This is a genomic window from Adhaeribacter soli (assembly GCF_008727925.1).
Lineage (GTDB): Bacteria > Bacteroidota > Bacteroidia > Cytophagales > Hymenobacteraceae > Adhaeribacter_A > Adhaeribacter_A soli.
In genome coordinates this window covers 518836-576506 of the sequence record NZ_VTWT01000002.1, presented here as the reverse complement: position 1 = coordinate 576506, position 57671 = coordinate 518836, and the positions used below count along the sequence as shown (strand labels likewise).

General features: G+C 48.1%; 32 protein-coding genes and 1 pseudogene. 14 read left to right on the top strand and 19 right to left on the bottom strand.

Features of this window, described 5'->3' with window-relative positions:
- Nucleotides 1-219: 219 nt before the first annotated feature.
- Complete coding sequence (locus F0P94_RS05785) at nt 220-915, bottom strand: YjjG family noncanonical pyrimidine nucleotidase (protein WP_150902862.1); 696 nt, start codon at nt 913-915, stop codon at nt 220-222.
- A gap of 291 nt (nt 916-1206) precedes the next feature.
- On the opposite strand from F0P94_RS05785, the gene F0P94_RS05780 reads away from it, so the two are divergent.
- Nucleotides 1207-8193 (top strand): right-handed parallel beta-helix repeat-containing protein, encoded by a 6987-nt coding sequence (locus F0P94_RS05780; protein WP_150902861.1) that lies wholly within the window; start codon nt 1207-1209, stop codon nt 8191-8193.
- Between the two features lie 112 nt (nt 8194-8305).
- Here F0P94_RS05780 and F0P94_RS05775 read toward each other — a convergent pair whose 3' ends face one another.
- Together F0P94_RS05775 and F0P94_RS05770 are read right to left on the bottom strand one after the other, a co-directional pair.
- Nucleotides 8306-10132: a LamG-like jellyroll fold domain-containing protein gene (locus F0P94_RS05775; protein WP_150902860.1), complete on the bottom strand. Its 1827-nt coding sequence runs from the start codon at nt 10130-10132 to the stop codon at nt 8306-8308.
- A gap of 601 nt (nt 10133-10733) precedes the next feature.
- Nucleotides 10734-11117, bottom strand: coding sequence for an ArsR/SmtB family transcription factor (locus F0P94_RS05770; protein WP_150902859.1), 384 nt, complete (start codon nt 11115-11117; stop codon nt 10734-10736).
- A gap of 124 nt (nt 11118-11241) precedes the next feature.
- Between F0P94_RS05770 and F0P94_RS05765 the strand changes: the two genes are divergently transcribed.
- Nucleotides 11242-11904 (top strand): carboxypeptidase-like regulatory domain-containing protein, encoded by a 663-nt coding sequence (locus tag F0P94_RS05765; protein WP_150902858.1) that lies wholly within the window; start codon nt 11242-11244, stop codon nt 11902-11904.
- 188 nt (nt 11905-12092) lie between these two features.
- The gene (locus tag F0P94_RS05760) at nt 12093-13673 is read left to right on the top strand and encodes an NAD(P)/FAD-dependent oxidoreductase (RefSeq protein WP_150902857.1); all 1581 of its coding nucleotides are present in this window, start codon (nt 12093-12095) and stop codon (nt 13671-13673) included.
- Between the two features lie 226 nt (nt 13674-13899).
- Here the strand turns inward: F0P94_RS05760 and F0P94_RS05755 are convergent, their stop codons facing one another.
- From F0P94_RS05755 to F0P94_RS05730, 6 genes and pseudogenes are all read right to left on the bottom strand, one after another.
- Complete coding sequence (locus tag F0P94_RS05755; protein WP_150902856.1) at nt 13900-14721, bottom strand: OmpA family protein; 822 nt, start codon at nt 14719-14721, stop codon at nt 13900-13902.
- Between the two features lie 314 nt (nt 14722-15035).
- Nucleotides 15036-16019, bottom strand: a complete 984-nt coding sequence (locus F0P94_RS05750; RefSeq protein WP_150902855.1) for an ABC transporter ATP-binding protein — start codon at nt 16017-16019, stop codon at nt 15036-15038.
- A 308-nt stretch (nt 16020-16327) separates the two neighbouring features.
- The gene (locus F0P94_RS05745; protein WP_150902854.1) at nt 16328-16894 is read right to left on the bottom strand and encodes a sugar O-acetyltransferase; all 567 of its coding nucleotides are present in this window, start codon (nt 16892-16894) and stop codon (nt 16328-16330) included.
- A gap of 451 nt (nt 16895-17345) precedes the next feature.
- Nucleotides 17346-17957 carry an alpha-ketoglutarate-dependent dioxygenase AlkB family protein gene (locus F0P94_RS05740; RefSeq protein WP_150902853.1) on the bottom strand — a complete coding sequence of 204 codons (612 nt, stop codon included), beginning with the start codon at nt 17955-17957 and terminating at the stop codon, nt 17346-17348.
- 186 nt (nt 17958-18143) lie between these two features.
- On the bottom strand, nt 18144-18872 hold the full coding sequence (locus F0P94_RS05735) for an SGNH/GDSL hydrolase family protein (RefSeq protein ID WP_150902852.1): 729 nt from the start codon (nt 18870-18872) through the stop codon (nt 18144-18146).
- 93 nt (nt 18873-18965) lie between these two features.
- Nucleotides 18966-19409: pseudogene (locus F0P94_RS05730) on the bottom strand (SRPBCC family protein).
- Between the two features lie 663 nt (nt 19410-20072).
- Between F0P94_RS05730 and F0P94_RS05725 the strand changes: the two are divergent.
- From F0P94_RS05725 to F0P94_RS05715, 3 genes are all read left to right on the top strand, one after another.
- Nucleotides 20073-22367 (top strand): gliding motility-associated C-terminal domain-containing protein, encoded by a 2295-nt coding sequence (locus F0P94_RS05725; RefSeq protein ID WP_150902851.1) that lies wholly within the window; start codon nt 20073-20075, stop codon nt 22365-22367.
- Between the two features lie 350 nt (nt 22368-22717).
- Nucleotides 22718-23059: a PadR family transcriptional regulator gene (locus F0P94_RS05720; RefSeq protein ID WP_317133057.1), complete on the top strand. Its 342-nt coding sequence runs from the start codon at nt 22718-22720 to the stop codon at nt 23057-23059.
- Entirely contained in the window at nt 23060-24223 is a 1164-nt protein-coding gene (locus F0P94_RS05715; RefSeq protein WP_150902850.1) for a hypothetical protein, read from the top strand.
- Between the two features lie 84 nt (nt 24224-24307).
- Here F0P94_RS05715 and F0P94_RS05710 read toward each other — a convergent pair whose 3' ends face one another.
- On the bottom strand, nt 24308-24784 hold the full coding sequence (locus tag F0P94_RS05710) for a DinB family protein (protein WP_150902849.1): 477 nt from the start codon (nt 24782-24784) through the stop codon (nt 24308-24310).
- A 160-nt stretch (nt 24785-24944) separates the two neighbouring features.
- Here F0P94_RS05710 and F0P94_RS05705 point away from each other — a divergent pair, with 160 nt between their 5' ends.
- Nucleotides 24945-25238, top strand: a complete 294-nt coding sequence (locus F0P94_RS05705) for a type II toxin-antitoxin system HigB family toxin (protein WP_150902848.1) — start codon at nt 24945-24947, stop codon at nt 25236-25238.
- A 30-nt stretch (nt 25239-25268) separates the two neighbouring features.
- Nucleotides 25269-25640 carry a helix-turn-helix domain-containing protein gene (locus tag F0P94_RS05700; RefSeq protein WP_150902847.1) on the top strand — a complete coding sequence of 124 codons (372 nt, stop codon included), beginning with the start codon at nt 25269-25271 and terminating at the stop codon, nt 25638-25640.
- 139 nt (nt 25641-25779) lie between these two features.
- Here the strand turns inward: F0P94_RS05700 and F0P94_RS05695 are convergent, their stop codons facing one another.
- From F0P94_RS05695 to hemN, 6 genes are all read right to left on the bottom strand, one after another.
- Nucleotides 25780-26298, bottom strand: coding sequence for a transposase (locus F0P94_RS05695; RefSeq protein ID WP_225307126.1), 519 nt, complete (start codon nt 26296-26298; stop codon nt 25780-25782).
- Between the two features lie 308 nt (nt 26299-26606).
- Entirely contained in the window at nt 26607-28949 is a 2343-nt protein-coding gene (locus F0P94_RS05690; protein WP_150902846.1) for a M1 family metallopeptidase, read from the bottom strand.
- 534 nt (nt 28950-29483) lie between these two features.
- Entirely contained in the window at nt 29484-30071 is a 588-nt protein-coding gene (locus F0P94_RS05685) for a HupE/UreJ family protein (RefSeq protein WP_150902845.1), read from the bottom strand.
- 461 nt (nt 30072-30532) lie between these two features.
- On the bottom strand, nt 30533-34402 hold the full coding sequence (locus F0P94_RS05680) for a T9SS type A sorting domain-containing protein (RefSeq protein ID WP_191906933.1): 3870 nt from the start codon (nt 34400-34402) through the stop codon (nt 30533-30535).
- A gap of 404 nt (nt 34403-34806) precedes the next feature.
- Complete coding sequence (locus F0P94_RS05675; protein WP_150902843.1) at nt 34807-39978, bottom strand: beta strand repeat-containing protein; 5172 nt, start codon at nt 39976-39978, stop codon at nt 34807-34809.
- An 882-nt stretch (nt 39979-40860) separates the two neighbouring features.
- Nucleotides 40861-42225 carry an oxygen-independent coproporphyrinogen III oxidase gene (gene hemN, locus F0P94_RS05670; protein WP_150902842.1) on the bottom strand — a complete coding sequence of 455 codons (1365 nt, stop codon included), beginning with the start codon at nt 42223-42225 and terminating at the stop codon, nt 40861-40863.
- A gap of 224 nt (nt 42226-42449) precedes the next feature.
- Between hemN and F0P94_RS05665 the strand changes: the two genes are divergently transcribed.
- Nucleotides 42450-43124 (top strand): hypothetical protein, encoded by a 675-nt coding sequence (locus tag F0P94_RS05665; RefSeq protein ID WP_150902841.1) that lies wholly within the window; start codon nt 42450-42452, stop codon nt 43122-43124.
- A 166-nt stretch (nt 43125-43290) separates the two neighbouring features.
- Nucleotides 43291-43968, top strand: coding sequence for an endonuclease V (locus tag F0P94_RS05660; RefSeq protein ID WP_150902840.1), 678 nt, complete (start codon nt 43291-43293; stop codon nt 43966-43968).
- Nucleotides 43969-44078: 110 nt separating this feature from the next.
- Here F0P94_RS05660 and F0P94_RS05655 read toward each other — a convergent pair whose 3' ends face one another.
- Nucleotides 44079-44804, bottom strand: a complete 726-nt coding sequence (locus F0P94_RS05655) for a class I SAM-dependent methyltransferase (protein ID WP_191906932.1) — start codon at nt 44802-44804, stop codon at nt 44079-44081.
- A gap of 235 nt (nt 44805-45039) precedes the next feature.
- Here F0P94_RS05655 and F0P94_RS05650 point away from each other — a divergent pair, with 235 nt between their 5' ends.
- The 4 genes from F0P94_RS05650 (at nt 45040) to clpB (ending at nt 50264) form a co-directional block, all read left to right on the top strand.
- Nucleotides 45040-45828 (top strand): SDR family NAD(P)-dependent oxidoreductase, encoded by a 789-nt coding sequence (locus F0P94_RS05650; protein WP_150902838.1) that lies wholly within the window; start codon nt 45040-45042, stop codon nt 45826-45828.
- 403 nt (nt 45829-46231) lie between these two features.
- Nucleotides 46232-46804, top strand: coding sequence for a hypothetical protein (locus tag F0P94_RS05645; protein ID WP_150902837.1), 573 nt, complete (start codon nt 46232-46234; stop codon nt 46802-46804).
- A 60-nt stretch (nt 46805-46864) separates the two neighbouring features.
- Entirely contained in the window at nt 46865-47473 is a 609-nt protein-coding gene (locus F0P94_RS05640; RefSeq protein WP_150902836.1) for a transposase, read from the top strand.
- A 172-nt stretch (nt 47474-47645) separates the two neighbouring features.
- The gene (gene clpB / locus F0P94_RS05635) at nt 47646-50264 is read left to right on the top strand and encodes an ATP-dependent chaperone ClpB (protein WP_150902835.1); all 2619 of its coding nucleotides are present in this window, start codon (nt 47646-47648) and stop codon (nt 50262-50264) included.
- A gap of 98 nt (nt 50265-50362) precedes the next feature.
- On the opposite strand, the gene F0P94_RS05630 is transcribed toward clpB, so the two are convergent.
- Nucleotides 50363-56110 carry a GEVED domain-containing protein gene (locus F0P94_RS05630; protein ID WP_150902834.1) on the bottom strand — a complete coding sequence of 1916 codons (5748 nt, stop codon included), beginning with the start codon at nt 56108-56110 and terminating at the stop codon, nt 50363-50365.
- A gap of 827 nt (nt 56111-56937) precedes the next feature.
- Entirely contained in the window at nt 56938-57471 is a 534-nt protein-coding gene (locus tag F0P94_RS05625; protein WP_225307125.1) for a CopD family protein, read from the bottom strand.
- Nucleotides 57472-57671 lie beyond the last annotated feature (200 nt).

Below are 57671 nucleotides of genomic sequence, written 5' to 3'. Positions count from 1 at the left end.
GTTCGAATTTTCGAATTTTCGATTGTTCGACATTGGACTGTTCGATATTGGATTGTTGGAATGTTCGAAGTTTCGGTTTTTCGAAAATTCAATTTTTACGTGGCAATTGTTTGAAGAAGAACGCTATGAATTCTCAGGAAAAAGTAGTGAAGCACCTTTTTCAGAATCCGAACAACAAACTACGAACATTCGAACCTACGAAAATTCGAAAATTCGAACTTACAAAATACGTTGCAGGTCGCTCAGGCAGCTTATCTCGTAGGTGGGTTTGATCGGGTAGGATCGTTTTTCGGGGTTAAAGAGCACCTGGTCTATTCCCGCGTTCTGTGCCCCCAGAATATCGGCTTCCAGGTTATCGCCGATCATGAGGCAGGTATTTGGAGTGCTGCAGCCGGCTCTTTCCAGCGCATGCAGAAATATCCGTTTATCGGGTTTGGCAAAGCCGCTGCATTCCGAAGTGATAATTTCGCCGAAGTAGGGGAGGAGGTTAGAGCCACTGATCTTTAAATGCTGCGATTCCTTAAAACCATTCGTAATGATGTGCAACTGGTATTTTGCTTTAAGGTAAGCAAGCGTTTCGTGCGTGAACGGAAAAACTGCCGATTTGGTAGGGCAGATGCGCAAATATTCGTGCTCCATTTCCAGGGGAATTTCCGCTTCCGGTACGCCCAGGTCGTTCAGCGATTTATGAAAGCGTGTTCTGCGTAACTGTTCCTGGTTTACTTTGCCGGCATTGTAAAGCTGCCACAAACGCTTGTTCACATAAGAGTACTTCCTAAAGAAATCGGCAAACGTAAAACCGAACCGGCTCAGGTTGTAAACTTCGTAAAGGTGCTGCAGGGTTTCTTCCGAATTTTTTTCAAAATCCCAAAGCGTATGGTCAAGGTCGAAAAAGAGGTGAGTATAAGTTTTCATGCGCGGTAAGAGTGGTCCATTAAAAACCGGTTACCCCGGCAAATGGTTCGGCAAAGGTAGCCCGTAGAACTGAAACAATAAATGGCAGCCATTGTCATATAAAAAATTATTTCCGTCATACTTTTTGTGTTTGGGTAAGAGTGCAATTGTGTTAATAATAATGCAATTTGATGTTTTTGCAAGTTACTGTGTTATAGTAATTTGAAATAAGTAATTAGAGTTTTATTCTTAAATTTTTGAAATATTTTATATAGATTTGCTTGAAACTATTACCACATTTACAAATTTTTAATGAAGAATTATTTACTACTCTGGCTATCAGTCCTGATGGCCGGGCTTGCGCATGGGCAGTCCCCGAACGTAAGCCGAAATGTATCCGGTACCTCCGGAAGTTCCGACCTGCTGGGTTCGAATAGTGCAAAGAAAACGCAATTGCTTTATTTACCCGGAGAATTGACTAATGCCGTAAGTGGCAGCATCGACACGCTTTATTTTATGTATACCGGCTCGCTGACTTCAAACAGTTCCGGCCCGGTAAACCTCGATAACTTCACGGTTAAGATGAAGCAAACCAATGCTACCGCTCTAACCTCTACCTTCGAAACCGGCCTTACTACTGTAAGAGCTGCTTCTAATTTGTATATCTGGAAAGCCACCGCGCTGGGAACCTGGTTTAAAATTCCGCTTACTTCTTCTTTTGCGTACAATGTACAGCAATCGCTGATCGTGGAAGTAAGTTTCACCACCTCCGACAATACTTCCTTCCAGACCCGTACCGGTTCTTCCGATCCCTCGGGCACCAACCGGAAGCTGTATGCCAACAGCGCTACCGCCACTACCGGAACCCTGACCACCACCCGGCAGAATATCGGGTTTTACATCAGCCCGATCAGAGGCGACAATGCCGGTGTTACCAACGTGGTAGCGTCTGCCGCTCCGTTCGGCAATGGCCCGCAGAATATTGTGGCTACCATTAAAAACTACAGCCCGAATTCTAATTTAACTACGGCCCAGATAAACTGGAGCGTGAATGGAACCGCGCAGCCGACTGCTACTTTTAACGGCAACCTGGCACCTGGCGCTACTGCTCAGGTTACGCTGGGTTCCTACACCTTTGCCGGCGCTGCCATTGCTGTTACGGCAGCTACCAGCAACCCGAACGGCAACACCGATGCAGACCCGAGCAACGATGCTTTTACAACGAACCTTTGCCCGGGCATTGCCGGTACTTTTACCATTAATGCTGCTTTACCGGCTTCGGTTCAGAACTTTCAGACAATTGCTGAAGCCGTAGACCGGCTGGCCTGCGGTGGCGTAACCGGCCCGGTTGTCTTTAACCTTGCTGCCGGCACCTATAATGAGCAGGTTGAAATTCCGGTAATTGCCGGTGCCTCTGCAACCAACACGGTTACTTTTAACGGCAATAATGCTACTGTTTCCTTTGCTCCTACCTCCACCCTAAAACCGCACGTAATTCGTCTGAACGGTGCCAGCTATGTGCGGGTAAATAACCTGCAGGTGAAAGTAGCGCCAGCGGCCACTTTTGGCTGGGGCGTTCATTTAATTAACGGTGCCGATAATAATAGCTTCACCGGAAACACGATCGAACTATCAACTGCAACTACCGGTACTAACTTCTATGGCGTGGTTTTAGGAGCTTCCCTGAATTCTGCCACAGCCGATGCCATTGGTAGCGCCAGCTTCAACACGTTTACCAACAATACCATTAAAGGCGGTTACACGGGTATTCGCGTATCAGGGGTAGCCGGTTTTACCGGCGGTACCAATAACAATACCTTTGCCAATAATACCATTCACGATTTTTCTGACGATGGTATTTACCTGGACGAAGCCAACAATACCACCGTTTCCGGTAATAATATTGCCCGGCCTACCCGTACAGCCAACCTGAATGGTTTTACCGGCATTTATCTGGCAGGTTCTACGGCCAATTCTACAATAAGAAATAACCGCATTCACTCACCTTTTGCCGGCGACCTGACGGTAAGCCAGGTTTCTTACGGCGTTTACTCTACGGCAAACGATGCTCCTGCCGGTTCAGAAAACCTGTTCTATAACAACCTGATCTACAACTTTGGCGGGGTGAGCAGCTATTACGGTTTCTATAACTCCGGCAGCGATGGGGCCTACTATTTCCACAACTCCGTTTCTTTCGATAACCCGGCGCCAACTTCTACCGGAACCACCTATGGTTTCTACCAGACAACTACGGCCAGCAATATTAAGATTCAGAACAATATTGTTAGAATTACCCGTAACAGCAATGCCAAGAAATATGGTCTTTATTTCTCGGCCACCGGCTCTACCATTATTTCCGACAACAATGTACTTTATGTGAACAGTGGGGTAGCAGCGGAAGATATAGTGGGCCGTTTCGGGTCCGGCGAATCTACCGACCTGGCCAACTGGCAGGCTGTAACCAGCTTCGACCAAAGCAGTATTGCGGCAGATCCGCAGTTTACCAACTGGCAGAATGGCAACCTGAAACCCTTGAACCCTGCTGTAGATAATATAGGAACCGCCCTGGCGGCCGTTACATCCGATATTAACGGCCTGGCCCGCAGTACTTCCACGCCTGATCCGGGTGCTTACGAAACTTCAACCGTTGGCCGCGATGCCGCCATTACCTGGCTGAGCCCGGTTTATCCGGTTGCAAGCGGAAACAGCGTGGTGCAGGTACAGATAAACAATACCAAATCGGTAGCCATTACCAGCTTAACCCTGGGCTATACCGATGGTACCACCAGCCAGCAGCAAACGTTCAGCAACCTGAACCTTGCCAGCCAGACTTCCCAGACTTTCAGCTTTACCACCCCTTATAACCTGAGCGGTTCGGTTGCTTTAAAAGCGTTTATTGCTGCGGTAAACGGTGCCCCGGACGATGACCGGGATAACGATACCACTGCCGTACAGAATATTTGTGCAGCTTTAGCGGGTACCTACACCATCAATGCCGGTCAGCCGGCTGCCGGACGCAACTACCAGTCTTTCACCGCTGCTATCGATAATATGATAAGCTGCGGCGTTTCCGGTCCGGTAACTTTCCGCGTGGCCACGGGTTCAGGCCCTTACACCGAGCAGCTGACTATTCCGGAAATTATGGGCGCCAGTGCAACCAACACCATTACGTTCAAAGGAAACAACCAGGTGCTGACTTTTGCAGCAACTTCATCTTCCAACCCGCACGTAATTAAGCTCGACCGGGCCGATTATATTACCATCGATAGCCTGGTGATCAATGCTACCAATATTACCTATGGCATTGGGGTGCACCTAGTGAATGGTGCCGACTACAATACCATTTCCAACAATACCTTTAACATTACCGGCACCTCAAGCACCTACGGTCCGGGTGCTGTGGTGGCAGCAGCTTCGGCAACTACCCTGGATGCTACCGGAAACAACGCCAATTACACCATTATCCGCAACAACACTATTAACGGCGGCTACATTGGTATCAGAATTATCGGAAATACTACCACCCTGGCAGAAGCTACCCAGATCACCGGCAACACCATTCTGAATTTCGTAAATGCTGGTATTAACGTAATTCATGCCAACGGAACGTTGATTGAGCGGAATACTATTTCCCGGCCTGCCGGCGGTTCTTCCAACTTCCTGGTTTCCGGTATCAATTTCTCGCTGAACAGCGGCAGTACGCAGGCAACCTTAACCAACACCATGGTAAATGCCAACCGTATTACGGATCTGAGCGTGCCGCTGGGTACAGGTAATTATGCTATCGGTATCCGTTTCAACGATGTACGCGATGCTGCCACCGGAGCGGAAAACATTGTGAAGAATAACCTGATATATAACCTTAACAGTCAGGCGAGCATTTATGGCGTGTGGAACTATGCCAACTCCGGCACCCATTATTTCCACAACACCATTGCGCTGGACGGTATAGCCAATAATGGTACCCAGTCGAACGGTTTCTTCTTTAATACTACCTCTTCCACTACCGCTCCTAAGCCTATTACCAACGTGAAGGTGTTAAACAACATTGTAACGATTTCGCAGGCAGGTAACAGCGCTAAAAGAGCTTATAGTATTTTAACCACCAACATTACGCTGGAATCGAATAACAATATTTTTTACCTCGATCCTGCTGCCACCAATGCAGTAATGGCGGTAGAAGGTTCCGGCTCAACGGCGGTTACTTACCCTAACCTGGCAGCCTGGAAAGCGGCAAAAACTACCCTGGATCAGAACAGTGTGGAACTGGATCCGGCGTTTGCCAGCATTGCTACCGGGAATTATCAGCCTACCAATGCCCTGGCCAATAATACAGGTTCAGGCGCAGCAGGCGTTACCACCGATATTACCGGAGCCCTGCGCAGCACTACTACGCCGGATGCCGGCGCATATGAATTTACGCCTGCCACCCGCGATGCTTCCATTGCCTGGGTTAGCCCGATCGCACCGGTAGCTGCCGGCAGCCACCCGGTAACCGTGAAGATCACCAACGAGGCCACTGCCTCGGCCATAACCAGTTTAGATCTGGCCTATACAGACGGCACTACCCCGGTAATCCAGAATTTCGCTGGATTGAACATTGCTCCGGGCGCGAACCAGAACATTACGTTTACTACGCCTTACCTGCTGGCCAATCCGGCTGCTTTAAAGGCCTATATTATTAATGTAAATGGAACGCAGGACGGCTTACGGACCAACGATACTACCAGCGTACAGAATCTGTGCGTAATGCTTGCGGCCGGTAATTATACCATTAACAGCGCCGTTGCTACCGGTGGTACTAACTTCCAGAGCTTCCGCGATGCGGCCAGCCGCCTGAGTAATTGTGGTATTGCCGGTGCGGTAACCTTAACTGTAGTAGCAAATTCAGGGCCGTATAACGAGCAGGTGGAATTCAATGCTATTCCGGGCGCCAGCGCGGTGAATACCGTAACCATTAACGGAAATAACCAGGTAATTGCCTTTGCAGCTGCCAGTGGCAGTGAGTCGCATACCGTTAAATTAAACGGCGTAAAATACCTGACCCTGGACAGTCTGACCATTAATGCGGCCGGTACTATTCTGGGGTGGGCAGTACATTTAACGAATGGTGCAGATTACAACACTATTTCTAATAGCAGAATTAATGTTTCTTCAACCAGTGCCGCTGTAAACGATGCTTACGGCATTATTGCCACCGGGCTTACGTATTCGGCCCTGGGCAACCATGCAAACCATAACCTGATCTCCGGAAATACCATCGACGGTGGCTACGCTTCTATCCGGATTAACGGCGATGCAACCAATGGTTCCGACGCAAACCAGATCAGAAACAACACGCTGAAGAACTTCTATGCCGATGGCGTGAGCCTGCAGCATAGCCGGAACGCCGTAGTGGAAGGTAATGACATCAGCCGTCCGACCCGCACGACGATCTCTACTTTCACCGGTATCAGTTTCGAAGGTCGGAACAGTAATGCCGTGGTAGCCAAAAACCGGATCCATAACCCGAAAGGCGGAAACGCGGCTTCTACCAGCATTGTTTATGCTATCGACTTCCGGAATGCCGGCGGTAATGCTACTTCCAACAACGTGGTGAAAAACAACCTGATCTACAACATGGATGGTAACGGTACTATTTATGGTATCTATGGCCAGGGTTCCGGTTTGCATATCTATCACAATACCGTTCACCTGACCGGTAATGTAACGACCACTACTACTTATTCCAGCCGCGGCGTTTACCATACCGGTAGCGCCACCGATACCCTCTGGATTAAGAACAACATTTTTAGCCTTACCAGAACCGGAAAAGCTACCCAGGTTGGGATTTACCTGAGCCAGGCTGGTGCTACCGCAATTTCTGAAAATAACGTGCTGCATTTAACCGGTGCCGGCGTGGCGTTCGGCCATAAAGGCGGAACGACCGGAACCGATTACTTTACCTTTGCTGACTGGCAGGCGGCCGGTTATGACGTGAACGGCCGGGAAGACGATCCGAGATTTGTAGATACAGCTGCCGGCGATTTCACCCCATCGGCTCCTGCAATTCACAATACCGGCCAGCCACTGGCTGCTGTAACCGACGACATTACCGGTACGCCGCGTAATGCTGCCACCCCGGACCCGGGTGCTTATGAGTTTACCGTATCCAACAACGACATGGCGGTAACCGGAATCGTGGCTCCGAACTCCGTGTGCGGACTAAGCAACCAGGAAATCGTAACTATCACCATCCGGAATATGGGCGGAATTCTTCAGACTTCTGTGCCGGTTAGCTATACTGTTACTGGTCCGGTTACCACTACCGTTTCTGAAGTGTTTACCGGTTCTTTAGCGCCGGGCGCTTCGGCTACCTATACCTTTACCGCCACCGCCGACTTAAGTCTGACCGGAAGCTATACGGTAGTTGCTACCGCAACCTTGCCGAACGACAATGATGCATCGAACGACTCCTTTACCAAGACCGTTACAAATGCCTTGTTTACCAGCCTGCCGGTTAACCTCAATTTCGAAACTCCAGCTACCGGCATTGCGGCCATGAAACTGGAAACCAGATCGCTTTCTAATATTACTGAAGGAACTGGCGCAAGCTTTGGTACCGGTACCAACGGTATGATCATGGATGGCGTAGCCAATGCAACCTGGACGCTGCCAACCGGTGCAAACAGTCCGTGGAGCATTAACCCGGAGCATTTCTCTGCGGCGTATATCTGCTTCTCACCAACAGGCGGCTCGGCCTCCGATTCGCTTTACCTGACTTTCGATCTGAAACAGTTGTATAAAGCGCTTCAGTCGAACACCAATTTCCGGGTAACAATTAATGGTGTACAGGAAGGTCCTACTTACCGTCCGCCTTTTGATCCGAGCAACCCGGCTACGCCAATTGCCTGGAAACAGATAAAAGTAGACCTGACCAAATACAAAAACGACCCAAGCATTCAGATCGGTCTGGAAAGCAGCGTTTCAGAAGCTTTCGATAACGGCAATGGACCGGCGAACCTGGTAGATAATATCAGCATTTTCCGCAAAGTTGTTTCCGGCACCAAAGCCGACCTGCTCAACAAGTCGCTGAGCGTTTATCCGAACCCATCGAACGGGTTATTCAACCTGACTCTGCCGGCAACGGATAAAGCTTTTGAACTGGTGGTAACCGACCTGAGCGGCAAAGTGGTAAAACGCCAGGTGGTAAAAGGCCAGACTGCTCAATTAGAACTGACCGGAATTTCCAAAGGTGTTTACATGCTGAAAGTTTCAGGCGAAGGCAGCACGGCTGTCAGAAGGCTGATCGTTCAGTAACGAAACGCTATCCCCAAAACAAAAAAAGCAGGCTTTAAGCCTGCTTTTTTTGTTTTGGGGATCATTATAAAAGGAAAGCTCTTCTTTCTAATAAATGGTGGTTGAGCTGCCTCTATTCAATAATAAGCTTTTTAAAAGCTATGCCGTTCTTAGAACTTACTTTTAGCAGATAAACGCCTTTAGCCGAATCGTTCAGATCAAGCATGTTCTTTCCGGAAACGGCTTTTTGGGTTTTAATAACCTTTCCGGTCAGATCCGTTACTTCCAGGGTGTATGCATTGGCATCAGGCAGTTCAACGGTAAACATTCCTCTAGATGGGTTCGGGAAAACAGTAAGGTTTTTTTGTGAAAAAGCATTCCTGGTGCCAAGTACGATCCGATTTACTACATTGATATTATCTACCAGGTTGGCCGGGCCATTGCCGTTGGCGTAAGGTTCGGCAACGCTGCTTTCCAGGTCAATATCTATGCTCGGCAGATTTTTATAGGTAGTAAGGTCTACTTTAATTTTCTGCCAGTTACCAGAGCCGGCAAAGGGAGGACGGTAGGTAGCACCAACCTGGGCACCGTTTACTTTAACCCGGAAATTCGTATTGGCATTTGCGGTTTTATATAGCTGTTTCAGATCAAAAGTAAGCCATAACGAATCGTTGGCGGATCCGCCAGCCGGGGAAAAGCAAAAGCTTGAAACTGCCAGATGGGCTGGATTCATCGTCCAGGGATCGGCAGAACCGGTTGGCATCGTCCAGGTGGTTAGCGTGCCCCCATCCATGATCATTCCTTTGGTAGAGCCAGCTCCGAAACTGGCTCCGGCACCCTCGGTTATTCCGGACTGGGCATTGGCTACTGTGCGCATTCCGGCTACTCCGGAAGCAGTAGTTTCAAAGTCGAAGGCAGGAATACCTGCCAGCATAGCATTGGTTACTGTTTTGGTTAAGCTGTTATTAACCGGATTTGTGTCGCCGGGTAGGTTAACGGTAGCCACTAAAGTGTAAATTCCTGGAGCACTCATATTTGCACGGGTGGCAAAGGTGAAAGAGGCGATAGCACCGGGCGCCAGCAGCCCGGGAATCGTATCGGTAACCGGAATGGCGCTGTTCAGGGTATAGCTTACCGGAATTTTTCTTTGTGCGGCAGAACCAATATTCCTAACCGTTATCGTTACGGGTTCCGCATTAGAGAGGCCGCACATGGAACCCGGTGAAGTGATAGCCGTTAATTCTATGTCATTGGCGGTGGTAGCAAAAGGTAAGGTCTGGTTCCAGGTCGAAGCTATTTCAGTGACAGGTAAGGCCCGGTTATAGATCCGGAATTCGTCCATTAAACCGCCGGTCGGCAAGCCTGTTCCTAGAGAAGCGCCAACAAGTAAAGCTGTTGCACCCGTCAGGTTTACGTTGGGCTGGGAAGACGTAAAAGTTAGCGTTCCGTTTACGTAAAATTTAACTTCACCGGCAGTATCGTCGTGCACATAATGGATAACTACCGGCGTGCCGTCGAAAACGTTAGGTACGTTAAATGCTGTAATGCCTCCATCCGTTATCCGGATAGCCCCGGCCCCGGCAGCTCCACCGGTAAAACACCGGAAGCCTGCACCGGTCAGGCCAAATAAATATCTTACTGTAGTGCTGGAGGGAATATTGTTAAACCAGGCCGAAATGGTCCAGTCACCGGTGCCTAAATTCGGGTTCCAGCCAGTATTAACGGCATTGGCAGCGCCTGAACCGCCGTTCCCAACCATGGCTGTGCCAAATTGGCCGGTGCCGCCAATGGTGGCTCCGGTAATGGTGGCGGGATTGGTGCCTACCGGGTTTGACGCTTGGTTCTGAACCGTTGTTCCCGGCGAATCGAACTTATAATAGATCAGCTCCGGCACGGCCTGGCTGAATGCTCCGAAACCGGATAGCATAAAAACGAAGATCAGGTGTAAGCTTTTTTTCATTGGTTTAGCGTGGTTTATGGTTATACAGGTTTGTTCAATCTGCTTGTAAAGAAATGGCAGCCATTTCTGGCAACCGCCGCTTTATGGTGAAGCTCCTGGAAGGATATATTTCACTATTCCCGGTAAGTGCAGGACGATCCTTTTATAAGAACCGCTGCCTGTTGCGTTAAATTTAATTGAAATTTATGTTATTTCAATTGTTAACTTGCATTGAATGAGGGATTTAGTAAAGAAAAGGATGAGGGGGAAAGCCAGATTCGACATACAGGCCTTACCCTTCAGGAAATAGGTTGTTGCTCTTACTTGCTTTTTCAGCTTTAAACTGAAAGGTAAAAAAAATGACCGGAAGCTGGCCGGAACAGAATTGCTGAAGCGAATAACTGGTTTGAGCGGAATTTTTACGGAGCTTTATTCCTGATTTTAAAGCTTCAAATCTGAGGTGGCAGGCAGTTTAAAAAACGGTAGGTTTTTCAGCGAAAAATAAAAAGCTGCGGTTCGGATTGTTTATGCAAAGGCGCTTAGGCCTGGAGAAGTATTCAAATGCTGAACAAAATGAAAAAAGTTACGGCAGAAAGGTTTCTTTAACGCTTCAGGAAGAAGATCAACCCTGCCACCGGCGGCTATGCAATTTGCAAACGGCCAGTTCCCGGTTCGAATAAAGCACGTTGTACACTTCCATATCTTTCAGCAGCATGGCGTCTTTATCGAGGTAGCCGAAGATCTGGTTCACAAAATCTACGGTTTCGTCTTTCAGGTAATAATACGCCCAGTTATCTACCCTCCGGAAACTGACCAGGCCGGCATTTTTCAGGTAGATAAGGTGGCGGGAAACTTTGGTCTGAGTGAAATCGAGTACCTGCTCCAGATCGGAGATGCACATTTCCTTGTTCTTGTGGATCAGGTTCAGAATGCGGATCCGCGATTCGTCGCCGAGCGCTTTGAATACCTGTTCGCCGAAAGCTACGTTAAAGTGTTTGAGCCGCATATTTTATCTGATTAGCTAAACAAATTTAACCGGCTTGTATCAATAATACCAGAAATGAGGTATTATTGTATAGCGGCTCGCCTCTGAAGGCCTGCCGGCGTACAGGAAATTTTATTTAATGCTTATGGCCGTGTTTTTGCCGTTCTTCAGTTCCTTTCAGAAATACCTGCTGGCGCTAAGCTGCGGGGTTGCATGCTTGTTTTTATTTGCATCCGGCAAGGTGCAGGCCCAGGGCAAGCCGCAAGTGGTACAGTTAACCGGTATCGTTACCGCCGGCGACAGCCTGTATGGATTGCCGGGCGCCAGCGTTTACGTGCCCAAAGCAGGCCGCGGAACCACTACCAACCAGTACGGTTATTTTTCCCTGGCGGTACTGGCTGGCGACAGCGTGATCGTAAGTTCCATTGGTTACAAGGCTCAATCCGTAATTATTCCAAAACGACTCAAAAGCCAGAGTTATTCCATAATTGTGGAAATGAAGGAAGACCCGCTCATTTTGCCGGAGGTCCGCATTTTCCCGTATTCCACCGAAGAACTTTTCAAGCGGGCGTTCCTTTCCCTGAAATTGCCGGATGAAGACCAGCGCGCGGTAGCTAAGAACCTGAACGAAGGTATTCTGGAGCGCATGATGAGTGATGCCCCGATGACGCCGAACAACAATTTCCGGAACCAGATGAGCCTGCAGCAACAGCAGGAGCAGCGCCGCTACCTGTACCCAACCATTCCGATCACGGCCTGGTACGAATTGATACAAGCCATAAAGCGCGGCGATTTCAAGAAGAAGTAAGCAACCATAACCGGCTTTTCAACCCCAAACCATACCGTTTACAGCAACCTCCGTGTTCATTTTCGAGTAAGCCAAATTGGACTGTTCGATATTCGATTTTTCGAATGTTCGACTCCCCAATAAATTATTAATGGGTTTTTATTCGATAGTCGAATAATCGAATATCGAATAATCTAAAGATCGAAAACATGAATGTAAATATCCCGGCAACCGATATGCCCCGCGTGGTAGTGATCGGTTGTGGTTTCGGTGGCATGGAGCTGGTAAAAAAGCTTAGACACGCCAGCGTTCAGGTGGTTTTGCTGGACCGCAACAATTACCATAATTTTCAGCCTTTACTTTACCAGGTAGCCACCGGCGCCCTTGAGCCCGATTCGATCGTTTACCCGATCCGGAAGATGTTCAAAGGCCAGAAGAACTTTATTTACCGCTATTGCGAGGTAACCGGAATTGTACCGGAACGCAACGAGGTGCTTACCAATATCGGCGCGATCTCTTACGATTTCCTGGTAATTGCCACCGGCAGCCAAACGAATTTCTTCGGTAATAAAGATTTTGAAAAAGCCTCCATGCAGATCAAGAGCATTCCGAGTGCCCTGAACCTGAGGAGCTACATTTTTCAGAATTTCGAGAAAGCCCTGCTCATGAACTCCACCTACGAAAAGGAGGAACTTATGAACGTGGTGGTAGTAGGCGGCGGCCCGACCGGCGTGGAAGTAAGCGGCGCCATTGCCGAGCTGAAAATGCACGTGCTGCCTTCCGATTACCCTGAACTCGATTTCCGGAGCATGAAGATCTACCTCATAGAGGCCGCGCCGAACCTGCTGACCGGTATGAGCGCCGAATCGGCGGAAAAAGCGCGGAAATACCTCGAGGAAATGGATGTACACGTGTGGCTGAATGCGCCGGTAGAAAAGTACGAAGACGGAAAAATTTATTTCGGAAAAGGCCAGTCTATTCACGCCGAAACCCTGATCTGGGCAGCCGGGGTGAGCGGGACCGCTTTACCGGGTTTGCAGGAAGCAGCAGTAGCCAAAAACCAGCGCATAAACGTGAACCGCTGGAACAAAGTGGAAGGGTATGAGAATATTTTTGCCATCGGCGACGTAGCCCTGATGGTGACGGAAGACACCCCACGCGGTCACCCGATGGTAGCGCCCGTAGCCATGCAGCAGGCGCACTTGCTGGCCAGGAACCTGCAGCGCATCATGGCCAAAGAAAAGCCCGTCGATTTTGTGTACAAGAATAAAGGCGCCATGGCAACCGTAGGCCGCAACCGCGCCGTGGTAGATCTGCCGAAGTTCAGCTTCCAGGGCTGGTTTGCCTGGATGGTGTGGCTTTTTGTGCACTTAATGAGCCTGGCCGGCCACCGCAACCGCGTGGTAACGTTCTTTACCTGGGTCTGGAACTACTTTACTTACGACCAGTCGCTACGCCTCATTATAAGGCCGTTCTGGAAAGAGCCCCGCAAGAAAAAAGGCGATGCGCCTCCTGCCACTGCCGGTAACGAAGCGCCAGGTATGAAATCGGCCCCGCAAACAGCTGCCGTTAATATTCCGCCGCAAGGTTCCGTTCCTCCCCCGGAACAGGCACCGATTCCGGAAACCCGGCCGATGCCCCAGAATCCGCAAATGACGCCACCTGCTTCACCTGATATGCCCGGACAGCAAATGCCTCCGGCAGCCAATATCCCTCCGGGTGAGCAACCACAGGGAGGGATTCAGCCTAACCAGCAGTTGCCGGGAAGCAATTTGCCGCCAACAGCATAAACGCTATGCTTTAAAACAAAAAAACTCCGCTGCTTTCGGGCTGCGGAGTTTTTTGTTTATGGAAATTGAATTAGAAACTAACCTCAAATTACACCTGTCATCCTGAGCGCCAGCGAAGGACCTTGTCGGCATCAGCAGAGAAGCCAGAATTAACAGTTTTGCTTCCCGCCGACGAGTTGGTTCGCTCTCGCTCAACATGACAGCCATTTTTGAGATAGCTTCTTACCTACTTCTTCGGTTCCATTAACTGGAAGAATTGATCTAATTGCGGCAGGATCACGATACGGGTACGACGGTTGCGGGAACGGTTGTTGTCGTTATCGTTAGCCGTTAAAGGTACGTATTCGCTACGACCGGCGGCGATCATACGCTTCGGATCTACGCCGTAATTCTTCTGCAACACCCTAACTACCGCCGAGGCGCGAAGAACGCTCAGATCCCAATTATCTTTAATGGAAGCCGTTTTGATTGGTTTGTTGTCGGTATGGCCTTCTACCATGAACTGTACATTCGGCTGAGCTTTAACCACGGCGGCAACTTTGCCTAATACTTCCTTGGCGCGTGGCGTAATATCGTAGCTACCGCTCTTGAACAGCATTTTATCGGAAATGGAAATGAACACGGCGCTGCCGTCTACTTTAACTTCCACGTCCTGGTCGTTCACGTCTTTCAGGGCACCTTTCAGGTTCATAACCAAAGCCAGGTTCAGGGAATCTTTTTTCTGCAAAGAAAGCTGCATCGTTTTAATGTAAGCGTCCTTCTCGTTTATGTTGTCCAGCGACCGTTTAATATTGTCGGCCTGTTGCTGGCTGATTACCGAGAAGTTGCTCAGCTGGTTCAGCAGGGTGGTGCTGTTGGCTTTCAGGTTGTCCACTTCCGATTGCAGGGAACTGATCTTAGCAGCCTGTTGCTCTTTTTCGGTATTGCAATTCTGGTACTGGCTCTGCAAAGCATTATACTTGGCAGTCTGGTCTTTAAACTTCTTGGAGCTAACGCATCCGGTGAGTGATAAGAAAATTGCAAACGAAGGCAATAGGATTTTTTTCATGTTGTTTGAGATTGGTTTGTATGCAAAACGTTAAAACGACGCAATAGTATACGAATTAAATGAATTTTTCCTGAAGTCGGCGGTAAAAAGTGCGGCTTAAACAGGGAATTTAGTGAAAATATATTGGAAACTGGATATTCGTATTTATACAGAAGCTGGGTATAATTAATATTCGAAAAGGACGGGAAATTGTGCTTTCTTTCATGGATACGGCTATTTTGGCTGGCTACTTAATACCGCTAACCGGTTCATGCTGGTTCTGAATTGCCCGGTTCTGGCTTCCTCAAATTCCTTTCCGAAAAAAAGACTGCCCTTTATAAATACCAGACATCATCGGCCTCCACCGAAACGCCCACCCGGTCGCCGGCTTCGCAACGAAAAGTAAGCGTTTTAACCTGGATCAGGAGGTGATGCACCTGCACTTCCACCTCGTAATAACTGCCATAGTACTGCACGCTTTTTACCTTGCCGGGAATAGCGTTTTCGGTGCTTTTGGTAAGTTTAATGCATTCCGGCCGGATGAGCAGGTTCTGGTCGGTAAAGGAGATGCGGAGCAGATCGGCAAACGGACCGGCTTTGGCAGCCGGAATTAAATTGTAGTTGCCAAAAAGTGCGGCCGTATAAACGTTGGCCGGACGGCTATAGATCTCTTTGGGCGGGCCCTGCTGTACAATGCTGCCCTGCTGCAACACCAGAATTTCTTCTGCCCAGGAAAGCGTATCCAGCGGGTCGTGCGAAACGAGCAGACTGGTAATGTTCAGTTCTTCCGTTATGTCTCGGAGCACGGCTTTCAGCACCTTTTTATGCGTACTGTCCAGGTTCGAGAAAGGCTCGTCGAGCAGCAACAATTCCGGCGAACCCAGCAGCAACCGGGCCAGCGCGATCCGCTGGCGCTCCCCACCCGAAAGTTCGCTGGTTTTGCGTTTCAGCAAGTGCTCGATCCGGCAGACTTCGAACATCTTTTCGGCTTCTTCCTCCGAAAGCGAGTTGGCGTATTTCATTACCTGCTCCACGCGCAAAAACTGGGGAAGCTCAAAATGCTGGCTCAGGTAAGCAATGCCCGGCTGCCCCGGCACCAGCACTTCCTGAGGGCCGCGCACGCGTTTGCCCTTAAACCACACCTGGCCGGAAGTTGGCTGCACCAAGCCCGCGATGATCTGCAGCAGCGTGCTTTTCCCCGAACCCGTTTCGCCGGCAATAACCAGTTTCTGGAATGCGCGCTGGGTAAAGCTAATGCCCGCCAGAATGCTATGGTTTAGCTCCTGAAAGCTGATCTCCCGTACCTCTAATAAATTCATTGCTGCTGCCAGATTTTCCTTAATAATGAAGAACGGTTTCCACTACTTATTTACTCATCTTATGCAAAATTCCTGAAGTCCCCCTTTGGAGGGGGTAGGGGGAGGATTTTACAATATCCGATCTTTCAATAATTGATCGAGCATAAGTAGTCCTCCCCCTAACCCCCTCCAAAGGGAGACTTTTCTTTGCTTGCGTAAGTTAATTTTTTAACCGACAAAAGACCGATAAATCAGCTCCGGATAAATTTTAATTCGTAAATCAGCAGTTAGCCGTACTTACAGGCAAAGATGCGGTAAAAAGTTCGGATTTATGCATGCTCAAGCAAGTGTCGGATCACCCGGCAGGGATTCCCCGCCGCAAACACATCGGCCGGAATAGCCCTGGTAACCACGCTGCCCGCCCCGATCACTGTCCGGTCGCCAATACTTACCCCCGGACAAATTACCGCGCTGCCCCCCACCCAAACGTCTTCGCCAATGGAAACCGGTTTGGCATATTCTACCCCGGAAGCCCTCACCTGATAGTCCAATGGGTGCGTAGCGGTATAAATTTGCACGTTCGGGCCAAACAAAGTTCTGCTGCCAATTCTAACCTGCATCACATCGAGCACCACGCAATTAAAGTTAAAGAATACCTTTTCGCCGATAACCATATTGCTGCCGTAGTCGCAATAAAAAGGCGGCTGCAGCCACAAGCCGGGGCCGGCATGCGGGATCAACGCTTTTAAAATACGGCTCCGTTCTTCCGTCTGGTCTTCGCGGGAATCGTTCAGTTCTTTTATCAGCAAACGCGCCTGCAGCCTTTCCTCTGATAATTGCTTATCCAACGGATCGTACATTTCGCCGGCGAGCATTTTTTCTTTTTCGGTTTTCATAAAAGCAGCTTCAAATCTGGTCCGACAACTATTTACTGCTAAGCGTTTTTAAAGTTCAGCGAAATTCCGCAGAAGCTAAACCTCTGAGGGGGCTTCCTCTGAGTAGCTCTTCCGGACATCTGTGTCCGGAAGCAACCTGCCGGGGACATCCCTGTCCCCGTATCCAAAAAAGCGGACAAGGATGTCCCCGGCAGGATTAGTTTCGGACACCGATGTCCGAAACAGCAGCAGCAAAAGCACAAGCACTTCATCGCGCAAGTTTAGCGAAGCGTAACTTGTGGGTAAATTATTGGTCAGTTTGTAACTGACCTTGCCTGCAAGGCAAACACTGCAACTGCTATGAAATTGTGAAGTAAATAATCAGCAGCTTCCGCCAGTTAAAACCATCCCTTAAGACAATGCCAGAAACAGCAACAGCAAAAATCACGGACCAGCCGGCATTCAGAAGAAACTACATTTCTAAAATCGTCCGGAAAGTAAGATTAATGCGGGGTTTAGTAACGATTTTGGTAGGAGGGAGGCGGTGCAGCCAGTTGGTTTGCGTGGCATCTTTCATCACCAGCAGGCTACCGTGTTCCAGCACCAGCGATACCGTTTGATTGGTTTGCTTGTGTTTAAAGGCAAATTTCCGTTCCGCCCCCAAGCTCAGCGAAGCAATTACGCCATTTTTAGCCAAGGCTTTTTCGTCGTCGCTGTGCCAGGCCATGCCTTCGTCGCCGGAATGGTACAGATTCAGGAGGCAGGAGTTAAAAATGGTGCCGGTTTTGGCTTCCGTCAGGTTTCTCAGTTCCAGTAATTCCGTCGTCCAGGGCAGGGCCTGTTTGGTGGTGTTGGAGTAAGTGTAAGCAAAGGGTTGGTCGCCGTACCAGGCCACTTTCCGCTTCGTAATAAAATGTTTCCCGAAAATATTGGCCTCATCGTTTTTCCAGGCAATGGTATGCCACAGCGCCTCATAGAAACGGTCCGCTTCCGGCTTGGGCATAATGCGGCCGAAGTAATGCACGGTACCGCCTTCGGGCAATAAATTGGTTTTTTCGGTAAAGTAGTTTCCAAATAAATCCATGCGTAAATCTTAATTCTTTGGGCGTGTCCCTTCGGGCCGGGCTATCCGCTGCAAGTCCTCGCTCGTACCTCGCTGTGGGCTTTCCGCTGCTATCCCTCACGCAAAACAAATTGCCGACGTTGCTAGTAAAAACAATAGATTTTCAGCCAAATAGTCAAGAGAATTGCTTTCTTTCCAGGTTCAGTTCTAAACCAAACGCGGCTGACCAGCCATTATTTCCCGCTCAATTTCCTGCTTAAAGATAGCGGCACCCCGGCTATTCAGGTGGCAACCGTCAATAGTAAGGTGCAGGCCGCGTTTCCGGCTCAGGTAATCCGCAAATCCGAAAGCGCACCCCACCAGGTCGAACCAAGCCGTATGAAAGAAACTTTCCAGAAAATAATTCCGGGTCTGCTTCTGACTCAGAATCGTATCTATTTCAACCGTCGGATCGGCTATAGGGGAGTTAAAAGCAGCCGCCGTTTTTCGGATTATATTGTTGTAGATCCTCCGTTTTGCATTCTGTTCCGCCTGCAGGTTTTCATTTATGCAGCCAATCGTAATCAGAACGATTTTAGCCGCAGTATGCGCTTGCAGGTATTCGAGCAGTTCGCGAAGTTGCTTATCAAAAGCTTCCGGAGCCAGTGGTTCGTGGCCCTGTTTGCGTAAATGAGCATAAGCCTGCCGGAATAAAAAGCCTTTCTGGTTAAATTCCAGTAGCAGGATATCGTTCGTGCCGCCTTGCAGTACAATTGTGTCGTAAACCTGACCTGCAGCAATTTTTGCTTTCAGCCGCGCCGCGATTTTATTCAGGGTTTCCCCGTTTACGCCCGCATTTTCAACCTGCCAGTCCGGATGTTCCCGCGCTATTTGTTTTACAAAGTTAACGCCCTGGCTACCCCGGATCAGGCTGTCGCCGATGAAAAGGATCTTCATGTTGGTTCGTAGTTGTTCAGAACAGGACAGGAAAAATGAAGGGTGGGAGAGGCTGCCATTTTATACTGGCCCATCCGGTAGTCAATAGATTTTTTACCGGTTTACTACCGTTTTTTCGAGGTAATTCTTCAGCGACGTGCCAATAATATAAGTCCAGCCTTCCACAAAGTTTTGCCGGGCTAACGCCGGCACTTCCGACGGGAAAGTTTCCAAGCCGGTATGCGTCAGTTGCAGGTGGGTATTTTCGCCTTCCGGAAATAGCTCAAAGTTAACCAGCGTATTCCCCGGGTAGCCTTCCTAGCGCCAGCTGTAACTTAGTTTTCTGCCGGGAATTACTTCGGTTACTTTACACAAATGCAGAAATTTCTGGTTTTCATCGCCGCCTTCAAATTGGAATTCAAAACCAGGTTCCGCTTTAAATTCCCGGATATCGAAATACCAATCCTTCATCTGCTCCCTGTTGGTAATGGCTTGCCAGACCTTTTCCGGCGAAGCATTAAAAGTGCGTTCTATTATAATGGATTCGTTTAGCGGCATGGCTTAAATTTCTGAATTTATCCTAAATGTAAAACTAAATTTCAAACTGCCAAGAAGATTGGAAGGGTAGAAGTGCAGGCATGAAAAGATCAGGTAAAATAAGCCAAGCGGACTTCCTGGTAATAAAGTTTGGGTGTTGGAATACTGCTATTTAGTTTCGCGGCCTTGCATTACAAGTAAATCGGAAGACCGACGGTATTTAGCTTTATGCCGGGAGAAAGCTTCAGCCTTAAAACCAATTTTGATTTTGGCATTTTCTTTCGCCTTTGTGCCAGCTTTATTTGCCGATTCGTACTACATCGGTAAAGGAGAAAGAATTAATTTTTTGTCATAAAATAGTTGGTATAAGGCCTTAAATGCCGTTTTTGCCTACGTTGTAAACTTTTCTATAAAATTATTTAATCATCTAAAGCAACGGTTTTTGTTTTCCAGCCGACTTGTTATTAGAAAGCCTTTCCAGAGAGGAGCGTAACCGAACAAGCAATGCATGGCTTCCCCATACCATTACGCTCCTTATCTAATCGAAACCCCAGCCCGGCCATGGAAGGCCTGCATTGCCGGATTGCTACGGGTTTTTGTCCAAAAAATATAAGACCGTCAGCTTCAGAAACAGGAACCTGTTTTCCGCAGATGGCTATTGCCCATTCTTAAATCCAAAACAAGATGAAAAAGATTCTTAATTTATACAGCCTTCTTCTGGCAGTGTTGCTTACAGGCTTTTCGCGGCAGGCAGCTGCCACCCACTTTCAGGGCGGCGACCTTACCTACGTAATTATTGCCCCCAACTCGTACCTGGTAACCGCCAAAGTGTACCGCGATTGTACCGGAAACGCGGCAAATACAACTAACACCCTCAAAATCTGGTCGCCGGGTTGCAATACCGGGCGCACCATTGCCATGACCATGCAGGGCAGCCTGGTTACCGGAACGCCTTACTGCGCTTCTGTAGGTAACCATTGTACCAAAACCGGTAGGCCTAATTACCAGGAAGTTACTTTTACAGCCCAGGTTACATTATCCACTGCCGAACAAGCCTGTTCCGACTGGATCTTCAGTACCCGCAACAGCGCCCGCAACACGAACGAGAACATTGTGGGGCAGGATTACATTTATACCGAAGCCTTCGTAAAAATTAAATCTCCGGGTAGCGGTTCAACTGCTTTGGTCAATACTTCGCCGCAGTTCAGCGGTAATAATATTCCCATTCCCATTGTTTGCTACGGCCAACCCACCCGCTTCAGCCTGAATGCAAACGAGCCCGACAACGACTCCCTGACTTATGAGTTAATTGCGGCCCATTCGAATTACAATACGCCTATTGCCTACAAATCCAATCCGGTATCAATAACTCCTGGTAATCTTATTACTAACCCGAATCCGAAGACCCCATTTAATGCTATAACGCCGCAGTTTGCCCAGGTGCAAGGCGTAATGCCGCCGGTTTTCTCTCCAACCTATCCGATGCCTTCTGTAAACGTTAACTGGGATGGCCCTGCTACCGTGGCATTCCCGGATCCGTCGCAGCCAAACGGCGTTCGGATGATCTGGGCGGCTACGCCGGCTTTTAACCTGAATCCTTTAAGTGGCGAACTGGTATTTACCCCTTCGGCCTATTATTCAGGCACAGCTCCCGACGACGGTCGGAATAAATACGTGGTGGTGGTGCAGATAAACGAATGGCGAAAAATTAACGGCGTTGCCGTAAAAGTAGGTCATGTGCGTCGCGATATCCTGTTTATTGTGGAAGACTGTGCCGGCAACCAGGCAACCCAACCTGTACTCCCGGCGCCACCGGCCGTTTTCGGTACCAATATTACCAGCGATTCCATTATAGACGTGCAGACCTGTAATTCCACCCCTTTGCGCTTCCTGTTTACCGACCCGAACCCCGGCGATAAAATTACGGTAACCTTCGATGCCGATGTGTTAAAAAGAATTCCGAACAGCTACCTGAAGATCAGCAACAATGGTACAACTTCGGTAGAAGCCCTGCTTTACCTCACCCCGGAACCAGAACATGAAGGCCGGAACTACTACCTGCCCGTAACCATTACCGACGATCATTGCCCGATAAAAGGAACGGCTACGTATATTTACCGCATTCACGTCGTGAAAAACAACTTTGCCGAACCGGATGGCGGCCTGAAGGCCCGCACCGTTTGCATTGGAGAAGGAACCGACCTGAACGTAAAATTACTGCGCCCGGATTCCCTGCTGCTTCCGCCGGCAACCAAAGCCCAGAAAGCAATTTATACCTACGAATGGAGCCTGGATGCCGCTTCCAATGCCGCCACTGCCGGTTTTAATCCGGCAACCAGCCGCAACCAGCGCATTTCGGTAAAACCAACCGCCGTGGGCAATTATCGCTACAACCTGAAGATCAGCAGTTCGCTTTCCGGTTGCTTCGATACCATTTCGTTTGCCGTGAAAGTGCTTCCCTTACCGGTTATTCAGGATATAAAAGTTCTTTATCCGAAGAGTACCAATGAGATCGTGTTTGGTCGTTCCGCTCCGATTAACGTGGCCTTAGGCAATGCCGACATCGATCCGGCGGCGTTTAACTACAGCTGGTCGCCGGCCACCGGCCTGTCTGATTCTACTGCCATGAACCCGATTGCTTCGCCGCTGAAAACCACCCGTTACCAGCTAACGGTTACATCGAAAAATGGCAATTGCAAGGCAAGCCGGGAAGTAACCGTAAACGTAGGGCCGTTTTTCCTGCCGAACATTATTACCCCGAATAACGACGGCGACAACGATGCATTTGTTTACAAAGGAATTTTGCCGAACACCAGCCTGAAGATCTACAACCGCTGGGGCGTACTGGTAAAATCCTACAACAATTACGACAACAGCTTTAAAGCCGAAGGCGTAGCTGATGGAACCTACTACTATCTCCTGCAGGAACCAAACGGCGGCAAATCGTACAAAGGCTGGTTCGATATTGTGCGCAAGTAAGGTTAATTCCTGCTTGAAATTGAAAAACACTTCGTCGGGTTGGCGAAGTGTTTTTTATTGTAAAAGGTTAGTGCACTATGAAGGTTAAATTGTTGGGTTCTTCCGTTCGCCGTTGTTGTGTTTTTTCACCAACAACCATCCTTCAGCCTGCTTTTACTCGACAAATAAAATTTTTTGGAGTGCGAGGGTTTTTCCGGCAAAAAGTACTTAGGAGTGGTTCTTTGCTGATTAATGATCTCATTTAAAGCATTCTGTAACTTCCATGTAAAAAAAGAAAACATTTAATATGCCTTTAAGTATAATGCATAAGAATGTTATGTATTATTGCATTTGTAATTTAAAACATTGAAATGATCTATTCCTCCGAACTTATAAAAGGTACCTTAAAAACCATTATTCTGAAGCTATTGGCCGATAATAAGCGCATGTACGGCTACGAAATAACCCAGAAAGTAAAAGAACTGACTTCCGAAAAGATCCAGATAACCGAAGGCGCTTTGTACCCGACTTTACACGCGCTGGAAGACAGCGGCCTGGTTACCACCGAAACCGAATACATCGGCAAACGCGTGCGCAAATACTACAGCCTGAGCGCGGACGGCAAAACCAAAGCCCGGGAAAAAGTAAGCGAGCTATCCGACTTTATGGAAACCATGAAATTTCTCTTAGACCTCAAACCCCAGGGAATTTAAATGTATTGCCTCAGCGAAGCACAAATAGATTTTATTTTCCGCGACATCCGGGCCCGGGGCGTGGAAATGGAAAGCCTGCAGCAGGATCTCTTAGATCATGTGTGTTGCCTCATTGAGCAAAACCTCGAAGCAAACGGCAACTTCGAGGACTTTTATTTCACCACCATTCAAACCTTTTACAAAACCGAATTGTGTGAAATTGAAGAAGAAACGCTGTTTTTACTAACCAACAAAAACTATTACGCCATGAAAAAGATCATGCTTACCAGCGGCGCCTTTTCCGCCATCGTGCTCAGTTTGGGAATTATTTTCAAGTTCATGCACTGGCCCGGCGCCGGCGTATTGATCGTGAGCGGTATTACCTTTTTCAGTTTGCTTTTTCTGCCACTGCTATTCACCTTAAAAATCAAGGAAAAACAGGCAAGCCAAAGCCCGTTCATTTTAGCGGCCGGCACGCTGAGCGCCATTTTATTCAGCCTCAGCACGCTCTTCAAACTCATGCACTGGCCGCTGGCCAACGTGTTGGGTTTAACCGCCATCGGCATCATGCTGCTGCTGTTTCTGCCCGTTTATTTCTTTACTGGCATCCGCCACGCCGAAACCAAAATGAACTCCATTGTAACGTCCATTCTCATCGTAGCCGGTTCCGGTTTGCTCATGTCTTTGGTGCGGTCGCCGCAGAATTCCACGTTTATAAACCAGCTCAACACCAATTACTTCGTGCGCTACGAACAGCTTTTAGAAACCGAACAAAACCACCTGAACGCCCTGCTGAAAACTAACCCGGAGACACTTACTTTCCACCCGCAAAGCCAGCAAATAATCCAACTGTGCCAGGAACTTAAAGCCTACATCATTTCCCGCGACACCGGCCGCAACGTTTCCGCCGCCGAGCTAAAAACAAATAATATATTGCTCACCGACGGCTGGGTGCGCGATTATTTCCGGGAAGAAGAACCAGCCGCCCAAAAACTTCAAAGCCTAAAAGAATTGGTAACCACTTACAACCAAACCAACGCCACCAAACCCCATTTTCAGCCCATTCCGGTAGAGGCCACCGTACTCGATAAAAGTGAAGAACGCACCCTCGCCGCGCTGAACGGCCTGACCCAAATCCAGTTACAAGTCCTGCAAAACGAACGGCAATTGCTGGCCCTGAAGTAATTCAAAAACGCTATGTCTTTAATGCCAAAAACTCCGCGGTTGCTGCAACCGCGGAGTTTTTTGTGGGCAAGATTCAGCAAGGCGCTAAACCAGTTCTTTGCTTTTCACCACCCGTTTCAAAGCCATTACATAACCCAGGTGCAAGCCTTCGTGAAACGGCAGAAACGCAATGGCCTCGTCAATGTTTTTTATGTCCACGCCATAGCGGGTAGTCCAGGGCGTGTAGTTCGTAAAAATGTTTTGCGCGTAATCTTTTTCCAGCTGGTCTAAAGAAGCAAACAGAAGGGTTTTTATTTCTTCTACCGCTTCGGCGCTTACAACTTTTTCGGGCTTACTTTCCGGTTTGTAAGCTTTGAAATAGTCCTCAGTAATTACCGGCATTTTCAGGCCCGCCCGGAAATAACAAACGCCCTGCTGGGCCGCCGTTAAATGGGCCACGTTCCAGATAATGTTGTTGTTAAACCCCGCCGGAATTTCGTTCAGTTCTTCGGTGGAAAGGTCTTTGATCAGGTTGAGTAAAGCTTCGCGGGTTTTGCGGATGGTGGCTATTTGCGGGTGCATGGTTCGGGTAAATTAGTTGAAAAGGGAAGGATGAATTTTGCCCGAATTTAGAAGAAAGTTACGATTTAGCTAAATCAAAATTGCAGAATTTTTGTTGACTAAAAAGAAACTTTTGTAAAATTTCAGTGTATATTTGGGTACCAAAGCAGGCATCTGAAAAATGAATGTGATCAGTTATAAAGCTATAAGCAACTATTGCCAGACGAATGCAAATGCTGAACAGGCTTTAAAAACCTGGTTTAAAACGGTTTCGAAAACGGCATGGAAAGACCTAAAAGAACTGAAAAAAGATTATCCCTCGGCGGATTATGTAGGCGATAACCGGATCGTTTTCAATATTAAAGGCAACCATTACCGGTTGGTAGCGCGCGTGGTATTTGAGTACAAGCGGGTAATGGTGAAATGGATCGGAACCCACGCCGAGTACGACAAAATTGATGTCCTGAAAGTGTAGCTTGTAATGGATTTTGAAATGAAACGGAATATGAAAATAATAAAACCCCTAACCACGGAAGCCGAATACGATGCCGCCGTTGCCAGAATAGAAGAAATCTTCGAGGCTGCCCCCGGCACGCCAGCCGGCGATGAATTGCATATTTTAACGCTTTTGGTGAAGGAATATGATGAGCAACATTATTCCATTGGTAATCCTGACCCGATAGAAGCCATTAAGATAAGAATGGAAGACTTGGGCTGGAAAGATAAAGACCTCGTTCCATTTATCGGCGACAAAGCAACTGTTTCAAAGATCCTGAACCGGAAAAGACCACTTACACTTGAGATGGTCCGGAAACTAGCAGCAGCTTTAAGTTTGCCTGCGGAAGTATTGATTAAAGAATATGCGCTGGCGGCGTAAATTTTACCATTCAAAACAGTAGGAAGCAGAAGGGAAAAACTCCGCTATAAGAGTTGAAGTGGAGTTTTACTTTTAATGTTCCTTATTCCATCACCTTGGTCTGTGGCGCACAGACCGAAGCACTGCCGTCTACTTTCAATTACTCAAACCTCTCCCCATAATGCGTAAATAGATTAAAAGTATCTTCGCCTGTTTCATAAAAGCGCGCCGAAGACCAATAATAATCTTCAGGGCTCGCAGCTAAATTCCACTTTTCTTGTAATGGATTCAAATGAATATAAAGCAATTTTTGCTCGAATTTTGCTTTGCTATCCATTAAAACCGCTAAGGCATCACGTTGCCAGATCCGGTATTGCCTTTCTTTTTCCTGCACCTTGAAATAAGGTAATACCTCTTGATGCTGTAGTTTTAGGTCTTTGATAATTTCGTGACTGGTAATTTTATTGAAGCTGGCATGCGGCATTTCCCGGCCATTTTTCTGCAACGGTTCCCAGAGTAGATGCAAATGGTTCGGCATAATTACCAGGCCATAAACTGCAAAAAGGTTTTTCTGTTTCAATTCCAGCAGCGCCTGGATAATGAGTTGCTTATACTTATCCGGTTTTAGCAGATTTCTCCAATCTTTGATCGTGTTTGTCCAGAAATAAACCTCGCCCAAAACCAAGGTCGATTTTCGCAAAGGCTGAAAGTAGTTTAAGTCCGGCATTTACATTTTTCAGAAGGTTTAGCTCAGGTATTCGGGTTCCTATGGAAATGGTTATGAAAGACAGTTAAAAGTTCAGTGCTAAGTGAAACAGTAGAAGGGTGGTCTGTGCGCCACAGACCACGGTAAAAATTGGTAAGTTTATAAAGCATTTTGATCGAGTTAGTTAATACCTTCATCCAGCTCACCTCGGTCTGTGGCGCACAGACCGAAGCACTACAATCAAAAGTCAGCAGAAATCGCTATCCTTTTTTGTCTAAAAGCTACTCCGCACTGCTACCACTCGCCCCACCTGAACCCTGCTGCCTCAACTGCTCCCGCATCGGGTTACTCCCGCGTTCACTCCGCTCCTTAAACAACTCAAACCGCGATGGCGCTAGCTTCCGCGGGAAACTGTTGTTGCTCAGATCAACGTCAGCCGTTTCTAAAAATGGATCCAATGTAAACGACACCACCGGCTTTTCAGTAATAAAAACCTTGGTTACTTTTTCGTTGTTCAGGCGCCAGATCTCGGCCGGAATGCGTACGGTTTCTTCTGTACCATCTTCAAATTTCATCTGCACAATGAGCGGCATAATTAACCCGCCAATATTTCGGAAATCGACTTCGTAAAAGTGCAGGCCTTTGTCCAGAATGGCTTTTTCGGAAGGCGAAAGCGAGTTGTAATAAGCTTGGTAACGGGCTTTATCCGAAGCCGTGGTTTCCAGCGGATTGTAGGCGTTGTAGAAATCTTTCAGCTCCGGTTTTTCGTCAACCAACGTGCGGGAAATACTTTTCAGGTTTTCCTGCTGCGATAAGGTTTTTGGTTCGGCATTCCGGGCGCTTAGTTTCTTGGCATTTTCGATTTCCGGGTTTTTGGAGTCGATGGTGTACCATTTTACGCTTTCCAGGGCAATGTCGGTGTGGTCGGTGGTGTAGAACCAGCCGCGCCAGAACCAGTCCAGGTCCACACCCGAAGCATCTTCCATGGTCCGGAAAAAGTCGGCGGGCATGGGGTGTTTGAATTTCCAGCGGCGCGAATATTCCTTGAATGCATAATCGAAAAGTTCGCGGCCCATTACCGTTTCGCGCAGAATGTTAAGGGCCGTGGCCGGTTTGCCGTACGCGTTATTCCCGAACTGCTGAATGCTTTCCGAATTGGTCATGATCGGCTCCAGCGTGCTTTTGTCGCTTTTCATGTAGTCCACAATTTTGTAGGGTTCGCCGCGACGGCTCGGGTAATCGCGCTGCCATTCCTGTTCGGTTAAATACTGCACAAACGTGTTCAGGCCTTCGTCCATCCAGCTCCACTGGCGCTCGTCGGAGTTAATGATCATCGGGAAAAAGTTGTGGCCCACTTCGTGAATGATCACCGAGATCATGCCGTACTTGGTTTGCTCCGAATAGGTGCCATCCGCCTCCGGGCGACCGCCGTTAAAGCTCAGCATCGGGTATTCCATGCCGCCCACCGCGCCGTGCACCGAAATACAAACCGGGTAGGGGTAAGGCACCGTAAATTTCGAGTAAACTTTCAGCGTGTGCGCAATTACTTCGGTAGAGTACTGGCCCCAGAGCGGATTTCCTTCCTTCGGGTAGAAGGACATCGCCATTACCGGTTTGCCTTCGATGTTCACCTGCATGGCATCCCAGATAAATTTACGCGAACTGGCCCAGGCAAAATCGCGCACGTTTTTAGCCGTAAACGTCCAGGTTTTCTTTTTGCCGGCTTTGCTTTTTTCGTTCTTTTCCGCTTCGGCCTGGCTAACGATCAAAACCGGTTTTTTGGTGTTTTCGGCTTTTTTCAACCGGCTTTTCATTTCCGAAGTCAAAACCTGTTCGGCGTTCTGCAGTTCGCCGGTGGCGGTAACCAAATGGTCGGCCGGCACGGTTAAGCTCACTTTGTAATCGCCGAAAGGCAGGGCAAATTCCCCGCGGCCCAGGTATTGTTTGTGCTGCCAGCCGTTCACGTCGTCGTACACCGCCATGCGTGGAAACCACTGCGCCATCTGGTACAAATAATTGCCGTCTTTCTCGAAATATTCGTAACCGCTGCGCCCGCCAATTTTCCGCTGATTATTAATGTTGTGGTGCCATTTGATGGTGAAACTGTAGCTGCCTTTCGGATTTAAGGTTTGCGGCAGATCCACGCGCATCATGGTTTTGTTGATCGTGTATTTCAGCGCTTTGTTCGTTTTCGCATCCTTCACGCTTTCAATCTTAAAACCGCCGTCAAAACCCTGCTGCTGCATGTATTCCACCGCCGAAAACGTCATGCGGTCTTTAATTTCCCCGGTCCGGGTCAGGGCCGTAATGCTTTCCTTGTCGAAAATATTTTGGTCTAATTGCACCCACAAATACGTCAGCTTATCCGGCGAAAGGTTTGTGTAGGTAATGGTTTCGGTACCTTTCAGAGACTGGTTATCGTCGTTCAGTTCGGCGGAAATCACGTAATCGGCGCGCTGCTGCCAGTACTGGTGACCGGGCGCGCCGGAAGCCGTGCGGTAGGTATTCGGCGTGGGCAATTCCTGGGCCAGTTGCCGGAATTTGCTCTGGTCGGTATTATTCTGGGCAAAAGCCGGAGCAACGGAGAACGCTATGAAAACAGCAGCAAAAAGTCGTTTCAGCATTTATATTGAAATGAGAAAATTAGAAAATGAGGGAATGTGAAAATGCCGGTTTCAGAAAGCAAAAGCGCATTCCTGATCAAGATACAATTTTTAGGGGAGAATTGGAAATTCGTTAACTGAAGTCAACGGCAATGGATAATTTGCAGGGAGTCTGAGGGATGGTGAAATGTATTATTGCCGTCTGCTCGAGCTGACGACGCAGGCTAAGATATTTGGATGGCTTTAACCCGAATTTTTCGACTGTAGTTCAGGAGAATTGAAGCCTTCTAATCGTATTTGAGATGGGAAAATCAAAGTAGCGCAGGGTTAAAACCCAATGCGTCAACTTAAAAAAAAATGAATTGAAATATTGCGTCATCCCGAAGGAAGTTGGGGGAACTTATGGGGCCATTCCACATTTATTTTTATTGTAAGACCTGTCTTGCTACGCTCGTCAGCTCATTGTAACTCCCGTAAGTTTTCTTGGCTTCGCTCGAAATGACGTTCCTTTTCTAAAGTTGATGCATTGGCTTTAACCCCTGCGCTACTTTATTATCAGCTGGCAAAAATCCCGAAAAGAATATAAATTGAAACCAAAGCCGTAACTCCCGAAACCACCATGATCCAGGTTTTCCGCGGCAACAACCGGACGGCAAAAGTATTCAATAGTAAAGCCAGCAACACGATCAGCACCTGACCGATCTCGATGCCTACGTTAAACGCGAACAACTCTAAAACCGGCTTGCTTTCCTTGCCTAAAAGTGAACGGAGGTAATTTGAAAAACCCATGCCATGGATCAAACCAAAACCGGCGGCCAGCAGGTTTTGCAGCCCAAACCCTACCGTTTTTTGTTCGGGTCTGGCATATTGGTAAATATTGAAAAGGCTTGTGAAAAGAATGGTAACCGGAATCAGGGTTTCAATTAAGCTTTCATTAACCGGAATGATCTGCAGCACGGCTAACGCCAGCGTAACTGAATGCCCAATGGTAAAGGCTGTTGCCAGCAGCACCACGTTCCGCCAGTTGCGCCAGATAAAAGGTGCGGCCAGGGCTACCAGAAAGGCCAGGTGGTCATACGCCTGTAAATTGAAAATGTGGTGAAATCCGACCTGTAAATAAGCCGAAAAGGTGGAAGCGTTCAAATGGCGAAGAGTTGTTTCCCAAAGTTAAAAGAAAACCTGCGAATCCTGATAATCAGGAACGGAACTCTGGAAACAACATTCTTCTCCTGGCAGAAAAGATCAGAATGGAATTTATTTTTTCCGCAACCAGCTGTAAGCCGGGCGGTAGTAGAAAGATGGTTTTACGGGATATTTTTTCATGGCAATAATTCTTAATAATTAAAGAGTGAGTTAGAGGAATTTTTTCGCTGGAAAACTTACAGAAGATTCAGTAATACTTTCATGCCAGTAGACAAGCTATTGTTGAAAAGGGTTGCCTGGAAGGGCCTGTTCTGTTTGGTTGCAGGAACCGGAGCCTTTCAGATAATAACCAGCTAAGCTTGTTTTGGTTTAAAGAATAGTAGCTTTTTATATAAAAAAGTGCTCATGAAAAAAGCCCCGGCAAATCTGCCGGGGCTTTTCAGGGTAAGTTAATCTAAAGTTTATTGTACAATTAATCGGGTTACCTGCACACCTTTCTCAGAGGTTACTTTCAGCAGGTAAGTACCCGCAGCTAATCCTTTTAGATTGATGTTTTTGGCGTTGCCGTCAGCCGCTACTTTCTCAGAAGTAATTTGCTGACCGGCCAGATTGTAAAGTACTACAGCAGCATCTTTCTGGTAACCATTCAGCTTCACGTTGAAAGAACCGGTTGTAGGGTTCGGATAAACATCTACGCTCATGCCAGGCAGATTAGCCGCTATGCCGGAAATGTTCACTACCACCGCAGTAGAAGGAGCCGAGTCGCAGCCATTGGCAGTTACCACTACCGTATAAGAACCATTAGCAGTGGCCGTATAGGAAGCACCGGTAGCGCCGGAAATAGCAGTGCCGTTCAGGAACCACTGGTTGCCAGCAGTTACAGAAGAAGTAAGCACATTGCCATTCTGGGTAATAGTAGGCGTAGCAGGAACAGCGTTCACGGTTACCACAGTAGCAGTAGAAGCAGCCGAAGGACAGCCATTTGCAGTAGCTACTACCGTATAGGAACCAGCCGTTGAAGCTGTGTAAGTAGCAGAGGTGGCACCAGCTATAGCAGTTCCATTTTCAAACCACTGGAAGGTAGCTCCGGCTGTGGTAGCAGCAGCAGTTAAAGCTACCGAACCGCCTGTACAAATAGTAGTAGCGCCGCCAGCCGTTACCGTTGGAATAGCTGTCAAAGCGTTAGCAGTTACAACTGTAGCCGTAGAAGCAGTAGAAGGGCAGCCGCTAGCTGTTGCTACTACCGTGTAAGAGCCGCTGGCATTAACAATATAAGTAGCATTTGTAGCGCCAGAAATGGCAATGCCATTTTCGAACCACTGGTAAGTAGCGCCGGCAGTGGTAGAGGCAGCAGTTAACGTAACGGTTCCGCCTGAGCAGAAAGTAGTAGCGCCACCAGCCGTTATTGTAGGCGTTGCAGCCGGAGCATTTACCGTTACAGCTGTAGCCGTAGATGCAGCCGAAGGACAGCCGTTAGCCGTAGCTACAACGGTATAAGCACCGGCAGCACTGGCAGTATAGGTAGCCGTATTCGTACCAGAAATAGCGATACCGTTCAGGAACCACTCATAGGTAGCACCGGTAGTGGAGGAAGCCGCAGTAAGTACAACTGAACCGCCGGAGCAGAAGGTGGTAGCGCCACCTGCCGTAATGGTTGGTGTGGCTGCCGGAGTATTAACGGTTACTACGGTAGGTATAGAGGTCGCAGTTCCGCCAGCAGTAGCAGTTACTGCTACCGTATAGGAACCAGCCGTTGAAGCGGTATAAGTAGCTGAGGTAGCGCCTGCTATAGCAACTCCATTCTCAAACCACTGGTAAGTAGCTCCCGGGATTGTAGTAACAGCTGTTAGGGTGACAGTACCCCCCGTACAGAAGGTAGTTGGGCCGCTGGCGGTTACGGTTGGAATGTCACCCAGGAAAATATTATCAAGGAACAAATCATTATCCTGCGGATCATTAACAGTACCTTCGGTAGCATAAAAGCCCACAATAATGTTTTGGCCGGCATACGCCGCTAAACTTACCGTTTCAGTTTGCCCGGTATTGCTGATAGAAGTAGAAGCATCGTATATCTGAACTGGTGTAAAAGTAGTGCCGCAGTCGGTGGAAACCATAACAACCAAGGCGTCGTCAGACCCCAGGGTGGTAGCAGTAGTTACATTGTCATTTGTTAATGCCAGGTCGAATTTAAGAACGGTTGAGGCAGAAGCAGCTACTTTGGGGCCAATGATCCAATCCTTGTCCGTTGCAGCGTCCAGGTTTATGTTTGCTGCCGCCCCGTTTGCATGTCCTGCAACATTAGCAAAATTAGCATCTGTCCAGGAAGAAGAAGTTCCGGCTGGTATTATCCCATCAGCCTCGGACCAGCCCGTGAAAACAGCAGTTAAGTTAGCGCCGGTAAATCCGGTAAAATTTACCACCTGAGGTAAGGCCAGAATTGGCGCTACTGTGCGGGAAATAGCTGTAGAATTATTATTGGCCGGGTTCCCGTCGCCGGTTAAAATTGTTTCTCCTACAAAAGTATAAGTTCCTGCCGTAGTCATATTCAGGGTGCCAACGTTTACGTTCATAGCGGCACGCGGGGCTAAGGTTCCGGTAGAAAGTGTAGTGGTAATAACCTGAGTAACCGCGCCGGAAACATTAACGGAAACCGTAGCCGGGTTAGCAGCAAAATCCAGAATATTAGTCCCAAAATTTTCGATCCTTACGGTAACGGTTTGGTTGGCAGTATAACAGCCTGAGGCAATAGGAGCTACTAAAAGGTTGGCGCCCAGATCCAAAGCAGGGGGAGTGCCCAGGTAAAGGTTATCTATAAACAGGTCATTATCTTCCGGGTCGTTTACGGTGCCCTCCGTAGCAAAAAGTGCAACTACAATGTCCTGGCCAGCAAAGGAAGCCAGGCTAATGGTTTCGGTCTGGCCGGTATTGCTTATAGGGGTTGTAGCACTGTAAGTCCGGACCGGGGTATACGTTACGCCGCAATCCGTAGAAACCATTACCTGCAGCTGGTCGTCGGTGCCCAGGGTTGCAGTTGCAGTAGCATCGGCAGTAGTAAGTGCAAGGTCGAATTTTAAAGCAGTGGTTGCAGTGGCCGTAACTTTCGGGCTTACCAGCCAAACTCTATCGGTGGTGCCATCCAGGTTAATTCTGGCAGCTGCACCGTATGGTCCTCCGGTCACATTGGCAAAGTCATCATCCGTCCAGTTGGAAGAACTGCCCGTGCCAGCTGCGGTGCTCGCTTCACTCCAACCTTCAGCAACGGCCTCCAGATTCGCTCCGGTATAGCCCGTAAAGTTAACAAACTGAGGAAGTGGAGCCAGAAGCTGCCTGCCGGAAAAATTAACGTTTGCAGAAAACATGGCATCATTAACCGCTCGCGTGTCGCCGGCTACAACAGTAGTAGCATCGAAGGTATAGGTTCCGGGAGTGGTTATTGCAAAGTTGCTCGTAATAGTTACGTTCTGAGTGGCTCCAGGAGCCAACGTGCCCGTGCTTACCGTTAATGCCGGGAAATTGGTGGTAACGGTACCTGTCTTAACCGAGGCATTAACAGTGGCCGGTGTGGTGGCAAAATCTATCGGGGCGGTACCATTATTTTTAATTGAAACAATAACCGGTTGATTTTGGGAAATGCAGCCGGTTACTGTTGCCGGCGAAACCAGCCCTGTTGTTGTTACATCCAACGCTGAAGGAGCAACCCGGGTAAACGTGTAAAGGAGGGGAGCTGCCGGTTTAGTGCCAATGTTGCTGGTCTCGGTTAGATAACTAATAGTTGGCGTGGCGCTAAATCCATTTACCGAAAGGAAGTTCCCTGGTCCGGTTCCTACACCTGCTATCCCTACAGAAGCAGATCCTGAATTTACCGCACCGCTTTCCGGACGATAAACAAATTCGATCTTGTTGGTGCCTTCGTATAATTTAACCTGAAAAGAAACTACCGGGGCAGTTGATAATAAATTAAATTCCCAGTTAAGCCACTCAAACGTGAATACCCTGGAGCCGGCAGTGCCGGTTACTTCGTAAGAAGCATTAGATCCGCCGGTGGCGCGTCCGTCCAGGTCATCCCAGAGTGGGGCGAGGAGTGGACGGTTGGCTGCAGCGGTTGCAGCTAAATCGTTTAGAGTGGTAGTGGTAGCACCAGTGTTAAAAGAAAACAGCCCGTTTGAACTTGCTCTGAATTGGGTATAGTTTACCCCATCAAAGTTAAAAGTAAAGCCAATGTTGGTGGCTGGCATTACATAGGTATCGGCTTTCATGGCCGCCACCTGAGTAGCGGATGCAGGCAGAGGGGTGAAAGTACCAGAAGTGGCCGCAAAATCATAATTATTCATGATTGTCTGTGCTTGGCTTTCTGCTGAATAAATCCAGGAAGAAAGTAAAACAGCACCGCCTGCCACCGTTCTGACAGTGTACGTTTCTAACCTTTGTACCAAAGAATGCCAAGACCTTTTAAGTTTACGTGATAACCCTTGTTTCATACTTAAGTTTAAATTTAAAATAGTTGATGATTGGTTTTAGGTGAGAGGTAGGAATTGAAGGATGGTAAAATTCATTAAATGAAGATTAAATGGGAGTTTCCAAATATAAAATTTTTATTAATAACATTATAATAAATAGAATTTTAATTGGTTGTTGAACTCCTTTTAAAAACGCTATGCTTTGCTTCAAAAAAACAGGATCAAAAAAAAAGCCCCGGCAAACTGCCGGGGCTTTTCAGGGTAAGTTAATCTAAAGTTTATTGTACAATTAATCTGGTTACCTGCACACCTTTCTCAGAAGTTACTTTCAGCAGGTAAGTACCCGCCGCTAATCCTTTAAGGCTGATGTTTTTGGCATTACCCTCGGCAGTTACTTTTTCGGCAGCGATCTGCTGACCAGCCAGGTTGTAAAGTACCACGGTAGCATCTTTCTGATAGCCTTTCAGCTTCACGTTGAATGAACCTGTTGCCGGATTCGGATAAACATCTACGCTCATGCCAGCCAGTGCATCGGCAATGCCGGAAATACCAACAACCACAGCTGCAGACGGAGCCGAGTCGCAACCATTGGTGGTTACCACTACGGTGTAAGAACCATTGGCTGTAGCGGTATAAGTTGCGCTGGTAGCGCCCGGAATAGCCGTTCCGTTCAGGAACCACTGGTTGCCTGTAGTAGCAGATGAAGTAAGTACGTTGCCATTCTGGGTAACGGTTGGCGTAGCCGGAGCAGCGTTCACGGTTACCACCGTAGCCGTAGAAGCAGCAGAAGGGCAGCCGTTAGTCAATGCCACTACGGTGTAAGAACCACTGGCATTGGCATTGTAGGTAGCACTATTTGCATTAGGAATTACCGTACCGTTCAGGAACCACTCATACGTAGCGCCGGCCGTAGTAGAAGCAGCCGTTAAAGCCACCGAACCGCCTGCACAGAAAGTAGTAGCGCCGCCGGCTGTTACCGTTGGAATGGCTGGTGCCGCATTTACCGTTACGGTAACCGGAACCAGGTTCGAGGCGCAAGTGTTTGAAATCGCCCAGTTAAAGAAATAGTAATAGTAGCCAGCTATGGTACCATCGGTAAGGGTAACGGCCCCATTAGCGGAAGTAATAGGATAATAGCTGCCAGAGGCAGGAGCAAAATCGCGGATCAGTTCTACAGCTGCTGTTTGCTCCAGGGTATAACCTGTGCCGGCCGGAACGCTGAAGTTTAAAGGTACAGTTACCGGCTTCAGGCTTGTAGAGCCGGGAACGGTGTAGGAGGTGGTAGCTATAACAGCGTTGGCTGCATCTTTCAGGTTGATAACCAGCGTACCGCCGGCTGCTGAGTTCGGATAAACCACCACCGACTGCAAGGTAAACGCGCTGTTCGCATTGAATTTTATTCCACCTGAACCTGCGAATGATCCATCCCCACCGATGGTAGAAGTTCTACCCGTGTATTCAGTTCCGGAAGCAATTGCTTCTACATAATAGGTTGTATTTGCGGTAACAGTAGGAGAGTAAGTTAATCCGGTGCTTACCGGGGTGCCACCAGTACTAGAGGTGTACCAGTTAATGGTGGTGTTGTTGCTGGCAGTAGCGGTAAGGGTAACAGGGCCACTACCACAAGTGTTTACGTTACTAGCTGTAAATACCGGGTTGTATGAAGTAAGGCTGTAAGTAATGGTATCGTTACTGGTATATAACTCGCTGCTTAAGCCGGTGTAGAGTTTAAGGTTGTAAGTACCGCCGGCAGCAAAGTTAGCATTGGCAGTAAAACAGTGACGTAAGGTATCGCCCGGCTGGATCGGTCCGGCCAGGATCTCATTTACAGCAACTCCGTTATTAATTCTGTAAGACACCGGGATATTGCTTTGCACGGCAGTGCCTTCATTTCTTACTACTATACACACCTGCTCGCTGCTGGTAAGGCCGCAAGCCGACTTAGAAGTTTTAACAATAATCGGAGATAGATCGTTGGCAAACTGGTTTCTGATGATTACATCATCGATGTGCAGGTCGTAAGCGGCAGCCGGACGAGGCGTTCCGTTTTTAGCGTATAAACCAAAAATTACGTCCTGACCAGCCAGAGAAGCCAGGCTAAAGTTAAAGGTCTGTAACGTTCCGTTCAGGTTATCGGCGGAAGTGATTGTTCCCACTTTCGAGAAGCTTACCCCGCAGTTAGTTGAATACATAATAAACAGGGTATCCGATGGGTTCATGGTTCCGGCTGTAGCTGTTCCGCTGCCCGTTACGGCTGCCTTCAGTTGCAGTTGCGACGCGGTAGTTACCGGTACTTTCGGGCTGATGATCCATTCGGTGCGGGTAGTGGCAGTGGAAGTCGGGAAGTTTATTTTTGCGGTTACCGATCCCAAAGCTGTGGTTTGGGCTGTAGCAGAGCTCGTCCAGGAAGAAGTTGTTCCGGAAGGGCTGGCGCCACTGGCCTCATACCAGCCTGCTGCCGTAGAGGCTAGGTTTGCACCGGTAAAGCTGTTGAAATCAACTTTCTGAGGCAGCGCCAGAGTAGGAGCAACGGTTCTGGTCACCTGCTGCAGCGTATCGTTGTAGGTGTCAGTATCGCCGTTTATGCTGGTAAAAGCCTTGAAGCTGTAAGTGCCGGTTGCCAGCATGTTGATAGTACCAACCGATACGTTCTGCGTTGCGCCAGCTGCCAGGGTTCCGGTATTTACCGTTGCCGTTAAAGCAGCTGCTGTCGCTCCGCTTGTATTTACCCGTACGGTAGCATTGTTCGTGGCAAAGTTAATTGGGCTTGATCCGTTATTTCTGATAGTTACGGTAACGTTTTCGGCATTGCCGTAGCAGCCGGTCGAAACCGGATTAACCAGAGCCGTAACGCCCAGGTCATTTGTGGCTGGCGTTCCCAGGATAATGTTGTCGATAAACAGGTCATTGTCTTCAGGATCGTTTACGGTTCCTTCGGTAGCATAAAAGGCTACCAGTATGTCTTGACCAGCATAAGAAGCTAAACTGATCAATTCTGATTGACCAGTATTGCTGATTGGGGTAGAGGCATTAAAAGTACGGATGGCCGAATAGGTGGCACCGCAATCGGTAGAAACCATTATCCGAAGCTCATCATCAGAGCCCATGGTAGCTGCCGAAGTTCCGTTCCAGTTGGTAAGGGCTAGATCGAACCGTAAGGCCGTAGTAGCGGTAGGAGTAAACTTAGGACTGATGATCCAGACATTATCAGAAGCTGCATCCAGGTTTATTCTGGCAGCTATGCCGTGCAGTCCGCCTGTTACGTTCCCGAAATCATCACTTGTCCAGTTAGAAGTTGTACCGCTTGGGGTAGTGCCGCTTGCTTCTGTCCAACCCGGGTAAACGGTTGCCAGGTTTGAGCCGGTAAAGCCATCAAACCAAACAACCTGGGGCAGCGTAACCCTTGGAGCTACCGAGCGGGCGATAGTAATAGTGTCGTTATAATTATCAGTATCGCCGTTTATGCTGGTAAAAGCCTTGAGGTTGTAAGTGCCGGTTGCCAGCATGTTGATAGTACCAACCGATACGTTCTGCGTTGCGCCAGCTGCCAGGGTTCCGGTATTTACCGTTGCCGTTAAAGCAGCTGCTGTCGCTCCGCTTGTATTTACCCGTACGGTAGCATTGTTCGTGGCAAAGTTAATTGGGCTTGATCCGTTATTTCTGATAGTTACGGTAACGTTTTCGGCATTGCCGTAGCAGCCGGTCGAAACCGGATTAACCAGAGCCGTAACGCCCAGGTCATTTGTGGCTGGCGTTCCCAGGATAATGTTGTCGATAAACAGGTCATTGTCTTCAGGATCGTTTACGGTTCCTTCGGTAGCATAAAAGGCTACCAGTATGTCTTGACCAGCATAAGAAGCTAAACTGATCAATTCTGATTGACCAGTATTGCTGATTGGGGTAGAGGCATTAAAAGTACGGATGGCCGAATAGGTGGCACCGCAATCGGTAGAAACCATTATCCGAAGCTCATCATCAGAGCCCATGGTAGCTGCCGAAGTTCCGTTCCAGTTGGTAAGGGCTAGATCGAACCGTAAGGCCGTAGTAGCGGTAGGAGTAAACTTAGGACTGATGATCCAGACATTATCAGAAGCTGCATCCAGGTTTATTCTGGCAGCTATGCCGTGCAGTCCGCCTGTTACGTTCCCGAAATCATCACTTGTCCAGTTAGAAGTTGTACCGCTTGGGGTAGTGCCGCTTGCTTCTGTCCAACCCGGGTAAACGGTTGCCAGGTTTGAGCCGGTAAAGCCATCAAACTGAACAACCTGAGGCAATGTTAATAAACTCGGAACCTGACGGCTATCTAAAGTAACCGTGGCTGGCACCATAGCATCATTGCTGGCACGGCCATCGCCGGCTACTGTAGCAGCTGCATTAAAGGTGTACGTTCCGGCAGTACTCATATTGTAAGTAGTAGAAACCGTAACGGTCTGCGATGCTCCAGGCGCCAAAGTACCGGAATTAACGGTAACAGGCGGGAAAGTAGTTGTAGCGGTACCAACAGTGCCCGACGCATTTACGGTAACAGGAGTAGTGGCGAAATTTAAAGGAGCTGTACCATTGTTTTTAATGGAAACCTGTACCGTTTGGTTTGGCCCGAAACAGCCGCTAGGCGTAGCGCTAGGAGCTACCAGACCTGTAGTTGCTATATCTATGGCTGAAGGTACAACTCTGGTAAAGGTATAGGTTTGGCCGGCTGCCGGCTTGGAGCTGATGTTGGTCGTCTCGGTTGTATAGCTGGCAGAAGGATTGGTGCTCAGGTTATTCAAGGAAATAAAGTTTCCTAAACCGGTACCTACTCCGGCAATCCCTACCGAGGCGCCTCCCGAATTTACACTTCCGCTTTCAGGACGATATATGAATTCAATTTTGTTTGAGCCTTCGTAGAGTTTTACCTGGAAAGAAATTACCGGGGCATTGGAGCTCCAGTTAAATTCCCAGTTAAGCCACTCATAGGTAAAGACCCGCGAGCCGGCAGTACCGGTTACTTCGTAAGCGGCATTGGATCCGCCGGTTGCCTTACCGTCTAAATCATCCCACAACGGCGCTAATAAAGGCCGGCGGGCTGCAGTAGTGGCTGCCAAGTCATTGGTCGCAGTATTAGTCGAAGAGGTACCAAATGAAATGTAGCCGTCTGAGCTTACCCTAAAATTGGAATAATCAACACCATCGAAGTTAAAGGTAAACCCAATCGGTGTAGCAGGAGAGAGGTACCCATCCGCTTTTACCAGAGGCATTTGCGTTGCTGAGGCGCCTAGGGGAGTAAACGTCCCGCTGGAAGCGCTGAAATCGTAATTGTTCTGAATGGATTGGGCAATGAGGTTCGTTGGGTTGAGTGTAGTTCCTAACAGTAGACCTCCGGCCACAGCCGAGACCTTTCCGAATCTTTTTAAAAGCCGGGCCATTTTTGAAGAACGGGCCCTGAACTTTTGGGGTAGTTGTTTTTGCATAGTGTATAATTAAAAATTGTAAGAGTTTTTCTGATGAATAGTGCGATTAATTAAAGAATGATTTAAGGTTGTAAATAGAAGGAATATCCAACTTATAAAATTCAGTTATTAGATTAAATTACATAAAACTGGATTTAACTCATGGATATAGTTTTTCAAATATAATGTTATTTCTCTATTTTATTGATGAGTTTATATATTTTTTTAGTAAAACCCCAAAGAGAAAGGGTATAAGCTTTGTTGTTTTCGGGTGTATAGTGTTTAGTTGGGGTGACTTTCCCAAATTTTGAATAACGACGCACAATATTGAATTTTAGCGCAATCCGGCCTTTGATTTCAGTGCCTTTAAATGAAATTATTTTAAGAAGGCTAAACCGGAAGGGCAGGGTTGATTCATACTGGCTAATGACTATTCCCTTGAGGGAATTATAAAGGCATTAACACAATATCTGATAAAAATCAGCAGGTGTAAACATCGCTCTAACTCCCCTAAAGGGGAAAATCCTGTAGAACGAAACGGCCCTGACCGGCGGGGGGGGGGGGAATTGTCTAAGTACTGGGATAACAGATATTTTGATTTTATTTCTGAATTCCCCGATTAAAGAAGAGAAATAATGGGGGAGGTTAGTGGGATTTACTTTTTTAGAATGTTAACCTACTATTTTCTGCAAAAGGATTTTATAATGAAATTGTTACGCTGGGTTAAACCTTTGGCTTGTCCTTGTTTAGTGTTGCAGGAAAGTTTCCGTTCAGAATAATCAGGGCTGAGGGTTGTAATTCTGAAAGTTCCTGAAACCAATGATCCCGCCGGAAAGTCCGGCGGGATCATTGGTTTGTTGGGTGAATTTAGTTTAAAAAATAAGCTGTTCCTTGAAAAAGCAGTTACACGGCCTTGCTGAACATCTTCTCGGTTTCGGTAACCGTCATTTTCAAATCGAAAGCGCTGCAGATGTTCCGGATAAAGCGGAAGCCGGATGGCGTAACCTGTAAGGCCTCGGAGCCAAGCTCTATCAGCCCGTCATTTTGAAGGGAAAGCAGCTTGTCGAAAACTTCAGTCTTTATTTTATTTTTAACCGGCGAATTGCTCCAGGAGGTGGTGCCGTTGCAGGCAATATCCAGAATGTGGCGGCGTAGGGTTACATCTTCTTCGGTATGGAAATAACCTTTCAGCAGGGGAAGTTGCTCCTGTTTCAGCAGGGCGTAATATTCTTCCACCGTTTTCACGTTCTGCATATACCCATAATGGGCATCGCTGATCGAGGATACACCCAGGCCAATAAGCAGTTTGGTAGCATTGGTGGTGTAACCCATAAAGTTGCGGTGCAGGCGGTTCTCCTGCTTTGCCAGGTAAAGGTCGTCGGTAGGTTTGGCAAAATGGTCCATGCCCACGTCCAGGTAACCAGCCTGCAGCAGCATTTCCTCGCCTAAAGCATAGAGGGCGAATTTTTCTTCGTCCTGGGGCAGATCCGCCTCGGAGTAGGCCCGCTGCGACTTTTCTTTCCAGGGCACGTGCGCGTAAGAGTAAAAAGCAATGCGGTCCGGAGAAAGCGAAATTACCTGCTCGAACGTATCTTTAATGCTTTCTTCCGTCTGAAAAGGCAGGCCGTAGATCAGGTCGAAATTTACCGAATGGTAGCCGATCTCGCGCGAAACTTCCGTTACGTAAGCTACATTGCCGAAAGGCTGTACACGGTTTATGGCTTGCTGTACTTTCAGCGAAAGATCCTGCACGCCGTAACTAACCCGCCGGAAACCCACCTCGTAAAGGGCCTGCAAATGCTCGCGGGTAGTATTGTTCGGGTGGCCTTCAAAACTGAATTCATGGTTTGGATGCAGGTCCGTACCGGCCAGAATACGGGTAATGAGGTAAGTCAGGTTTTCCGGACTGAAGAAAGTAGGGGTGCCGCCGCCCAGGTGAATTTCCCGGATAACGGGTTTTGCCGGGAGCAACTGCCGGTACATTTCCCATTCTTTTAAAACAGCCTGCAGGTAAACCGGCTCCACGTTGTGGTTTTTGGTAATGCGTTTGTTGCAGCCACAGTACGTGCAAAGGCTTTCGCAAAAAGGCAGGTGAATGTACAGGCTTATGCCTTCCTCCAGATTCGTGGCCTGAAAGGTGCTCTGCACGGTCTGTTCCCAGCGGCTTTGGTCCGGCGCGGCGGTGTCCCAGAAAGGAACGGTTGGGTAACTGGTGTAACGGGGTACGGCCAGGTTGTACTTGCGGATCAGTTCAGAATTCAGGCTCATCTTTAACGGCTAAAGGTTGGGTACAAATTTCAGGATACAAAGGTCGGATAAAAAAGCTTTAAGTCAGCAGGTTAACTGATTTTAATCATCTAAGCAGTTTTGGGATTAACCTCTTTCCATTGCTTCATAAAAGGCCAGGGCTTCGGGCCTGAAAACCAGATTGCTGCCACGAAAGTTTCAACTTATAAAGTGTTGTTTCGTAAATTTGCCTAACCTGAATGCCTATGAAAACCCGTTACCTTCCTTTAGGGCTCCTGCTATTACTTTTCAGTTGCGATACTTCCGACCAGATCGAGAACCGGGTATCGCAACCCCAGGAAGCCGATTCGGTGCTGAGTCCGCTGCAGGGGCCCGACGACGCCAACGGGAAACCTGTAAAGCCGGTTTACATGAGCCGGTTCGCCAAAGCGTTCTTCGATTTCCAGGAAGCTGTTTACAACGAAGATGCCGAAGGGGTTAATACCTTTATCGATCCGGAAATTGGGCTCTATATTATTGAAAACCCCGGTGCCTTGCCTAAAATGACGCGGGTGCAGGATGTTCGTAGTTTCAAACGCGATTTTAAGGGGGAATCTTTTTTTACCATTAAAGACCGGCTGCAATCGTGCCAGCTGAAAGAAGAAAGCCTGCCGGCCTTTACCTGCGGTACCGAAACCAAACTGAGCGGCGGCTACAGCAAGGAAGGCTGCTTTGCCGCCGACGATCAGGAGTTCCGGAAAAATGAGATCTACAAATATGCCAGCCTGCCCGATCCGGAAGTGAAAAATATCGAAAGAACGCTGCCGCTGGTAAAGAAAACCGTCGTGCAAACGGCCAGTTCTTACCGGTTTCATTTCGGCTATATAAACGGCCAGTGGAAGGTACTTTTTATCGATCTCCGGATACCGTGCAGCGCCTGATCATTACCCGCTGTTATTCGCTTCCTCTCGTTGTTAAAGGTCGATTACTAAAAAAAATGGACATAACACCAATAAATAATTTTTTAATTCTATTCTTTCCTTATTATCGCGTATAAAGTCTAGATTTCGTCCACGAGATCAGCTACTGACCCCTTATACCCAAAACATGTTTTTACGATACAATGCACCTGTTCCGGACCCGGAATTAATTAAGCAACTTACGCAGCAGCAGCAGGAAATGAGCCGCCAGGTCCGCCTGGAAAAGCCCACCTTCGAGATCAAAACCATAGCCGGCTGCGATTCTTCTTTTATCGGAGAAAATATTCTTTCGGTTTTTATTCTTTTCTCCTGGCCGGACATGCAGGTGCTGGAAAAAGTCTGGAATTACGAGCCCGTCGAGTTGCCTTACCTGCCTGGTTTTCTGGCTTTCCGCGAATCGCCGAACCTGATTAAAGCCTACGATAAACTGCAAACCAAACCCGACCTGATCATGGTGGATGGCCACGGCATTTCGCATCCGCGCCGCTTAGGCATTGCCAGCCAGCTGGGGGTTTTGCTGAATAAACCAACCATGGGCGTGGCCAAAAAAATACTGGTAGGCAAGTATGAGCAACCGGAACTAACGAAGGGCACTTTCACGCCCGTAATGCACCGCAACGAGCATATAGCCAATGCGCTATGTACCAAAGATAACGTGAAGCCGGTTTTTGTATCGGCCGGCCACCTGGTAGACCTGGAATTTGCTACTGAAATGGCTATAAAAACTGCCATCAAGCACAAACTGCCGGAACCAACCCGCTTAGCCGATCATTACGCCGAAGTATTTAAAAGCGAAGTCCAGTAAGGGTTTCAGCTATAATTCAGCTTCCTGAAATTACCGTAAAATAAATTCCACCTTAGCTTTAGGTACAAACCTGCTGCTAAGGTGGAATTTATTTTTAAAGCGGAATAGCGTTATTTAACTCTTTGGAAAACAATAATACCGTTGTGGTAGGTTAAATGCCCATTCCGGGCAGTCTTCTTATCCAGCAGTACGTTGTATTGATTTTTGCTTTGCTTCATGAAGTCGTAAGTAGCATCGCGCGGTTCGTCCCAGTTGGTGTCGTCTACCAGAATAATGCAGTTGTCGGAAAAGTATGGTTCGGCTACCTGCAGGCCTTTCAGCTGGTCTTCGTATTTGTGGCCGCCATCGTAAATATAAAACCCGATCTTGCCCTGGTGCACCTGCTTAAAATATTCCAGGTAATCCATGTCGTAAAAGAAATGATTCGGGCTTTTCAAACGGTTAAAGCGCTCCAGAAATGCTTCCCGGGGACCGCCGAACTGCGAAAAATTGTCGACGCCAACGCATTTGATATCAGGGTTATGCGCCACGCCCGACAAAAACGTAAAGCCGTTCCAAACCCCAACGTTTACAAACGCCTCGTCAGGTTTCAATTGCGAAACTCCCAGGTTGATCATGGCGCCTACCCCGAAAGTCGACATCCGCGGGACCTTGCAAACGTCTTTCAGCCGGTCCTTCATTTCTTCGTGCTTTTCCGGTAAAACGGTATTGAAAACATCTATCGGCCGGTTGGCTTTCAGAAGCATGCGCTTCAGCGTGCCCAGTCCGGGGAATGGTTTGGAGCCCGGTTGTATGTAACGGAAAGAAATATTGTTAATGTAGTCGGCGTATTTCATGCAGTAAAATTTTTTGAAAGTTAAAATAATTTCTGTTAACACCATACTCCTGTAGATTGATTTTTTTGATGTTTTGGTAAATGTCCTTGAAATGTAAAAATGAAATTCCGGCCGGATATGTCCGGTAAAATGCGGACCAGCCGGAGTTATTTACAGGGCAGGGAAGAGGAACGGCAACGTTTTCAGGAGCTTAAGGGTAAAAGCAAACAGTGAAAACCTTAAATCCCTTTTGCTTATGACCTCGAATCAGACTGTTTTAATTACCGGTGCATCCAGCGGCATTGGTTTTGAGCTGGCCCGCTGCTTTGCCCGCAACGGCTTTCGCCTTGTAATGGTAGCCCATTTTCCCGGAAAGCTGGAAGAAGCGGCTCAGCGGCTCCGGAATGAGTTCCCGGATGCCGAATTGATCACCTTTCCTTGCGACCTGAGCGTTCCCGGCAGCCCGGAACAGGTCTTTACCGAAACCCAGCGCCGCCAGCTCGACATCGACATTCTGGTAAACGATGCCGGTTTCGGAGAGCATGGTTTCTTTGCCCAGACCAACCTGAAAAAGGAACTGGAAATGATCCAGCTGAACGTGGCTTCGCTCACGCACCTTACCAAATTGTACCTGCCGTTCATGCTAAACCGGGGTTCCGGAAAGATCCTGCAGGTTTCCTCCGAAGCCGCCTTTATGCCCATTCCCTTACTGGCGGTTTATGCAGCAACCAAGGCCTATGTGCTTTCGTTGAGCGAATCGCTGCAGAATGAGCTGAAGGGAACCGGGGTAAGCTTGACGGTGCTTTGCCCGGCAGCCACGGCTACTAATTTCTTTAAAGTAGCCAATATGGAAAACACCCGCGTAGCCCAGGGCGACCTGGATTCGCCGGTTGAAGTAGCCAAAGCCGCCTACGAAGGACTGATGAAAGGCGAAGCCCGGGTGCTGCCAACCATGAAAGCTAAAATGCACGTAGCTCAGGGAATTGCCATGCCCGACAGTATGATGGCCGAACAAATGCGCAAACAAATGGAAGATATTCAATAAGTAAGAAGTTGGACAATTGTAGTTTACACAATTAGATTTTTTTCCTTTTTGTCATGCTGGAAGAAACTTGTGATTTCTGTGCATTGGATCTAAAGGTTTCTTTCAGAATGACAATCGGAGTAGTTTACATGATTATGTTTATTTCCTTTCTGTCATTTTGAAAGAATCCTGTGAATTCCGTGCTTTGATCCCCTAAATTTCCTGCAAAATGACAATCGTAGTAGTTTAAATTAAATCTGCCTCATTCCTGAACTGAAAACGCTATGTTTTTTGCCCGAAAAGCCCGGCAGCTACCCATGTTGCCGGGCTTTTGTTTTCTTCACAGGTTGTCGTTTTTATCTTTTTCCCTTTTACTTGCGTAATGCCGCATTATCTACATATATCAACCTAACCTATTTCCGGAATGGAAAACGTAAAGAAATTCAGCGGTGAAAATGACAACGACCTTTGGGCCCAGGTTTCCAGAGATATGGCCCGGGAAGATACTATTCTCGAATATTCCGCAGTTTTAGAACAGCAGGGCACTACCATTTTCTTCGATCTGGATATTGACCTGGGCGGCGGCTTTGAAAGCGGTTTTGAAACCACCCGTTTTACAACCCTGGTGCCGGAGCAGAATTCCTTAAGGTTCCATATCTATCCACAGGACTGGGTAAAAGAAATTGAAAAGCTTTTCGGCCTGGAAGATGCAAAGCTGGGTTATCCGGAACTCGACGCCGCCTATATCATCCAAACGAACCAACCGGTAATCCTGAAGCAGATCCTGATCGATTCCGCCATTCAGAATGTTTTGCTCAAATACCCCAAAGCCCACCTCAAGCTTTCCCCCAACGAAGATCAGCCGGAAGGAAGCCTGAAATTCTCGGTTTATTTCTACCAGGCCATCACCAACCCAACCGACCTGCAGGAAATTTATCGGTTAGTGTTTATTCTGTTGCAGCGTTTGGAGAATACAGATGGGTATAAAAGGGTGTGAGATTAAATTCAAATCTCCCAGGTCTCCGAGACCTGTGAGGTTTTAACCGTACTACCGTTTATGCAGAAAGTAGTTCCGCTCGAGCCAGGTAAATATTACCACGTCTTTACCCGCGGCAACAACCGGGAAGACATTTTTCCGGAAGAAAAGAACTATGCTTACTTTCTGCAACTTTACCGAAATCATATCAGCCCCATAGCCGAAACTTTTGCTTATTGCCTGCTTAAAAACCACTTCCATTTCCTTATCCGGATCAAAGAAACCTATGAACCACAAACCTCACAGGTCTCCGAGACCTGTGAGGTTTTGCCGGCAATGGTAAGCCGCGGTTTTTCCAACTTGATGAACGCCTACACCAAAGCCATCAACAAAAAGTATAGTCGCACCGGCAGCTTATTTCAGGAGCGATTCGGCCGGATAGAAGTAAAAAGTCCGCATTATTTCAGCCGCCTGGTTTATTATATTCATTTCAACCCGCAGAAACACGGCTTCCTGTCCGACTTCCGGGAATGGCCGCACTCTTCTTATCACGCTTTTCTCCTGAATAAACCAACTTCGCTAAAACGGGATGAAGTTTTAGAATGGTTTGGCGGTAAAAACTGGTTCGAAACTTTCCACAACCAACCGCCGGATTTCCTCAATTTAACGGATGTAATTGGCGATGATTAAGCACCAAACCTCACAGGTCTCCGAGACCTGTGAGGTTTTTGTCAGCCAAAAAGTCCGGAAATTAAAATTACACCCAAACATAAGCTGGCATAATTTCCGGAAAACAACTAAATCAGCCTTTGGCCAGTAGTTTGATAAGTTCAGGAAACGGTATCAAAAACTAGAAAAAGCTATGAATTTTAATAACTATACCATCAAATCGCAGGAAGCCATTCAGAAGGCTACTGAGATTGCCGGCGGAAACCAGCAGCAAGCGGTGGAAACCGGTCACCTGTTGAAAGGTATTCTGCAGACCGACGAGAACGTAACCTCGTTCTTGTTCAAGAAGCTGAATATCAATACCAATATCCTGAACGCACGGCTCGATCAGATTGTGGCGGGCTACCCGAAAGTAAGCGGCGGCAGTCCGTATTTAAGCAATGCAGCGGCGGCAGCCTTACAAAAAGCAACCAACTACCTGAAAGAATTCAAGGATGAATTTGTTTCCATCGAGCACCTGTTGCTGGGCATTATGGCGGGTTCCGATAATGTAGCAACCTTAATGAAAGATGTCGGCTTCAACGAAAAAGATCTGAAGCTGGCCATCAAGGAATTGCGCGGCGGCGAAAAGGTAACCGACCAGAACGCCGAAGCCAAATACAATTCCCTGAAACGCTATTCCAAAAATCTGAATGAACTGGCGCAGGCCGGTAAAATTGACCCGGTAATCGGCCGCGACGAAGAGATCCGGCGCGTGCTGCAGATCCTGAGCCGCCGGAGCAAAAACAACCCGGTACTTTTAGGGGAGCCCGGCGTAGGTAAAACGGCCATTGTAGAAGGCCTGGCGCAAAGAATTGTTCATGGAGACGTGCCCGAAAACCTGAAATCGAAAACCATTTTCTCGCTGGATATGGGCTTGCTCGTGGCCGGTGCAAAATACAAAGGTGAATTCGAGGAAAGGCTGAAAGCGGTTATCAAAGAAGTGATAGATTCCGAAGGCGAGATCGTACTTTTCATAGACGAGATCCATACCTTAATTGGTGCGGGTGCCGGCGGTGAAAGCGCGATGGACGCCGCCAACCTGCTGAAGCCGGCTCTGGCCCGTGGCGAACTGCACGCCATTGGCGCGACTACCCTGAAGGAATATCAGAAATACATCGAGAAAGACAAAGCGCTGGAGCGTCGTTTCCAGGCCGTAATGGTAGACGAACCAAGCGTGCCGGATGCCATTTCAATTCTTCGCGGTATCAAAGATAAATACGAGCTCCACCACGGCGTACGCATTAAAGACGACGCCATTATTGCGGCCGTAGAACTTTCGAACCGCTACATTACGGACCGTTTCTTACCCGATAAAGCGATCGACTTAATGGACGAAGCGGCGGCAAAATTGCGGATCGAGATCGATTCGTTACCCGTGGAACTCGACGAACTGAACCGCCGCATCATGCAGCTGGAAATCGAGCGCGAGGCCATCAGAAGGGAAAACGATAAAGACAAAGAAGCGAACCTGAGCCGCGAAATTGCCGACCTCAGCTCCCGCCGCGACGACCTGAAAGCGAAGTGGGAAAACGAGAAAGGCATTATCGGGGAAATCCAGAAGCAGAAGGAGAACATCGAGCAGTTCAAGCTGGAAGCCGAACAGGCCGAACGCGCAGGTGATTACGGCCGGGTAGCCGAACTTCGCTACGGTAAAATTCAGGAAGCCGAACAGCGCCTGAAACAACTGCAGCAGGAAGTTTCCGAAAAGCAGGACGAAAATCCGATGCTGAAGGAAGAAGTAACTTCCGAAGACATCGCCGAAGTAGTTGCCAAATGGACCGGCATCCCAGTAAGCAAAATGCTACAGTCTGACCGCGAAAAACTGCTGCACCTGGAAGAAGAACTGGGCAAACGTGTAGCCGGTCAGGAAGAAGCGATCAGCGCTATTTCCGATGCCGTACGCCGCAGTCGTGCCGGTCTGCAGGACCCGAAACGCCCGATCGGTTCGTTCATTTTCCTGGGTACTACCGGGGTTGGTAAAACCGAATTAGCGAAGGCTTTGGCCGAGTATTTATTCAATGACGAGAACGCTATGGTGCGGATCGATATGAGTGAGTACCAGGAACGCCACGCCGTGAGCCGGTTAATTGGTGCGCCTCCGGGCTACGTAGGTTACGACGAAGGCGGCCAGCTCACCGAAGCCGTGCGCCGGAAACCGTACTCAGTGATCCTACTCGACGAGATCGAAAAAGCGCACCCGGATGTATTCAACATTCTGCTGCAGGTGCTCGACGATGGACGTTTAACGGACAATAAAGGCCGGATTGCGAACTTCAAGAACACAATCATTATCATGACTTCGAACATTGGCGCGCATATCATTCAGGAGAATTTCAAGCTCATGAATGAGTACAACAAAGAAGAAGTGATTGAGCAGACAAAAGAAGAAGTGTTCGAACAGTTGAAGAAAACGGTACGGCCGGAATTCCTCAACCGGATCGACGAGCTGATCATGTTCCGGCCGCTGAGCGAGCGCGAGATCCGCAAGATCGTTACCATCCAGTTCCGCCACATCCAGGAACGCCTGGAAGAAGCCGGAATTCACCTGGAAGCAACCGACGAAGTGCTGGATTACCTCGGCGAACAAGGCTACGATCCTACTTTCGGTGCCCGTCCGCTGAAACGCGTATTGCAGCGCCAGATCCTGAACGAGCTTTCCAAAGAGATCCTTTCAGGCCGCATCCGGAAAGATGCCATTGTGGAAGCGGTACTGGAAGACGGCCATATCAAGTTCAACAACATTGAAATGGCTATTCCGGGTCAGGAATAGAAACAGTATTAAAACGAACAAAAAAAGTCCCGCCAGGAATCTCCGGCGGGACTTTTTTGCGTTTATGCTTTACACTTAAGCAGCTACATTCCGAGTATCTAATCTAGTACTATTTTTCGGATACCGGAGGTTTGTTCGTTATGGATGCGGATGAAGTACACGCCCTTACTAAACCGGCGCAGATCCAGTTGTTGAGTTTTGGAGCCGGAAGGTTTCAGTGGTTCGCTTAACAGTACCTGGCCCAGCATGTTGCTTATCTCCACCTTAAAATCAGCTCTGTTTTGTTTCAGTTTCAGGTTAACCAGACCCGAACTTGGGTTTGGATATACTTCAAAGAGCGCATCTGTATTCGCTTCCTTAATTCCGACGGGCGTTGGAGTATTGCAGGTCCAGTAAGCCTGAAAACCACTGTAATTGTAATAGTTATTAGATTTGAAATGAATGGTCATGGCTTTGCCGGTAGAAGTTATAGGAAAGCCATTGTTGGGCAGCGTGCCTCCCCAGGTACCACTATTCCAATAAGTGCCTAGCAGCGGCGCTAGTGTATCAGCACCATCAAAAATTCGCAGCACGTCTATCGTGCTTTCTACCTGAAAACGGGTAAACGTGAGGGAAACGGTTGCCGCATTTGGCGGGGCAATAATCGCAACGCCATTCACATTATCGGAATAATTCTGGAACTGGCCGCCATCATCGTACAGCATGCCGGTGCAGGCAGTTCTGGCCGGGATGGTTCCTGAAACGGGCATAAAGATTGTCTGGCAGGCAATATTTGCCGGGTCGAAATTGATGTAATTGGTTTTAATGATCGTATCGGTGCCGAAAGCATTGGTAGTTATTAACGTAATGGTGTATAAGCCCGGGCTCGTGAACGTATGGGTGGGGTGCTGAAGGGTAGAAGTATCTGCGGTACCGGAATTAGGATCGCCAAAATTCCAGCTCCAGGCAAATGGAAAATTAAGCGATCGGTCGGTAAAGCTAATTGCCCCGTTGCAGGTAATCTGGCCGTTGGCACCAAAGTCGGAAACAGGAGGGGCCGGGTTTTGCAATATAATGAATGTATAATCTTCCACTTCTATTTCCGAGTAAGAATTAGGACAGGGATCAGTAGAGGTGGGATGAATAGGAATCATCACCCGCATCCGGGTGGGGCCCTCCAGGGCAGTTGGCGGAATTACCAGGGAGCCGGAGGCAACTAATTGCCCGTTCGTAAGTACTGCCTGGGTATTAAAAGCCTGTTCTGTACTCTGGAATGTCCCGTCCCGGTTAAAGTCGATCAAAATCATAATATTTTTGGCCGGCCCCGAACTTTTACCCAAGGTAACCGAAACCGGAATACCAGTCATACTGGCATGGCCGGATGTGTTCAGGTACGTGTAGTTGCCGTAAGCAAGCGCTTCCGCCCCGGAGCTATGGTTGATACTGCCGATGCTCACATTTCCGATCCATTGGTTGTTGTTTGAGGTGTAACGGTTGATGCAATAGCTAAGGCATGGTTTGGAAATGTTTATGGATTTGGTGTAAACCAGAGTGTCGCACAAAGCACCTTTGCAGGCAATTAAAGTTACGTCGTAGCTGCCGGCTGCTGTAATAGGATAAGTGTGGGTAGGGTTCTGCAACGTGGAAGTATTAGCCGCACCTGAAGCCGGGTCACCAAAGTTCCAGAGCCAGGAAGTTGGCCCGTTCAGCGAAGTATCGAAGAACTGTACCGGTCCCTGGCAAACAGTATTCATATTGGCCGAAAAACCGGCCACTATCGGATTTGGGTTAGGCAGGATGTTCACCAGGTAATCTTCCACTTCAGAATCCGCTGTATTGATCTGGCAAGGGCTGTTCAGGCTTGAAATAGGATACATAACTACCCGCATTCGGGTAAGGCCTGGTAAGGCATTCCCAGGCAGTAATATATTGCCAACAGCTTCTTCCAGGCGGTAGCCAACGGTAGTAGTCTGCTTTTTAAATACTAGTTCGTTTGCACTAAAAGTCCCATCCTGGTTTAAATCTATCCAGGCATACACATACATATACACAGTAGAATTAACCAAATTCACGGTTATTGGATGAGGAACCCCCAACATCAGATCGGTGGCCAGATAAGTGTAATTTCCGTAACCGTTCGGTTCCCCGATTGTGGCGTTATTTATGGTACCAACATTCACCTTGCTTATCCACCGGAAATGATTGTTGCCCCCAGCATTGGTAACGGCGCAATATGTCTGGCAAGGGGCTGTAAGCTTAATTAAATTCGGCTTGGTAATGGTATCGCATTGCCCGGCTTTGCAGGCTACCAGCGTAACCGTATAGTTGCCGGCAGTTCCGGTAGGGTACTGATGTACCGGATGCTGTAAGGTAGAAGTATTGTTCGCGCCAGAAGCCGGGTCGCCAAAATCCCATTGCCAGCTTGTGGGGCCATTTAAAGAAGCATCGGTAAATTGCACCGCGCCGGAACAGTTATTAGCCAGATCGGGTCTGAAATCCGCAGTAGGAGGCAAGGTGTTGGGCAAAATATTAACCGTGTAATCTTCCACTTCGGCGTAAGAGTAACTTCCCGGACAATTAGAAATAAAGCTGGAGGAGTAGGTTAGTATAACCCGCATTCTGGTAAAACCGGTAAAGGCGGAGCTGGGTACTGCCACCGTGCCTGTGGCGGAATAAGCTGGATTGGGATACGTGTAAGTAAGATATTTGTCGAACACCAATTCATTCAGATCGAAGGTTCCGTTTTTATTAAAATCTATCCAGATCCGGACGGTACTGCTACTGCCATTGCCACCCTTGGTAATGGTTACCGGGTTTGAGGCCGAGCCCAATACAAGATTTGTCCGCAAATTTGTATAATTCCCGTAACCATTCGGTTCTGATGCGGTGCTGTTGTTAAGCGTTCCGACGCTTACATTGCTCATCCAGTCATTAGGACTTTGGGTAATAGCAGGCCGGCAATACGTTTGGCAGGGAATCGGAATGGTTACAAAATCTGGTTTGGAAATAGTATCGCACTGGGCACCGCGGCATACGATCAGGCTTACGTTGTAGCTGGCAGATGCCAACAGGGGATAGGTATGGGTAGGGTTCTGCAACGTGGAAGTATTGGCTGCCCCGGATGCCGGATCGCCGAAGTCCCAAAGCCACGAGGTAGCCCCGTTTATCGAGGCATCTTTAAACTGCACGGTGCCGGTACAAACGGTATTCAGATCGGCCGAAAAACCGCCGATCATTGGAGTTGCATTCGGTAAAAAGGTAACCTGGTAATCTTCCGTTTCACCAAAATTCAGGTTGCTGGCACAAGGGTTGTTTTGCTGGTAATCGCCGCTCAGCATTACCCGCATTCTGGTGGGGCCTGCCTGAACCGAGTTGGGAATTGTAATGGAGCCGGTTGCAAGCAAAGGGACGCTGGTACTTATATTCGGCGTGTAGCCATGAAAAAGTTTCTCAGAGGTTTGAAAAACGCCATCCTTATCCAGATCTATCCAGACCGTTACAAAACCGGAATAAACAGTCTTCCCCAGTTGTACAGAAATGGTATTGGTAGAACCCAGGATGATATTACTGTTTTGGGTGGTATAATTGCCGTAACCCCTAGTGTCTGCACTGCTGGAATGATTTAAAGTTCCAAAAGTTACATTGCTTATGTAGTTGTCGGTATTGGAATTATTTTGGGAGGCACAATACGTCAGGCAGGGTACTGCCACGTTTATGTAATTGGTTTTTACCAGCGTGTCGCAGCCCATGCTGTTGCAGGAAATCAGGGTAACGGTATAGGCACCAGGTACCTGGTTCGAATACCTGTGACTTGGGTTCCGGAGCGTAGAAGTATTGGCCGCGCCCGAAGCCGGGTCCCCGAAATCCCATTGCCAGGAGGTAGGCAGGTTTACTGACATATCCTGAAACCTGACCGGAGCAATACAAATGCTATCGGTATTGGCCTTAAAATCAGCAACCGGAATCATGGGCATAATACACGTCCAGTTTGCCGCGAAGCCGGCCATCCTGGAAAAATTATCGCTCATAAAGCGGAGCGTAATTGCAGAACCGGTAGAAGTGATGGTCCCGCCCTTTGGGAGTGTGTTGCCACTGTAAACGCCTATCAGCGGAGACGAAGTAGAAGAACCATCATAAATGTATAGTTCATCAGCGTAGGGCTCAAGATCGAAAGAAGTGAAATTAAGCCTTACCAAAGCTGCTCCGCTAGGGGCAATGGTAACGGTGCTGTTGGCTGCGTTCGGATATTGCCCTGTAGGCCCGCCCGGATCGTAAACAGAGCCGCTGCAGCCGGTAGCAACTGGTGCAGTGCCTGTAACCGGCATTATTACGGTGGTACAAAACGCACTGGCAGGGCTATAATTCACGAAGTTTACTTTGGTTATGGTATCGCTACCAAAGGCGTTGGTGGCAATCAGGGTAATGGTATAAAAACCCGGCGTAGAGAAAACGTGCGTAGGGTTCTGTAAAGTAGAAGTATTAGCCGTGCCGGATCCCGGATCGCCGAAGTGCCATTGCCAGCTGGTAGGGTCGTTAACCGAAAGGTCTTCAAATAATTCTGTACCGGAACAGGAAGTCTGGTTGCTTACTTTAAAATTAGCTACTGGAGGTTGGGTATTCGGTAAAATGACTATGGTATAATCTTCTGCCTGCCCGCTCTGAATGCCGGAGCAACTGGTAAAGCTGCTGCCTGAATTATCGGAAATAATGCGCATTCTGAGCCGGGTGTTTAAAGTAGCCGTTCTGGGAATGGTAATGGTACCTGCCGGATTGGTTCTGTTTAGTGCCTGAAAAACCATTTCGCCGGCGCTACTAAAGCTACCATCGTTGTTGAAGTCGATATAGATCCGGGTGTCGTGCGGGTTTGCTCCGGTGGTAATTGACACCGGGTACGATAAGCCAACAATTACATTTGCAAATTTGGAACAGGTAAAATCTTCATAACCGGCAACGCCGTTTTGGGAAGAATTTACCAGCAGACCATTCCCGAAATTTACGTTGGTTATACCGTAGCTGCAGCAATAATTGCTGGTGCCGGGCGTACAGGTTGCGGCTACCGGCACATTGGTATGGTAAATAACAGGCCGGACTTTGGTAGAATTGCCGTTGCTATTGGATACCAGCAGGGTAACATTATAGACGCCCGGAGAAGCATAGGTATGAACCGGGTTTTGTTGGGTAGATGTATTCCCGTCGTCAAAGTTCCAGTTCCAGCTGGTAGGTCCGTTTTGCGACTGATCGGTAAACCGAACTGTTCCGGAACAGGTCAGGGAGTCTGAAGCCGAAAACCGCGCAACCGGTGCCTGCCCATTGGCTAAAACAGTAATCCGGTAATCCTCTACCTGCGAATATTGGGGAGAAGAGCAGGGCGTGGGCAGGGGGGAAGAAAAATTATCGGCAGAAATCCGCATTCTTAAAGGGAGCCCCGTTACTGCCGAGGCTGGTATGGAGAAAGTACCGGTATGCACCTGCGCATTGTTGGAGCTGAAAACCAATTCAGTTGTAGGGTTAATGGTGCCATTATTATCCAGGTCCAGCCAAACCCGCACATTCTCGTTTACATTGTTGTTCGTCCGGATACTGATCGGATAGCCAACCCCAACCGAAAGACTGGCACCAATGCTGCAGGAGTAATCATAATAACTTGCCACAGTAGTATTAGCCGGCGAATTGTTGTTGATTGCTCCGTTATTGATGTTAACATTCAGAATGCCCATGCCGAATATGATATTACCAGCCGGCAGGTTGCCGGGAATACAGGCGGAAGCAACAGGACATTGAGCCAGGCTGGTGCCGGTACAAAGGAAGGCCAGCACCAAAAGCAACAGGCTCGTAAAAAAAGGGGGAATCGGTAGCTTTATTTTCATAATGAGTCAAAACCAATTTAACAAAGATCAGGCATTAAATTTAATGGTTTGTAACTTTAAATACACGATTTATTTGGCTTAGCCTTAAATTAAAGGTTTAAACCGGCATAAATAGAATGTTCCGGAAGAAGAAAAAGGGCATGGCACTCGGATTGAGAGGACCTGATATCAGGAAATTGAAAAGCCGAAGACCTTCACCCGAGTGAAAAGATGATCATATAGCATGTCCGGGTGTCAGAAATTTTTGAAAAGAATAGCAGGGAATTGAGCCGCTAGGCAGACCAACCATAAGCAACAACATCGAAAAGGTTAATCGGAGTCAGAAAATAACCACCCAGCCCCTAAATCAGCTGCTTTTTTTTTATCAGGATTTTCAGAAACGAAGTTCGGCGGAGCCAATTAAAGGATTTTCAGGACAATTGTTTGAATCAGGATCAGAATTTTCAGAATTATAGAATTTTCAGAATTTTCCTTTTCTAATTTGTACGGACAGGGCTTGACCTGTCCCCACGCATATCGCCAGCGCAGCGCCCCTGAAAACCACGTTGGCGGATAGAACTTAACTTAAAAGAAAGCAAGCCACGAAGGAATGCTGATAGAAGCCTGCCCCGAAAACTTTCTGGGTTTCTACGTGCGCGGCCTCCTATTCATACGGTGCCGGAGACAGGCCGCTAGGCCAGTTTGAATAGAAGACACGAACGTAGAAACGAAGCCTTAGGTCTACCCCGAAGCATTTCGGGGCTTGAGGGAGAAAGCTAATTAAAAGTTATAGGTTAATAATCAATGGTCCGGCATCTCTGGAAAGCAAGAAACCAAGCTTAATTAAACTACTTCGTCCGCAACCTCTTATAAATCCGGATCGCCAGCATTAAAATCACCCCGAAAAGAACCAACCCGACAATCCCCCAGATAAAATCCAGGCTGTTCTTCAGCACCACCAGAAACACAATGGCAAAAAGAAAAAGCGTGGCCACTTCATTCCAGATGCGCAGTTGCGTGGAAGATTGTTTTACCAGGCCGGCCTGCTGCTGCTTAAAAATTTTATGGCAACTGAAATGGTACAGGAACAAGCCAATTACAAAAGCAATTTTCAGCCACAGCCACGTCGGAATATTCTGAAAGCCGGAATATAAATAAAGCATCCAGACCCCAAAGATTAAAGTGAGCATCGCCGAAGGCCAGGTAATGCCGTACCACAGACGCTTCTGCATAAGTTTGAACTGGTTTTGCAGAATATTTTTTTCGGGTTCCGGTTTTTCGGCCGCTTCGGCAAAATAAATGAACAGGCGCACAATGTAGAATAACCCGGCAAACCAGGTAACCACAAAAATGATGTGCATGGATTTAACGTAAAGGTACAAGGCAGCAGTTTTTAGGTAACGGAACGCAAAATAGCAGTTTTTTAGGGAATGTAAGAAATCTGCCGCCGAACCAAAGGCTTCCAAGGGTAAAGTAACTTTGTACTTCTTTAAAAAGGCCGTTTCCAGCGTTTTAAGCTAGGTTTAAGTAGGTGTAGGTATTAACTCAGGCTATAGAAATGCGTATGCAACCGGAAGCCCAA

Excerpts from the sequence above, each read along its gene's own strand:
- F0P94_RS05785 (WP_150902862.1), bottom strand. The coding sequence starts at position 915 with ATGAAAACTTATACTCACCTCTTTTTCGACCTTGACCATACGCTTTGG.
- F0P94_RS05780 (WP_150902861.1), top strand. The coding sequence starts at position 1,207 with ATGAAGAATTATTTACTACTCTGGCTATCAGTCCTGATGGCCGGGCTT.
- F0P94_RS05775 (WP_150902860.1), bottom strand. The coding sequence starts at position 10,132 with ATGAAAAAAAGCTTACACCTGATCTTCGTTTTTATGCTATCCGGTTTC.
- F0P94_RS05770 (WP_150902859.1), bottom strand. The coding sequence starts at position 11,117 with ATGCGGCTCAAACACTTTAACGTAGCTTTCGGCGAACAGGTATTCAAA.
- F0P94_RS05765 (WP_150902858.1), top strand. The coding sequence starts at position 11,242 with ATGGCCGTGTTTTTGCCGTTCTTCAGTTCCTTTCAGAAATACCTGCTG.
- F0P94_RS05760 (WP_150902857.1), top strand. The coding sequence starts at position 12,093 with ATGAATGTAAATATCCCGGCAACCGATATGCCCCGCGTGGTAGTGATC.
- F0P94_RS05755 (WP_150902856.1), bottom strand. The coding sequence starts at position 14,721 with ATGAAAAAAATCCTATTGCCTTCGTTTGCAATTTTCTTATCACTCACC.
- F0P94_RS05750 (WP_150902855.1), bottom strand. The coding sequence starts at position 16,019 with ATGAATTTATTAGAGGTACGGGAGATCAGCTTTCAGGAGCTAAACCAT.
- F0P94_RS05745 (WP_150902854.1), bottom strand. The coding sequence starts at position 16,894 with ATGAAAACCGAAAAAGAAAAAATGCTCGCCGGCGAAATGTACGATCCG.
- F0P94_RS05740 (WP_150902853.1), bottom strand. The coding sequence starts at position 17,957 with ATGGATTTATTTGGAAACTACTTTACCGAAAAAACCAATTTATTGCCC.
- F0P94_RS05735 (WP_150902852.1), bottom strand. The coding sequence starts at position 18,872 with ATGAAGATCCTTTTCATCGGCGACAGCCTGATCCGGGGTAGCCAGGGC.
- F0P94_RS05725 (WP_150902851.1), top strand. The coding sequence starts at position 20,073 with ATGAAAAAGATTCTTAATTTATACAGCCTTCTTCTGGCAGTGTTGCTT.
- F0P94_RS05720 (WP_317133057.1), top strand. The coding sequence starts at position 22,718 with ATGATCTATTCCTCCGAACTTATAAAAGGTACCTTAAAAACCATTATT.
- F0P94_RS05715 (WP_150902850.1), top strand. The coding sequence starts at position 23,060 with ATGTATTGCCTCAGCGAAGCACAAATAGATTTTATTTTCCGCGACATC.
- F0P94_RS05710 (WP_150902849.1), bottom strand. The coding sequence starts at position 24,784 with ATGCACCCGCAAATAGCCACCATCCGCAAAACCCGCGAAGCTTTACTC.
- F0P94_RS05705 (WP_150902848.1), top strand. The coding sequence starts at position 24,945 with ATGAATGTGATCAGTTATAAAGCTATAAGCAACTATTGCCAGACGAAT.
- F0P94_RS05700 (WP_150902847.1), top strand. The coding sequence starts at position 25,269 with ATGAAAATAATAAAACCCCTAACCACGGAAGCCGAATACGATGCCGCC.
- F0P94_RS05690 (WP_150902846.1), bottom strand. The coding sequence starts at position 28,949 with ATGCTGAAACGACTTTTTGCTGCTGTTTTCATAGCGTTCTCCGTTGCT.
- F0P94_RS05680 (WP_191906933.1), bottom strand. The coding sequence starts at position 34,402 with ATGAATAATTATGATTTTGCGGCCACTTCTGGTACTTTCACCCCTCTG.
- F0P94_RS05675 (WP_150902843.1), bottom strand. The coding sequence starts at position 39,978 with ATGCAAAAACAACTACCCCAAAAGTTCAGGGCCCGTTCTTCAAAAATG.
- hemN (WP_150902842.1), bottom strand. The coding sequence starts at position 42,225 with ATGAGCCTGAATTCTGAACTGATCCGCAAGTACAACCTGGCCGTACCC.
- F0P94_RS05665 (WP_150902841.1), top strand. The coding sequence starts at position 42,450 with ATGAAAACCCGTTACCTTCCTTTAGGGCTCCTGCTATTACTTTTCAGT.
- F0P94_RS05660 (WP_150902840.1), top strand. The coding sequence starts at position 43,291 with ATGTTTTTACGATACAATGCACCTGTTCCGGACCCGGAATTAATTAAG.
- F0P94_RS05655 (WP_191906932.1), bottom strand. The coding sequence starts at position 44,804 with ATGAAATACGCCGACTACATTAACAATATTTCTTTCCGTTACATACAA.
- F0P94_RS05650 (WP_150902838.1), top strand. The coding sequence starts at position 45,040 with ATGACCTCGAATCAGACTGTTTTAATTACCGGTGCATCCAGCGGCATT.
- F0P94_RS05645 (WP_150902837.1), top strand. The coding sequence starts at position 46,232 with ATGGAAAACGTAAAGAAATTCAGCGGTGAAAATGACAACGACCTTTGG.
- F0P94_RS05640 (WP_150902836.1), top strand. The coding sequence starts at position 46,865 with ATGCAGAAAGTAGTTCCGCTCGAGCCAGGTAAATATTACCACGTCTTT.
- clpB (WP_150902835.1), top strand. The coding sequence starts at position 47,646 with ATGAATTTTAATAACTATACCATCAAATCGCAGGAAGCCATTCAGAAG.
- F0P94_RS05630 (WP_150902834.1), bottom strand. The coding sequence starts at position 56,110 with ATGAAAATAAAGCTACCGATTCCCCCTTTTTTTACGAGCCTGTTGCTT.